This window comes from Pseudomonas sp. PAMC 26793, assembly GCF_000313235.1.
Lineage (GTDB): Bacteria > Pseudomonadota > Gammaproteobacteria > Pseudomonadales > Pseudomonadaceae > Aquipseudomonas > Aquipseudomonas yamanorum.
Window position 1 is genome coordinate 167,305 of sequence record NZ_AMXG01000041.1, and the last position, 50,870, is coordinate 218,174.

General features: G+C 61.3%; 41 protein-coding genes and 2 pseudogenes (1 of these 43 running past the window's edge). 17 read left to right on the forward strand and 26 right to left on the reverse strand.

The window, feature by feature from the left end; translation table 11 throughout:
- Positions 1–98, forward strand: partial view of a tartrate dehydrogenase gene (locus D109_RS0122620; protein ID WP_017478868.1) — the 3' portion only. The gene continues 988 nt to the left of window position 1, outside the view; the window shows 98 of its 1,086 coding nt (coding positions 989–1,086); its start codon lies beyond the left edge, outside the window; the stop codon is at positions 96–98.
- A 457-nt stretch (positions 99–555) separates the two neighbouring features.
- On the opposite strand, the gene D109_RS0122625 is transcribed toward D109_RS0122620, so the two are convergent.
- On the reverse strand, positions 556–1,482 hold the full coding sequence (locus D109_RS0122625) for a glyoxylate/hydroxypyruvate reductase A (RefSeq protein ID WP_017478869.1): 927 nt from the start codon (positions 1,480–1,482) through the stop codon (positions 556–558).
- Positions 1,483–1,675: 193 nt separating this feature from the next.
- Between D109_RS0122625 and gabT the strand changes: the two genes are divergently transcribed.
- Genes gabT through D109_RS0122640 form a run of 3 tightly spaced genes read left to right on the forward strand, consistent with a single transcriptional unit; the run spans position 1,676 to position 4,195 of the window.
- Complete coding sequence (gabT, locus tag D109_RS0122630) at positions 1,676–2,968, forward strand: 4-aminobutyrate--2-oxoglutarate transaminase (RefSeq protein WP_017478870.1); 1,293 nt, start codon at positions 1,676–1,678, stop codon at positions 2,966–2,968.
- A gap of 48 nt (positions 2,969–3,016) precedes the next feature.
- Positions 3,017–3,661: a 2-haloalkanoic acid dehalogenase gene (locus D109_RS0122635; RefSeq protein ID WP_017478871.1), complete on the forward strand. Its 645-nt coding sequence runs from the start codon at positions 3,017–3,019 to the stop codon at positions 3,659–3,661.
- Between the two features lie 45 nt (positions 3,662–3,706).
- Positions 3,707–4,195 (forward strand): Lrp/AsnC family transcriptional regulator, encoded by a 489-nt coding sequence (locus D109_RS0122640; RefSeq protein WP_010449292.1) that lies wholly within the window; start codon positions 3,707–3,709, stop codon positions 4,193–4,195.
- Between the two features lie 81 nt (positions 4,196–4,276).
- On the opposite strand, the gene D109_RS0122645 is transcribed toward D109_RS0122640, so the two are convergent.
- Together D109_RS0122645 and baeS are read right to left on the reverse strand one after the other, a co-directional pair.
- The gene (locus tag D109_RS0122645) at positions 4,277–4,960 is read right to left on the reverse strand and encodes a response regulator (protein ID WP_017478872.1); all 684 of its coding nucleotides are present in this window, start codon (positions 4,958–4,960) and stop codon (positions 4,277–4,279) included.
- A gap of 3 nt (positions 4,961–4,963) precedes the next feature.
- On the reverse strand, positions 4,964–6,349 hold the full coding sequence (gene baeS / locus D109_RS0122650; protein WP_017478873.1) for a sensor histidine kinase efflux regulator BaeS: 1,386 nt from the start codon (positions 6,347–6,349) through the stop codon (positions 4,964–4,966).
- Positions 6,350–6,493: 144 nt separating this feature from the next.
- Here baeS and D109_RS0122655 point away from each other — a divergent pair, with 144 nt between their 5' ends.
- The 4 genes from D109_RS0122655 (at position 6,494) to D109_RS0122670 (ending at position 12,994) form a co-directional block, all read left to right on the forward strand.
- The gene (locus D109_RS0122655; protein WP_017478874.1) at positions 6,494–7,678 is read left to right on the forward strand and encodes an efflux RND transporter periplasmic adaptor subunit; all 1,185 of its coding nucleotides are present in this window, start codon (positions 6,494–6,496) and stop codon (positions 7,676–7,678) included.
- A gap of 2 nt (positions 7,679–7,680) precedes the next feature.
- Positions 7,681–10,815 carry an efflux RND transporter permease subunit gene (locus D109_RS0122660; RefSeq protein WP_026078159.1) on the forward strand — a complete coding sequence of 1,045 codons (3,135 nt, stop codon included), beginning with the start codon at positions 7,681–7,683 and terminating at the stop codon, positions 10,813–10,815.
- Positions 10,812–12,206: an efflux transporter outer membrane subunit gene (locus D109_RS0122665; RefSeq protein ID WP_017478876.1), complete on the forward strand. Its 1,395-nt coding sequence runs from the start codon at positions 10,812–10,814 to the stop codon at positions 12,204–12,206. The genes D109_RS0122660 and D109_RS0122665 overlap by 4 nt, the downstream gene beginning before the upstream one ends.
- An 86-nt stretch (positions 12,207–12,292) precedes the next feature.
- Positions 12,293–12,994 carry a VacJ family lipoprotein gene (locus tag D109_RS0122670; protein ID WP_026078160.1) on the forward strand — a complete coding sequence of 234 codons (702 nt, stop codon included), beginning with the start codon at positions 12,293–12,295 and terminating at the stop codon, positions 12,992–12,994.
- Between the two features lie 45 nt (positions 12,995–13,039).
- Here the strand turns inward: D109_RS0122670 and D109_RS0122675 are convergent, their stop codons facing one another.
- Both D109_RS0122675 and D109_RS0122680 read right to left on the reverse strand, forming a co-directional pair.
- Positions 13,040–14,575, reverse strand: a complete 1,536-nt coding sequence (locus D109_RS0122675) for a diguanylate cyclase (protein ID WP_017478878.1) — start codon at positions 14,573–14,575, stop codon at positions 13,040–13,042.
- A gap of 167 nt (positions 14,576–14,742) precedes the next feature.
- Entirely contained in the window at positions 14,743–15,783 is a 1,041-nt protein-coding gene (locus D109_RS0122680) for a zinc-dependent alcohol dehydrogenase family protein (RefSeq protein ID WP_017478879.1), read from the reverse strand.
- Positions 15,784–15,967: 184 nt separating this feature from the next.
- On the opposite strand from D109_RS0122680, the gene D109_RS0122685 reads away from it, so the two are divergent.
- A complete protein-coding gene (locus D109_RS0122685; RefSeq protein WP_017478880.1) occupies positions 15,968–16,450 on the forward strand; it encodes an Lrp/AsnC family transcriptional regulator in 483 nt (160 codons plus the stop codon).
- A 31-nt stretch (positions 16,451–16,481) separates the two neighbouring features.
- On the opposite strand, the gene D109_RS0122690 is transcribed toward D109_RS0122685, so the two are convergent.
- The 11 genes and pseudogenes from D109_RS0122690 to D109_RS1000000134640 all read right to left on the reverse strand — a co-directional run bounded on the left by D109_RS0122690 (position 16,482) and on the right by D109_RS1000000134640 (position 26,681).
- Positions 16,482–17,009: a TetR/AcrR family transcriptional regulator gene (locus D109_RS0122690; RefSeq protein ID WP_152416396.1), complete on the reverse strand. Its 528-nt coding sequence runs from the start codon at positions 17,007–17,009 to the stop codon at positions 16,482–16,484.
- Between the two features lie 94 nt (positions 17,010–17,103).
- Positions 17,104–18,744: an AMP-binding protein gene (locus D109_RS0122695; RefSeq protein ID WP_017478882.1), complete on the reverse strand. Its 1,641-nt coding sequence runs from the start codon at positions 18,742–18,744 to the stop codon at positions 17,104–17,106.
- Positions 18,745–18,822: 78 nt separating this feature from the next.
- Positions 18,823–19,107, reverse strand: a pseudogene (locus tag D109_RS1000000135355) (methyl-accepting chemotaxis protein); the annotation flags it as partial.
- Positions 19,108–20,106, reverse strand: a pseudogene (locus D109_RS0122700) (PAS domain-containing protein); the annotation flags it as partial.
- A 28-nt stretch (positions 20,107–20,134) separates the two neighbouring features.
- Positions 20,135–21,385, reverse strand: coding sequence for a GTP-binding protein (locus D109_RS0122705; RefSeq protein WP_026078161.1), 1,251 nt, complete (start codon positions 21,383–21,385; stop codon positions 20,135–20,137).
- Positions 21,382–22,044 (reverse strand): nitrile hydratase subunit beta, encoded by a 663-nt coding sequence (gene nthB, locus D109_RS0122710; protein ID WP_017478885.1) that lies wholly within the window; start codon positions 22,042–22,044, stop codon positions 21,382–21,384. Before nthB ends, D109_RS0122705 begins: the two co-directional genes overlap by 4 nt.
- A 41-nt stretch (positions 22,045–22,085) precedes the next feature.
- Complete coding sequence (gene nthA, locus D109_RS0122715) at positions 22,086–22,679, reverse strand: nitrile hydratase subunit alpha (protein ID WP_017478886.1); 594 nt, start codon at positions 22,677–22,679, stop codon at positions 22,086–22,088.
- Positions 22,680–22,764: 85 nt separating this feature from the next.
- Positions 22,765–24,279 carry an amidase gene (locus D109_RS0122720; RefSeq protein WP_017478887.1) on the reverse strand — a complete coding sequence of 505 codons (1,515 nt, stop codon included), beginning with the start codon at positions 24,277–24,279 and terminating at the stop codon, positions 22,765–22,767.
- A gap of 189 nt (positions 24,280–24,468) precedes the next feature.
- Positions 24,469–25,335 (reverse strand): transporter, encoded by an 867-nt coding sequence (locus D109_RS0122725; protein WP_017478888.1) that lies wholly within the window; start codon positions 25,333–25,335, stop codon positions 24,469–24,471.
- An 83-nt stretch (positions 25,336–25,418) separates the two neighbouring features.
- The gene (locus tag D109_RS0122730; protein WP_017478889.1) at positions 25,419–26,477 is read right to left on the reverse strand and encodes a phenylacetaldoxime dehydratase family protein; all 1,059 of its coding nucleotides are present in this window, start codon (positions 26,475–26,477) and stop codon (positions 25,419–25,421) included.
- Between the two features lie 42 nt (positions 26,478–26,519).
- A complete protein-coding gene (locus D109_RS1000000134640; RefSeq protein ID WP_177325534.1) occupies positions 26,520–26,681 on the reverse strand; it encodes a hypothetical protein in 162 nt (53 codons plus the stop codon).
- A gap of 360 nt (positions 26,682–27,041) precedes the next feature.
- Between D109_RS1000000134640 and D109_RS0122735 the strand changes: the two genes are divergently transcribed.
- Positions 27,042–27,977: a helix-turn-helix domain-containing protein gene (locus D109_RS0122735; protein ID WP_026078162.1), complete on the forward strand. Its 936-nt coding sequence runs from the start codon at positions 27,042–27,044 to the stop codon at positions 27,975–27,977.
- A gap of 27 nt (positions 27,978–28,004) precedes the next feature.
- Here the strand turns inward: D109_RS0122735 and D109_RS0122740 are convergent, their stop codons facing one another.
- From D109_RS0122740 to D109_RS0122785, 10 genes are all read right to left on the reverse strand, one after another.
- The gene (locus D109_RS0122740; protein ID WP_026078163.1) at positions 28,005–28,988 is read right to left on the reverse strand and encodes a helix-turn-helix domain-containing protein; all 984 of its coding nucleotides are present in this window, start codon (positions 28,986–28,988) and stop codon (positions 28,005–28,007) included.
- A gap of 70 nt (positions 28,989–29,058) precedes the next feature.
- Positions 29,059–30,537 carry an aldehyde dehydrogenase family protein gene (locus D109_RS0122745; RefSeq protein ID WP_017478892.1) on the reverse strand — a complete coding sequence of 493 codons (1,479 nt, stop codon included), beginning with the start codon at positions 30,535–30,537 and terminating at the stop codon, positions 29,059–29,061.
- Positions 30,538–30,609: 72 nt separating this feature from the next.
- The gene (locus D109_RS0122750; RefSeq protein ID WP_017478893.1) at positions 30,610–31,458 is read right to left on the reverse strand and encodes a VOC family protein; all 849 of its coding nucleotides are present in this window, start codon (positions 31,456–31,458) and stop codon (positions 30,610–30,612) included.
- 22 nt (positions 31,459–31,480) lie between these two features.
- Positions 31,481–33,127, reverse strand: a complete 1,647-nt coding sequence (locus D109_RS0122755) for a bifunctional 3-(3-hydroxy-phenyl)propionate/3-hydroxycinnamic acid hydroxylase (RefSeq protein ID WP_017478894.1) — start codon at positions 33,125–33,127, stop codon at positions 31,481–31,483.
- A 30-nt stretch (positions 33,128–33,157) separates the two neighbouring features.
- Positions 33,158–33,970 (reverse strand): IclR family transcriptional regulator, encoded by an 813-nt coding sequence (locus tag D109_RS0122760; RefSeq protein ID WP_017478895.1) that lies wholly within the window; start codon positions 33,968–33,970, stop codon positions 33,158–33,160.
- A gap of 3 nt (positions 33,971–33,973) precedes the next feature.
- Entirely contained in the window at positions 33,974–34,825 is an 852-nt protein-coding gene (locus D109_RS0122765) for a fumarylacetoacetate hydrolase family protein (RefSeq protein ID WP_017478896.1), read from the reverse strand.
- Positions 34,826–35,060: 235 nt separating this feature from the next.
- Positions 35,061–36,506: a carotenoid oxygenase family protein gene (locus tag D109_RS0122770; RefSeq protein WP_017478897.1), complete on the reverse strand. Its 1,446-nt coding sequence runs from the start codon at positions 36,504–36,506 to the stop codon at positions 35,061–35,063.
- Between the two features lie 35 nt (positions 36,507–36,541).
- The gene (locus D109_RS0122775) at positions 36,542–37,723 is read right to left on the reverse strand and encodes an MFS transporter (protein WP_017478898.1); all 1,182 of its coding nucleotides are present in this window, start codon (positions 37,721–37,723) and stop codon (positions 36,542–36,544) included.
- Between the two features lie 15 nt (positions 37,724–37,738).
- Positions 37,739–38,731 (reverse strand): transporter, encoded by a 993-nt coding sequence (locus tag D109_RS0122780; protein WP_017478899.1) that lies wholly within the window; start codon positions 38,729–38,731, stop codon positions 37,739–37,741.
- Between the two features lie 261 nt (positions 38,732–38,992).
- A complete protein-coding gene (locus D109_RS0122785) occupies positions 38,993–41,143 on the reverse strand; it encodes a TonB-dependent receptor (RefSeq protein ID WP_017478900.1) in 2,151 nt (716 codons plus the stop codon).
- 434 nt (positions 41,144–41,577) lie between these two features.
- Here D109_RS0122785 and D109_RS0122790 point away from each other — a divergent pair, with 434 nt between their 5' ends.
- The 7 genes from D109_RS0122790 to D109_RS0122820 are packed head-to-tail and all read left to right on the forward strand — an operon-like array spanning position 41,578 to position 50,544.
- Entirely contained in the window at positions 41,578–43,281 is a 1,704-nt protein-coding gene (locus D109_RS0122790) for an ABC transporter substrate-binding protein (protein WP_026078164.1), read from the forward strand.
- Entirely contained in the window at positions 43,278–44,210 is a 933-nt protein-coding gene (locus D109_RS0122795; RefSeq protein ID WP_017478902.1) for an ABC transporter permease, read from the forward strand. The genes D109_RS0122790 and D109_RS0122795 overlap by 4 nt, the downstream gene beginning before the upstream one ends.
- Positions 44,211–44,233: 23 nt before the next feature.
- A complete protein-coding gene (locus D109_RS0122800; protein ID WP_017478903.1) occupies positions 44,234–45,487 on the forward strand; it encodes an acyl-CoA dehydrogenase family protein in 1,254 nt (417 codons plus the stop codon).
- Positions 45,488–45,519: 32 nt separating this feature from the next.
- Positions 45,520–46,572, forward strand: a complete 1,053-nt coding sequence (locus D109_RS0122805) for an NADP(H)-dependent aldo-keto reductase (RefSeq protein ID WP_017478904.1) — start codon at positions 45,520–45,522, stop codon at positions 46,570–46,572.
- 15 nt (positions 46,573–46,587) lie between these two features.
- Complete coding sequence (locus D109_RS0122810; RefSeq protein WP_017478905.1) at positions 46,588–47,451, forward strand: ABC transporter permease; 864 nt, start codon at positions 46,588–46,590, stop codon at positions 47,449–47,451.
- On the forward strand, positions 47,448–49,106 hold the full coding sequence (locus tag D109_RS0122815) for an ABC transporter ATP-binding protein (RefSeq protein WP_017478906.1): 1,659 nt from the start codon (positions 47,448–47,450) through the stop codon (positions 49,104–49,106). Before D109_RS0122810 ends, D109_RS0122815 begins: the two co-directional genes overlap by 4 nt.
- A gap of 37 nt (positions 49,107–49,143) precedes the next feature.
- Positions 49,144–50,544, forward strand: a complete 1,401-nt coding sequence (locus tag D109_RS0122820; RefSeq protein ID WP_017478907.1) for an LLM class flavin-dependent oxidoreductase — start codon at positions 49,144–49,146, stop codon at positions 50,542–50,544.
- Positions 50,545–50,870: the final 326 nt, after the last annotated feature.

Sequence of the window (50,870 nt, forward strand, 5' to 3'; positions counted from 1 at the left end):
AGGCGGTCATTGCCGAGGGCATGGTGACGCCAGATCTGGGCGGGAAGGGCTCTACTCAGGATGTCGGGCTGGCGATTGCCCAAAGGCTTCAGATCTAAAGCGAGCAGGCTCAAAAATGTGGGAGCGGGCTGGCTCGCGAATGCAGGGGTTCAGTTGAAATATCTTTGGCTGACACCCCGCATTCGGTTGATCCGGCGCCGGGGCACGGTGTCGCAGAGTTACACAGGTTTTCTGTGGGAGCTGTCGAGCTTCAGCGAGGCTGCGATGACGTCGGCACAGTCGACATCGATGTTGCCTCACCCACCGCTATCGCGGCCTCGCTGAAGCTCGACGGCTCCCACATTTGGATCTCCATGCATCAATAACCCTTGCGCCGATGAGCGATCGTTCCCACGTTCTACGTGGGAATGCATCCCGTGACGCTCCGCGTCACCACTGCGCAAGCCTTGAACCGTGCGTTGCCCGTTGGACGCAGAGCGTCCGGGGCGGCATTCCCACGCAGAGCGTCGGAACGATCATATCAAGACCGTTCTCTCACATTTGGATCTCCACGCATCAATAACCCTTGCGCCGATCCACCTCACCCACCATCTGTTCCCCACGTTCATACCGCCGGATATTCTCCAGCAACACCCCAAACGCGCTCGCCGGTTGGGTCATGGCTGCGATATGGGGCGTCAGCACAATCTGCGGGTGATCCCAGAATGGATGATCCGCTGGCGCAGGTTCCTCCTGCAGCACGTCCAGCACTGCACCGCTCAGTTGCCCACTGCCCAATGCCTCCAGCAAGTCTTCTTCCACCAGGTGCCCGCCACGGCCCAGGTTGATCAGCGCCGCCCCACGCGGTAACTGTGCAAACAGCTGCCGGTCGAGAATGCCTTGGGTCTGCTCGGTCAACGGCAGCACACACAACAGAATGTCGCACTGGCCGAGAAACGTCGGCAGTTGGTGTTCACCGGCGTAGCAGTCCACACCTGGCAACTGATGAGCACTGCGCGCCCAGCCCGACAGCGCAAACCCCAACGGCGCCAACGTTGCCAGAATCTGCTGGGCCTGGGTGCCCAGGCCCATCACGCCGACCCTGCGACTCACGGCCGGCTGCAACAGGTGTGCCTGCCAGCAACGCGCGGCTTGTTGCTGGCGGTAGCGCAACATATCGCGGTGCAGGCTGAGCACCGCCCAACTGGCGTACTCGCACATGCCGCGGGTGATGCCGGGGTCGAGCAGGCGCACCACGGGCAGGGCGGGCGGCAAGCGGGAGAGGTCCAGTTGGTCGACCCCGGCCGACAAGGCAAACAGCACTTTCAGGTTGGGCAGTACTTGCTTGAGGTTGTCGGGCGCCTGCCAGGCGGCCAGGTAGTCCACCTCTTCGGCATTGCCGATGTCGGGCCAGGCGCGCCATTCGATCTGCGGCGCGTGTTCGGCGAACAGTGCCTGCCAATGTTGGCCGCGCACCGGGTCAGCTTTGTAGAGCAAGGCCATGGGCATTTCCTGCAGGGTTTGGGTAGCCCTCATCATCCCCCAAGCCCGGCGCAGGATCTGTTGAAAGGTGGGGGCAAAACAGTCGATCCGAATTTCTCACGGGCCAAGTTCGGCGTAGTTGGTTGCCCGCAAGCCTTACTCTGAACCACATCGCAACCACTTTCCGGTTGCTGCATTCACGATGGGAACTGCCATGAATAGCAAGGTCGACGAAACCCCTCATTTGCTCCGTCAGCGCGATCAATTCGTTCCCCATGGCCTGGTGACCGCTCACCCGCTGGTGATCGACCGTGCCCAGGGCGCCGAGTTGTGGGACGTGGATGGCAAGCGTTACCTGGACTTCGTCGGCGGGATCGGCGTGCTGAACATCGGGCATAACCATTCCAAGGTGGTGGCGGCGGTGCAGGCCCAGTTGCAGAAGGTCTCCCACGCCTGCTTCCAGGTGGTGGCCTACCAGCCTTACCTCGACCTGGCACAGCGGCTGTGCGAAATGGTCGGCGGGCAGGAAGCCTATAAGGCCGCGTTTTTCACCTCCGGCGCCGAGGCCGTGGAAAATGCGGTGAAGATCGCCCGCGCCCACACCAATCGCTCGGCGGTGATCGCCTTTCGGGGCGGCTTCCATGGTCGTACGCTGCTTGGCACCACGCTCACCGGCATGAGCCAACCCTACAAACAGAACTTCGGGCCGTTTGCACCGGAGGTGTTCCACACACCGTATCCGAATGCTTATCGCGGGGTGACCAGCGAGCTGGCACTCAAAGCCCTGGATGAACTGCTGGCGACCCAGGTGGCGCCGGAGAGGATCGCGGCCATCATCATCGAACCGGTGCAGGGCGACGGCGGCTTCCTTGCCGCGCCTGCGGAATTTCTCCAGGCACTGCGTGCGTTGGCGGACAAGCACGGCATCGTGTTGATCCTGGATGAGATCCAGACCGGTTTCGGCCGTACCGGGACCTGGTTCGGCTACCAGCATGCGGGCATCCAGCCTGACCTGGTCACCGTGGCCAAGAGCCTGGCCGGCGGCTTGCCGTTGTCCGGTGTAGTCGGCAAGGCGCACATCATGGACGCACCGCTGCCTGGCGGCCTGGGCGGCACCTACGGCGGTAATGCGTTGGCGTGCGCGGCGGCACTGGCGGTGATCAGCGCGTTCGAGCAGGAGCAACTGCTCGAACGCGGCCAACGGCTGGGCGAACGCCTGCGCCGGGGCCTGCTTGATTTGCAGGCGCGCTACCCGCGTATCGGTGATGTGCGCGGCACCGGCTTCATGTTGGCGATCGAGCTGATCCAGGATGACCCGGCGCGCACGCCGGATGCCGACCTTAACCAACGGCTGATCGATGAAGCCCGCGCCGGCGGGTTGCTGGTGATCAAATGCGGCGTGCATCGCAACGTGCTGCGCTTTCTCGCGCCGTTGGTGACGTCCGAGGCCCAGATCGACGAAGCCTTGGCGATACTCGACGGCGCCTTGGCACGGGTCTTGAACTGAGCCTGTGCTTGTTCAGGGTGGACGGCATCATTGGAGACTTGACCCCACATGGGACTGACAGATTATCGAGCGTTGCTGATCGATTGCGATGAAGTGCTGGTGGACCGCGACTCGGGTGTGTTGGCCGCCTTGCAACCGCTGCTCGACAGCCGTGGCGGGCAGCCGCCCAGGGAGCAGGTGCTGGCCGAGTACAACACGGTGGTCGCGAATCTCTACCCGCGCTTCGCCGAGTTGGGCTTCAGTGGCCTGCTGTGTTTCGCCCACCGCCAACTCGCCGAACGCTGGGGGCTCCACGCCAGTTGGGAGGAGGGCATGAGCTTTGCCCGCAGCGCCGGCAGTTGGGCGCTGTTCGAGGACGCACCGGGGGCTATGCTGTATTTGCGCAAGTTCTATCGGTTACTGGTGCGTGGCGACCGTGACGCAGAGGATCGTGGTGTGTTGTGTGAGCGGCTGGGTATTGCACCGGAAGATTTCATTTCCCTGGCCGATGACCTGCAATGGCTCAGCGAGCAAGCGGAGGATGTGCAACCGGTGCTGCATGTGACACGACCGTCGGTCGCGGCGCACGGCGTGCTGGACCGCTGTTTGATCGGCCGCCAGCGGGCCCGGCAGCCTTCGCCGTGCGCGGCGGATTACTGCATCAGCAGCATGGCGGATCTGGTGGCTCAGCATCAGCTGTCTTTACGGCGCTGATTTTGCTAGAAGATTGTCTTACAAACGGCAGTCAAGAGGTACGCAATGGAAGGGCAAGTGAAGCTGGACCGGATCGATATCAGTATTTTGGTTGAACTGCAAAAGGACGGCCGGATGACCAATGTCAGCCTCGCCGACGCCGTGGGCTTGTCTGCCAGCCCGTGTTTGCAACGGGTCAAGCGGTTGGAGTCGGCGGGGTATATTTCCAGCTACAAGGCGCACTTGAACCTGGCCAAGATTACCGATTCGGTCACGGTGTTCACCGAGATCACCCTCAGCGACCATAAGCGCGAAGACTTCGCCAAGTTCGAATCCAATATCCGCCTGGTAGACGAAGTGCTCGAATGCCACCTGATCAGTGGTGGTTACGACTACCTGGTGCGCTTCATGACCCGCAGCATCCAGCATTACCAGGAAGTGGTGGAGAGCCTGCTGGACAAGAACATTGGTATCTCCAAGTACTTCAGCTATATCGTCATCAAGTCGCCCGTGCTCAAGGACGGCGTGCCCCTGCGCAAACTGCTGCGCCACTGAAGTCGCCTGCACTGCTGATGAAGAGGCAGTGTGGGGGGATTGGCGTTGTACCTGAAATGGACACATCCGTGCCTCGATGCTTCAAGCGTCAGCCAACTGAAACCGATAACCCACCCCATACAATGATTCGATGGGCGTTTCCCCAGGGCACGCCTGCTCCAGCTTGCGTCGCAGATTGCGAATATGGCTGTCCACCGTGCGGTCGGTGACCACGCGGTGGTCGGAGTAGATCTTGTCGAGCAGTTGGTCACGGGAAAATACCCGCCCGGCGGAACGTGCAAAGGTGCTGAGCAGCCTCAGCTCCAGGGGCGTGAGGTCAAGTGCGACACCGTCGAGTGAGGCGCGATACTGCGTTTCGTCGATCAGCAATCGCTGCCGTGTACTGACCAGCAATTGGGGGCCACGCCGCAGGATGGCCTTGACCCTGGCCACCACCTCGCGGGGGCTGAAAGGCTTGCAGATGTAGTCGTCGGCGCCCAGGTCCAGCCCCAGCAGGCGGTCCACTTCTTCGACGCGGGCGGTGATCATGACGATGGGGACCGAGCTGAACTCGCGTAGGTCCTGGCACACTTGCATACCGTCACGCCCGGGCAGCATCAGGTCGAGCAGGATCAGGCGCGGTGCCTGGGTGCGCACGGTTGGCACCACCTGCAAACCGTTGTCGAGGCACAAGGTCGGGTAGCCAGCGGCGATCAGATAATCCTGCATCAATGCGGCCAGCTTCGGTTCGTCTTCAACGATCAGGATCGGGCTTGCGTCGCTCATGGGTCAGATATTCCTTGGCAGGCGGAGGGTCAGCCAAAGGCCTCCGAGGGGCGAGTGAGCGGCGCTGAGGCTGCCGCCGTGGGCGAGCGCGATGCTTTGACAAATCGCCAGCCCCAGGCCGGCCCCGCCACTGGCACGGTTGCGCGAGGACTCGCCGCGATAGAAACGCTCGAACAGGCGCGGCAACTGCTCGGCCGAAACCCCGGGGCCGGAGTCAAGGAAGTCGATGCACACGTCGGCCTGATCCGTGAAGGCACGGATGCGTATGACGCCCTCCGGATCGGTATAGCGCACCGCGTTTTCCAGCAGGTTGGAAAACAATTGCTGCAAGCGATTGGCATCGGCCGACATTTCCAGAGGCTCAGCCGGCAGATCCAGTTCGATGCGCAAGCGGCGTGCGTTCAAGCGTTCCTGGAACATCGACACGCTGCTGTTCAGCAGTTGATCCAGCGCACACGCGTGCTTGCGATAGGTCAGCGCGCCCACATCCGCCAGCGAAAGCTCGTAGAGGTCATCCACCAGTTTGCTGAGCATGCTGACCTCACCTTGCAAGGACTTCATCGAGCCTTGGTTCAGGGTACGTACACCGTCTTCGATGGCTTCCAGCTCGCCGCGCAATACCGACAGCGGGGTGCGCAACTCGTGGGACACGTCGGCCATGAATTCGCGTCGCATCTGTTCATTGCGCTCCAGGGTGTAGGCGAGCTGGTTGAAGTCACGGGCCAATTGGCCTACCTCGTCATTGGAGGCCACCGCCACCCGGCTGCTGTAGTCGCCGCTGGCCAGGCGGTGGGTCGCCGCAGCCACCCGTTTGACCGGTTCCAACAGTGTGCGGGCGATCCACCAGGCAATCAGCATTGCCAGCAACAGCGAAAAGGCGCCCATGACCAGGCTGGTGCGTAACTGATATTGCTGGAACCGTTCGCCGCCGGCTTCGGTCACGCTCTGGAACGGGGTCACGGCCAGCCAGCCAACGGTTTCACCGGCCACGACAATCGGGCGTAACAGGGCGTCGTTACCGATATCCGGGTAACCGTTCACGCGTTTCTTGTGTTTATCCAGCAAGGCGATGCGAAACAGGGCGCCCGTCAGGTCCGAGGCCAGGGGCGTGCGCAAGTCGTTCTTCGCCGGATCTTCACCGAGTTCGGGCCGCATGATGTCGAACCAACGGTCCGGCTGGTTGCGCAGGAATTCCCAATTGCCTTCCCGCGCGTAGGCACTGGCCAGGCGCGGCAGCACGGGCGCCATGCGGTCCAGTGCCTGTTCATTGAGATAGCCGAGAAAGCCCCGTCCAAAACTCCAGCTGGTCGCCAAGCCCATGCTCAGGATGACCAGCAGCACGCCGGCCAGTACCGCAATAAACAGCTTGGTGGAGATACTCAACTTCATGGAGGTGGGCCGTCAGCAATGGATTGAACCATTTAGGCCCTGGCGAACAAAAGATTCAACCCGGCCGGGCAATCTTCAATTTTCCTGCACATTTGCCTCGCAGGATGGCGCTGACTCAAGCCATCCCGTCTTGCAGAGGCAGCTATGTCGACGAAAATAATCGCCAAATTCCTGGTCACCGCCGCGGTGCTCCTGTCCTTGATCACTCTGGTCATGCTGGGCGGCTGCTCCGGCGGCGAGCCAGCACCTGCTGCGATCACCCCCAAAGTCTCGGTGATCAGCATAAAACCCCAGAGCCAAGTGCTGACCACCGAGCTTGCGGGCCGCACCCAGGCCTTTATGGTGGCGCAGATTCGTCCGCAGGTCAGCGGCATCGTCCAGCAGCGGTTGTTTGTCGAGGGGGCGGATATCAAGGTCGGGCAAGCGCTGTACCAACTGGACGCGGCGTCCTATACCGCAGCCCTGGCGCAGTCCAGGGCGAGTCTGGCCAAGTACCGCGCCACGCTTAAGTCGGCGCAGGCCACTGCTAAACGCGACGCCGAACTGGTGAAAATCAATGCCATCAGTCAACAGGATAATGAGGACGCGCAGGCAACCTTGCTGACCGCCGCTGCCGACGTGCAAGTTGCCGAGGCAGAAGTCGAAACCGCACGGATCAACCTGGCCTACACGCGTATTACCTCGCCGGTCAGCGGACGGATTGAAACCTCCACCGTGACCCCAGGGGCGCTGGTGGTGGCCAATCAGGACAGCGCATTGACCACGGTGCAGCAACTCGATCCGATCTACGTGGATGTCACCCAGTCGACCACGCAATTGCTGCGGCTCAAGCGTGACCTGGCCAGCGGCGCCTTGCAGTCCAATGGCGAAGGGCAGGCCCGGGTCAGCTTGAAACTGGACGATGGCAGCACCTACAACCAAGAGGGCCGGCTCAAGGTCAGCGGCGTGAGTGTCAGCGAGGGCACGGGCACCGTCACCCTGCGTGCTGAATTCGCCAACCCGGACCACCTGCTGCTACCGGGCATGTACGTACGTGCGGTGCTGGAACAGGCGCGCGATGACCAGGCCATTCTGGTGCCGCAGAAAGCGGTAAACCGCAGCGCCAGTGGTGTGACCACCGCGTTGCTGGTGGTCGACGGCAAGGTCGAACAACGTGAGCTGACCATCGGTCGCGCGGTGGGGAATCAGTGGTGGGTCACGGCAGGCCTGCAGGCGGGTGACCAGTTGATCGTCGAAGGCGGGCAAAAAGTCCGTGCCGGCGCCGCTGTCCAAGTGCAGGACGCCAGTGCTCAGGCGGCCACCCCCCCCACCCCCGCGAAGGAGGGTTGAACGTGGCGCATTTTTTTATTGATCGACCGATTTTCGCTTGGGTGATCGCCATCGTGATCATGCTCGGTGGCAGCCTGTCCATCAACCAGTTACCGCTGGAGCAATACCCGGACATCGCACCGCCCACGGTCAAGATTTCCGCCACCTACACCGGGGCTTCGGCCAAGACCGTGGAAGACTCGGTGACCCAGGTCATCGAACAGCAGATGAAAGGCCTGGATAACCTGACCTATATGTCGGCCACCAGCAGTTCGGCCGGCAGCGCCAGCATCAGTTTGACCTTTACCGCCGGGACCAACCCGGATGTTGCCCAGATGCAGGTACAGAACAAGCTGCAACAAGCCGAATCGAGATTGCCGCAGTCGGTACAAAGCCAGGGTCTGACCGTGACCAAGGGCGGCTCGGACTTTTTGATGATCGTCGCCCTGGCATCGGATGACCCCAGTGTCACCGGCACCCAGATCGGGGACTACATTTCCACCACCTTGCTGGACTCCATCAGCCGAATAGACGGCGTGGGCGATGTGCAGACGTTGGGATCGGGCTACGCCATGCGCATCTGGCTGGATCCCGCCCTGTTGGAAAAGTACGCGTTGATGCCTTCGGACATCAGCAGTGCCCTGGAAGCGCAGAACACTGAAGTTTCCGCGGGGCAGCTCGGCGCGTTGCCGGCGATCAAGGGGCAGCAGTTGAACGCCACGATCAGCGCCCGCAGCAAACTGCAGACCGTCGAAGAGTTTCGCAATGTCGTCGTCAAGTCCAGCAGTGATGGGGCTGTCGTTCTGCTGGGCGACGTCGCGACCCTGGAGTTGGGCAGTGAAAGCTACGACATCAGTTCTGCCCTCAACGGCAAACCCGCCGCAGCCATGGGGGTGCAACTGGCGGCTGGCGCCAATGCGCTGAATGTCGGCGAGGCGGTCAAGGCCAAGCTTAAAGAGATGGAACCGTTCTACCCGACGGAAATGCAGCTTAAAAACGTGATTGCCTACGACACCACGCCGTTTGTCAGCCTGTCCATCGAGGAAGTGGTCAAGGCCCTGGGCGAGGCCATCGTGCTGGTGGTGTTGATCATGTTCCTGTTCCTGCAAAGCCTGCGGGCAACGCTGATACCGGCGATTACCGTGCCGGTGGTGCTGTTGGGTACGTTCGGTGTGCTGGCGCTGTTCGGCTATTCGATCAACACCTTGACCATGTTTGCCATGGTCCTGGCGATCGGTTTGCTGGTGGACGACGCCATTGTGGTGGTGGAAAACGTCGAGCGGTTGATGGGCGAGGGGCTGTCGCCCGTGGCTGCCACGCGGCAATCGATGAGTGAAATCAGTAGCGCACTGGTCGGTATCACCCTGGTGCTGAGCGCAGTGTTTATTCCCATGGCGTTTTTCGGTGGTTCCACCGGGATTATCTATCGGCAGTTTTCGGTGACCATTGTCTCGGCCATGGTCCTGTCGGTGTTGGTGGCGATGACCCTGACACCCGCACTCTGTGCGTCGTTGCTCAAGGCGCGTGACGGCCAGGCGCATACGGCTCAGCGCGGGTTCTTCGGCTGGTTCAACCGCACCTTTGAACGTGCCAGTGCCGGTTATGAGCGCTGGGTGGGGGCGGTGTTGCGGCGTTGGGCGCGCAGTCTGCTGATCTACGGCGTGGTGCTGGTGGTCATGGCCGTGGGCTACATGAGCCTGGCCACGTCGTTTCTGCCGGATGAAGACCAGGGGATCCTCCTGGCACAGATCCAGTTACCGGTCGGCGCGACGGACAGCCGCACACAGGCCGTGATCAAACAGTTCGAAGACTACATCCTGAAACAGCCCGAAGTCGAAGCGATGATCAGCATCAGCGGGCTGGGCATGGGTGGCAACAGCCAGAATACCGCGCGGGCGTTTATCCGCCTCAAGGACTGGACCGAGCGTGGTGGCACCGGCCAGGATGCGGCCGCCATTGCCCAGCGGGCGACCATGGCGCTGTCGAGCATCGGTGACGCGGATGCTTTCGTCATGCAGCCTCCGACCGTGCGCGGCCTGGGCCAGAGCTCGGGGTTCGACCTGCAACTCAAGGACCTCGGTGGCCTGGGCCATGATGCATTAGTGGCGGCCCGCGAGCAGTTCCTGGAGCTGGCCAGAAAAGATCCACGCCTGCTCGGAGTGCGCAGCAACGGCCTGGACGATGCGCCGCAGCTCAAGGTCAGCATTGACGACCGCAAGGCGGGGGCCTTGAGCTTGAGTACCAGTGACATCAACACCACATTGTCGACGGCGCTTGGCGGTACTTACGTAAACGACTTCCTCAACCAGGGCCGGGTGAAAAAAGTCTATGTACAGGGCCAGGCAACCTCGCGCATGCAGGCGGCGGACCTTGATCACTGGTTTGTGCGCAACAGCAACAATGAAATGGTGCCGTTCTCGTCCTTTGCCAGCAGTTCCTGGAGCTATGGCTCGCCATTGCTGGAGCGCTACAACGGCAGCGCCTCCCTGGAAATCGTGGGTGATCCGGCGCCAGGGGTGAGCTCCGGGGATGCGATGAACGCGGTGGAAGCGATCGTCCGGCAATTGCCCCAGGGTATCGGCTACGAGTGGACCGGGCAGTCCTATCAACTGCGCCTGTCGGGATCCCAGGCGCCGCTGCTCTACGGCATCTCCGTGTTGTTTGTATTCCTGTGCCTGGCCGCGCTCTATGAGAGTTGGTCGGTGCCGTTTTCGGTGATCCTGGTGGTGCCCCTGGGGGTGATCGGTGCAGTGCTGGCGACCCGTGTCGCCGGGTTGAGCAACGACGTGTATTTCCAGGTCGGGCTGTTGACCACCGTGGGCCTGGCCGCGAAAAACGCGATCCTGATCGTTGAGTTTGCCAAGCACTTGCAAGAGCAGGGCAACAGCGTGATCGACGCGACGCTGATCGCCGTGCGCCAACGCCTGCGGCCGATCCTGATGACGTCCCTGGCGTTCATGTTCGGCGTGTTGCCGCTGGCCTTGAGCACGGGCGCAGGCTCCGCCGGGCGCCAGGCCATCGGGACCGGGGTGCTGGGCGGCATGTTCAGCGCGACGGTGCTGGGAATTTTCTTTGTGCCGCTGTTTTTCGTGCTGATCCGCCGCCGTTTTGGCCGCGTGCACAGCGCTAACCAATCTGCCCCGACAGGTGATGCATGATCAAGTCACACTGGCCTTTGCTGGCCGCCCTGGTCCTGGGCGGCTGCGTCAACCTGGCACCGCAGTATGAGCGTCCCGATGCACCGGTGTCCGAGCAATGGCTGCCAGCAGCCAGCCTGCCAAAAGGGCAGGCTGGGGTTGATATCAAATGGCAGCAGTTCTTTACCGACAGCCGCCTGGCGCAGTTGCAGGCGTTGGCGCTGGCCAATAACCGCGACTTGCGTCTGGCCAGCCTGAACGTTGAGAAGGCCCAGGCGCAGTACCGCATCAAGCGTGCAGACCTGTTTCCGACTATCGACGCGAGCGTCAGCGGCACCCATAGCCGTACACCGGGGTCGCTGTCTAACTCCGGCGCGGCGGCCACCACTCACGATTACAGCGCTCAATTGGGGCTGAGCAGTTATGAGCTGGACGTGTTTGGCCGGGTTCGCAACCTCCGGGATGAGGCGCTGGAAGACTACCTGGCGCTGACGGAAACCCGGCGCAGCACGCAAATCAGTCTGGTGGCCGAAGTGGCCACGGCCTGGCTGACCCTGGCCGCCGACAACGAACGGCTGCTGCTGGCCCAGGAAACCTTGACCAGCCAGTTGGCCACCTACGACCTGACCCAGCGCAGCTACACCTTGGGCGGCTCCTCCGCGTTGTCCGTGGCGCAAGCCCAGACCACGGTCGAGTCGGCACGGGGCGATGTGGCGTCCTACGAGAGCCAGATCCTGCAGGACCGCAATGCCTTGCGCCTGTTGGTCGGCAGTGATGTGCCCGAGGCGCTCTTGCCGGGGACGCACCTGGAGTCGGCGGCGGTGCTGGTGGAGATTCCGGCGGGCCTGCCCTCCAGCCTGCTGCAACAACGCCCGGACGTGCTCTCGGCCGAACATACGCTCAAGTCTGCCAACATCGATATTGGCGCGGCCCGTGCGGCGTTTTACCCGAGCATCAGCCTGACCGCCAACGCCGGTTCGTCCAGTGCGGCATTGGCCGGCCTGTTCAAGTCCGGCAGCGGTGCCTGGACCTTTGCCCCGAGCATCAGCGTGCCGATTTTTGACGGCGGGAGTAACCGCGCGACCCTGGATTCGGCCAAGGTAGAACGCGAGATTCAGGTGCAGACCTATCAGCAAACCCTGCAGACCGCATTCCGCGAAGTGGCCGATGCGTTGGCGGTGCGCAGCACCCTGGATCGCCGTATCGCCGCGCAACAGGCGCTGACCGACGCCAGCCGCAAAAGCTTCGAACTCTCGGATGCCTTGTATCGGGGCGGGTCGCAAAGCTACCTCGAAGCGCTGGATGCGCAACGCTCGCTCTACAGCGCACAGCAGGACCTGATCACGCTGCGCCTGACCGAGCAGAGTAACCGCATCACGTTGTACAAAGTGCTGGGGGGCGGTTGGAATTAATGGCCCTGCCACGTGCACACATCACCGCAGCGAAGGAACGGCTTGCGCGCATCAAATCAGATGACTTCTTTCAGTGGGGAATAACCATGTGTGCCTTTCGTTCCAGTGTAAGCCGTTGCGTCCAGGTGCTTGCCTGCGCCTGTTTCATCACGCTTTCACCGCCTTCCCGTGCGGATTCCGACGCAGACCCGTGGGAAGGTATCAACCGCCCTGTTTTCTCATTCAACGACACGTTGGATACCTATGCACTGAAACCACTCGCCCAAGCCTATCAATTCGTCACTCCCCGGGTTGCTCAAGACGGCATTCATCATTTTTTCAATAACCTGGGGGAGGTCAAAAATCTGTCCAACCACTTACTTCAAGCCAAGTTTCATAGTGCCGGCGTGGATACGAGTCGCTTTTTGCTCAACAGCACGATTGGCCTGGCGGGGGTGTTTGACGTCGCGACGCCCATGGGGCTGCAACGCAGTGACGAAGACTTCGGTCAAACCCTCGGTTACTGGGGGGTAAGTAGCGGCCCTTACCTGGTACTGCCGCTCCTGGGGCCAAGCACACTGCGCGATGCGCCCGCCATCCTTCCTGATGCCTACGCCAATCCGGTTCGCTACATCGGCGACGTTCCTACCCGTAATAGCCTTTACGGTGTGAGCCTGATCGACGGACGTGCTCAATATCTGACTTCCGAAAAGCTTATGACGGGCGATAAGTACAACTTCATTCGAAGTGTCTATCTGCAAACCCGAGCGTTCAAGATCAAGGGCGGAGCCGTAAAGGACGACTTTTGATCGGCACGTGACCCACTGCGTCGTGACAACCCTGCAGCCGGCTTGTTACACATTGGCAAGCTGGACCTGATCACGACCCTTTGCTTTAGCCCTGTACATGGCGCTGTCCGCACGGCGAATGAAAGCGTCAAATGACTCCGATGGCATCCACGCCGCGACGCCGAAGCTACACGTTACCTGACCCGCCTCCTCAAAGGGCAGGGCGCTGACGAGGGCTCGAAGCTTTTCTGCCAGCTGCTTTGTGTCGTGCAGTTCGCTACCCGGGCAGATCAAGGCAAACTCTTCGCCACCCGTCCTGCACAGTAGATCGGTTTTGCGCGTTGCCGAGCGTATTCGTGTACACAATGCCTTCAGCACGTTGTCACCGCACTGATGCCCCCAGCTGTCGTTGATGCGTTTGAAGTGATCAACGTCGAACATGATCAGCGATAGAGGCTGGTATTGGCCGTTAGCCTCAATGAGCAGGCGTTCCATCAGCTCTTCGAAGTGCCTGCGGTTATACACGCCCGTCAGGTGGTCAGTCATGTTCAATAAACGCAGGTCTTGGGTGCGCTCTTCAACAAGAAAAAGGGCCCGCGCGCGCTGCGTGATCAGCAAGTACACCATCAACGTCATCAGCAGCGTCAATCCTGTTCCGAACACGGCAATCAGACTGATAAACGATGCGTGACTGTTGGAGCTCAAAAATGTTGAGGTTGGCCGAAACCGCATCAAGTAATTTTGGTCGGCTACTTTCAGCAAGCGCTGAGCGTGAAGCGGCGATGGGGCTGCCGGCGATAAGCTCTGATAAATGTTGTCTTCCTGATGCTGTGTGTCGATCAATGACAGCGTCACGTTCAATCGTTGCAGGCTGGGTAACGGAATGCCTTGTTCCATCAACGAGGCCAAGCGTATTGTCGAGACGATGAAACCCTGCAAACTTTCATCGTTCACTGGCGCCTCGGAGGACTCCTTGAATACGGGCGCGACAAAGAAAACCCCGGCCTGGCCATTGCTCATTTTCAACGGTTCCGACACGACCATTTGATGTGTTTCTCGTGCCTTCTTCAACAAAGCTTCGCGATCCGGGCGGGCGAGGACATCCATGCCAGGTGTAACCTTCACGTCATCGCGCTTGGATAAATAGAGCAAGACCATGTGTTCCGGGCGGCGGGTGAGGGGGGCTTCGGCACGGGTCACTGGATTGATCTCATGATACGCAAAGTCACTCGTACCATTGAGCAGCGCTTTGGTGCGAAACGCTTGTAGATCCTGCTCGAGAATTCTCGGGACCCAACCGTACGTTTCGCCCTCTTCGACGAGAGGCGTGACGAACCCCATAAACTCCTTTTCCGTGACATCGTCGGCGTTGATGAAGAAACGCCTGACGGTGTCCAGTTTCAAGTCCTGAACAGTAAACCGCCGCTGCAGGCGGCTGAATCGCTCGTCAACCTCCAGTTGGAACGCAACGGCAACGGTGCGCTGCTCCGACCCGTGGTAAAGAATCAGTACCAAGCTCGTTACGGCCACCCCAGCCAGGCACACAAGAATGCAAAGGGTCACGTCGGATGCTTTAAGGGCGCTCTTACGAAAAGGCATCATTTCGTGTTCCTTACTCATCGCCAAAACGAACTGCAACCCCCTGAAGGGCGTTCTCGATTATCGGCACACCGCCCAATATCTTTATAGCTCAGGTGCCGCAATACGCCGTTTATAGAGTAAGCGAGGAGCCCACACACCTGCACATTGCCGGTGGCAGGTGATTCAGTCTAGAACTCGGTCACAACGGTTACGCCGGCTGTCTCGAAGCGATCCATGTTCATCAGCGCGTCGATGGACTGCTCCAGGCTGATGGTTTTACCCACGAGTTTTTCCGGGGCCAGTTTTCCGCTGCTGATCATCTGGATCATCGCGTCATAACGATGGGCTTGCATGCCGTGGCTGCCGTAGATCTCAAGCTCGTGCGCGATGACCTTGCTCATGGGGATTGCCGGCGTGGCGTGGTCGGCGAGCATCAGCCCTACCTGGACGTGTTTGCCTCGACGGCGCAGGTTGTTGATGGAGTTGAAGCACGTGGTGGGATGGCCCAATGCATCCAGCGATACATGGGCGCCGCCCTGGGTGATTTCCAGCACGGCTTCGGTGACGTCCGCAACGCTTTGTGCGTTCACGGTTGCAACGGCGCCGAGCGCGCGCGCCAGCTCGAGCTTTTCCTGCGAGATATCAATGGCGATGACGTTCGCGCCGAGGGCCTGGGCGATCATCACGGCGGACAGGCCCACGCCTCCGCAGCCGTGCACCGCTACCCACTGTCCGGCGCTGACTTTGCCTTGGTCAACGACGGCGCGGAATGACGTGGCGAAGCGGCAGCCCAGGCTCGCAGCAGTCGCGAACTCCATGCTTGGCGGGAGTGCGACGAGGTTCAAGTCGGCCTGGTGTATACCCACGTACTCGGCAAACGAACCCCAATGAGTGAAGCCCGGTTGAAACTGGGTCGTGCAGACTTGCTGGTTACCGCTGTTGCACTCGGGACACGCGCCACATCCGCCGACAAAGGGCACCGTCACGCGGTCGCCGACCTTCCACCGGGTGATGTCCCTGCCAACCTCCGCCACGATGCCGGCAAGCTCATGCCCGGGAACATGGGGCAGCTGGATGTCTGGATCATGCCCCTTCCAACCGTGCCAGTCGCTGCGGCAAACGCCGGTGCCGCGCACCTGTATGACCACGCCGTGACGCTCGGGCGTCGGGTCTTCGACGTTCATCAGGCGCGGCGGTTGGGAAAAGGCTTCGTAGACAACTGCTTTCATGAAAGTCACCTCTACTTGGATAGACACTGCGCTGTATTCGATTGATCTCGTGCGCGGGGCGGCTCGAATCAGTGCTGATCCATTATCTGCAAACGCGTTGAAATTGCTTTTCAGATTGCGGTTGATAGTGTGCGGCCAATGAAATTAATCTCCATGAGCCGGCCCATCATTGAAAGGATCAACCATGCTCGAGCGTTTGGATAAGGTGGACATTGCAATATCAGAGCGACTGCAGCGAGATGGGCGACTGTCGAATGTCAAATTGGCGGAGCAACTTTCCCTCAGCGAAGCGTCCTGTTGGCGCAAACAAAAGCGCCTCGAGGAGTGCGGGGTGATTGAGGGGTATCAAGCCATCCTGAATCGTAGAAAACTGGGCCTGGGGGTGATGGCTTTTGTTCAGATTTCCTGCAGTGACCACAGTGAAGAAGCCACGGAAAAGTTTGAAAAAATCATCGCGTCAGCGCCCCAGGTACTCAGTTGTCACAATACAACGGGCGAGGCGGATTTTTTACTTCAGGTCGTCGCCAGAGACCTGGACAGCTACAGCAGGTTCGTTGAAAAGGTGCTGAGAAAGCTTCCGGGTGTATTGAGCATCCGCTCGAACCTGTCGCTGCGGGAAATGAAGACCACCCATCGGTTTCCGGTGGCCGAGCTGCTGAGTATCTGAGGGCCTTGTCCAGGCACATTAAGTACCTGACTCAAGGCAGAGCCTTGATCGCCTGGACGACAGCGTTGACGATGGCCTGGGCAATGACCCGGCGCTGAGCCTTCTCCATCATGGGGTTCAGCCATGCAGGCAGGCTGTTGAGCATGGGCAATATTGCCTGCAGTGCACCTTCGCGCAAGGGACCACCCGGTTGCTGGCATAGCTGCCCGACCAGGCTCAGTATTTCTGCCTCATAAGCCTGCCTCAATCGCCGTACGCTGTCTTCCATCGGCGCGTTCAGGCAGCGGATGTCCATGGCTGCCAGCTTAAACTGCCCGGCCATGTGTTCATGTAATCGAAGGTGGCCTTCGATCAGTTTTGTCAGACGTTGCGCGGGCGTCAATCTTCGCTTTTTGATCAGCTCAACGTGCGAAAGCAACGTCTGATACAGCTCCATCAACCACTCGAACAACAGCGCTTCCTTGCTTTCTATGTGGTGATAAATCGCGCCCGGCGTTATGCCGACATGAGCCGCCAATTCACGCATGCTGACCTGGCTGAAACTGCGCTCCTGGAACAACTCCAGGGCTCTGCGCTGGAATTCCGAGCGGCTTAGCACAACACACCCGCCGTGCTGTACACACGCAACCACTCCCGACGGACCAGGCCTTGGGTCATGTGTCGAGCGCCTGCTGCTTGGCTATTTCCTGGTTGCGCAGAATGAACCGCTGCAGCTTGCCACTCGGTGTCTTGGGCAGTTGTTCGACGAACTCGATTTCCCGTGGGTACGCATGTGCGGCCAGGCGCTGTCGCACATGCAGGCGCAGGACTTCAGCCAACTCGGCGCTTGGCAGGTACTGACTGTTCAGTACGACAAACGCCTTGATCAGCTCGGTGCGTTGCGGGTCGGGTTTGCCAATGACCGCGGTTTCAACCACCGCCGGGTGTTCGATCAGCGCACTTTCCACATCGAAAGGCCCGACCCGATAACCGGACGTGGTGATCACGTCGTCGTTACGGCCGACGAAGCTGATACTGCCGTCGTCATTCAGCTCCACGATATCGCCGCTCAAGTAATAACGGTCGACAAAGGCCTTGGTGTGCATGCCGAAGTAGCCGTTGAACCAGCACAGGGGCGAGCGCTCGCGATCCACCGCCAGCACGCCTGGCTGGCCAGCCGGCAATTCGCGATGTGCGTCATCCAGCACGACAATCCGGTACCCCGGAACCGCATAACCGGCCGAGCCCTCACGTACCGGGTGGCGCAAGCCGTGGTGATTGCACAGCACCATGCCGATTTCAGTCTGGCCATAGTGGTCGTGGATGACCACGCCGAGTTCTTCGGCAAACCAACGGATGACTTGCGGGTTGAGCGGTTCGCCGGCGCTGCTGATGACACGCAGGTGGCCACGCACGGCGTCGGCGAACTCAGCCCCTGCCGCGATCAGCAGACGATAAGCCGTCGGCGAGCCCGCCAGGTTGCTGATCGCATACTTGGCGATGATCCGGCAGGTACTGTCCACCGCGAAAGGCCCGTCATAGAACAGCGTGGCACGGCCACACGCCAGCGGGCCGGTCACTGCGTAATACAAACCATAGGCCCAGCCGGGGTCGGCGAGATTCCAGAAATGGTCATCCTCTCGCAGGTCAATCGAATCACGCATATAGCCCTTGAAGGCCAGAATGGCGCTCAACGGTACCTCCAGCGGTTTGGCCGGCCCTGTGGTACCCGACGTGCACATCAGCAGGAACGGTGCACTGGCGTCCAGCAACTCAGGCGCGCAATTCGTGTGCTGACGACCCAGGGCGGCCCAGAAGTCGTAATCATCCGGGTGCCGTGGATCAGCGCCGGTCACGATGATAGGGGGGCAGTCAGTGACCTCGTCCAGCTTGGGGCGATTATGGGCATCGGTCACGATCCAGCGCGCCTCGGAGCAGCCCAATCGCTGTTCGATCGCCTTGGGACCGAATGCAGTGAAGAGCGGTTGGTAGACCGCGCCGATGCGCCAGGTACCCAAAATGGCAATCAACAGTTCAACCGTGCGTGGCATCAGGCCTGCCACACGGTCGCCCGGCTTGACCCCTTGCTCTCGCAGAAAGTTGCCGAAGCGCGCAGCCTGTGCCTGCAGTTCGCTGAAGGTGTAGTGGGTGGCGTGGCCATCCCGGGTTTCGCAATACAACGCCACGGCATCACCGTCGGCGTGCCGGTCGCAGCATTCGATGCATGCGTTCAAGGCAGCCAGCTCGCCGTGCAAATCCCCGGCGGCCAGTTGTAGATAATCGAAAGAGCTCACTGCTGAGTCGTAATCGCGCATAACGTACCTGATTGTTATTGTTGGAATATGCCCTGTGTGCACTGGCCCAGTGCACGCGCTTTCAGGGGGTTAGCTGTCCATCATTTCGGCTGCTTGCTGTGTGGCCTGGCTGGTTCGGGTGGCCAGCTTGCGCACTTCATCGGCGACTACGGCAAACCCGCGTCCGGCCTCGCCTGCGCGCGCCGCCTCAATGGCGGCGTTCAACGCCAACAGGTTGGTTTGGCTGGCAATGCCCTGGATGGTGGCGACAATCTGGGTCAACTTGCTGAGGGTTTCCTGCATCACCCGATGTTGTTCTGCCTGCGCCTCACGCATCGTGCTTTCTTCATGGTGGGCATGGATATCGGTGATGGCACCCACCACTCTTTGCGGTGAGCCGTCCTGCGCGCGGCGCGTTTGCCCTCGGCCGCGAAACCAGCGATAAGCGCCACTTTTATGTTTGAGTCGATAATCCACATCAAACGGGGTCTTGCCGCTGCGGTCGTCAACGTGGGCGACAAACGCTGCGATTGCCCGCGCGCTGTCGTCGGGATGCAGGCGCGAGGTCCAGCTTTCCAGGGTGTTGGGGAACTCTTCAACCGTGTTGCACCCCAGCAGCCGGCGCATTTGCGAAGACCACCAAATGGTATTTTTCGGGTTCGCAGGGTCACCAGCCACCACCTCGATGTCCCAGAGCCCGTCATGCAGCATTTCCCGGGAAATATCGAAACGTGTGGCCGCCAGTTCGAGCGCTTCGGTGTGCAGGTGCTGGTCGTGAATGTCACGCAGGGTCCCACCGATGGCGAGAGGTACGCCTTGGGTATCGCGATATGAATCGCCGCTGATCCTGCACCATCGATAGTCACCGTCTGATGTGGACTTCATCCGCACCTCGAGCGCAAAGGGCGTCCGCCCGCTGCGGTCGGCAAGATGCCTGGCAAGCGCCTCCAGGTGCGGTTGCCGATCAGCCGGGTGTAACTGTTCGCTCCAACGGCCAAGCTGATCAATACCTTGGGCCTCAATCGACGCAGACCCCGTCCAGTCCATCCTGGATTCCGCCGTGGGTGCGGCGGCGCCCTCCAGGTCCAGCGACCAGAACAGTTCATCTGCGCCTCGGGTGATCAGTGCCCAACGTGCTTCCAATTGGCGCAAATGTTGGTCGCGGTCGGCCAGGCGCTCGTCCAATTGGCTGACGTGCAAGGTCAGTGCGCGCGTTTGCTCCTTCAGGGCGTGCCGCTCCTGCAGCAGTTGCTCGACGCCTGCGAGGATGCGGCGCAATAACGGGTGGTTCGACGATAACGGCGTGCTCGCCTGGTCAGGCTGCTCCAGCCTGTCGGCAAGTGGCGCCAGTACCCAGCGGGTGGTTCGGCTGAAAAAAAGCATGGAACACCTCTACCTCGATCAAATGGGTTCAGCCTGCAAGCGAGGGCGTCGGGCCTGTCGACAAGGCCCGGGCGTCAAAGGCTGTCGCCCCCGGCAGGGTTTGCCAGGCCGACGGGCCGGCGGCGATTTCCTGAGCACTCAGCAGGCAGTGGTCGAGTTCGCGCTGCAACGTGTGGGTATCGAGATCCTGGCCGATGAAGACCAACTCTTGCCGGCAATCCCCGACAATGCTGTCCCACTTGGCCATGATGCCCTGCAACCGATATTCATCCCTCGGCCATTGCGACGGCTCGATGAAGTTCCACCAGTGGCCGACATAGTCCCACTGGAACTGCTTGCCGCTCTGCACCAGCAGACCGGTTTCCCGGTGTCGGCTGGCGAGCCAGAAGTAACCTTTGCTGCGCAGCAGACGCCCGTTGCACCAGGGCCGCTGGAGAAAGTCGAACAATCGCTGTGGGTGAAAAGGCGCGCGTTCGCGGTACACCCAGGACGTCACGCCATAGGTGTCCGACTCGGAAGCCGGTGCGTCGCTGGCCTCCATGTGCTTCATCCAGCCCGGCGACGCCGCAAGGCTGGGCAGGTCAAACAGATGGGTATCGAGGAGACTGGATAGCTCAACGTTACCCTGAACCATCGGCACGATCCGCGCGGTCGGGTTAAGGCCGGCGAGAATCCCGTGCATGGCCTGGTAGCCAGGCTCATCGAGCAGGTCCAGCTTGTTGACGAGAATGACGTTGGCGTACTCCACCTGCTCGATCAGAAGGTCCGCCAGATGGCGCTTGGGCGCGTCCTCCTGTGCGTCGTCGCGGACCACGGTGTCCGGCGACTCCAGCAACGCCTGAAAACGACTGCCATCGACCACCGTCACCAACGTATCGAGCCGTGCCAGTTCGCTGAGGCTGAAGCCCTGTGCGTCCAGGAAAGCGAACGTCTCCGCCACCGGCATCGGCTCGGAGATCCCGGTGGATTCAATCAGCAGGTAATCGAAACGCTGCTGGCGTGCCAGGGCACTGATCTGTTCGAGCAGATCGGCGCGCAGCGTGCAGCAGATGCAACCATTGCTCATCTCGATCAACTCATCGCGACCACGGTGCAGTGACACGTCGCGCTGCACCTCTTCGGCATCGATATTGACTTCGCTCATGTCATTGACGATGACTGCCACCCGTAGGCCTTCGCGATTGCGCAGGATATGGTTGAGCAGGGTGGTTTTGCCGGCGCCGAGGAAGCCGGAAAGCACCGTCACCGGCAGTCGGCCCGCCTGGGCGCCGTCCATCATGTGTTCACCGCAGGTTGGTTTGCGGCCTTATCCAGGTAGCTTTCGAACAGGTCGACCACCACGAAACCCTCATCTGCGGCGTCCCCCCACAGGTCCTGTGTGCGAAACTCGACGTGGTAGGTGGGCTGGTGCGCCGCGCTCAGGTCGCCATGGCCAATCGCGTCCGGGAATGGCCATTGCGCGGATGTGCGGTGCAGGACCACGCCTTCCTTGCCACGCACATAGGCGGGCATGCGGGTATGCCCGGCCACGTACTCGTCGCGCACGAGCACTCGGTCGCCCACCTCGAAGTGCGCTCGACCGGTGATCGCCGGACGACCTTCAGCATGCGCGGGATTGGCCAGCTTGAAGTGAGCCCCCAGGGCCTGATCGAGTTCCGCCTGGGTGATGACGCCTGTTTCCACCAGCAGGGTGGCGGTCGCGATGACATAGCGTTCGTAGTACTGGGTGCCGACATGTTGACGAACATCCAGGCGTTCGACGGCGTGGCGTATTTCGTCCACGCTGAACTTTTTCAAGTGATCGGCACCGACAAACATCAGGCTGTAGGCCAGGTGCTCCCAGTCCTGCTTGAACACCTGTTTGTAGCTCAGGCTGTTGATGGTATGAGGGACCTTGCCAAAGCCTTGAAAACCACCGAGATCGTGAAAACCATCCATCGTGAATACCTCTGAAAAGTGAAAGAAACAAAGCGCCCCGGTTACGCTACGTGCGGTAGCGCCACACCGATAAGGACATCCTTGGTGATCAATTTTCGAAGCGCTTCTTCATCCATGGATTCGCTCCCTTCCGGCCGCACAGGCAGCACCAGGTAGCGGCTTTCGGCGCTGGTGTCCCACACCTTGATGGTGACCGAGGCCGGCAGGTGCGTGCCCAATTCCCGCAGCACGGTGCGCCCTTCGCGAACCAGCCGCGCACGGAATTCGAAGCCCTTGTACCACTCCGGCGGCAAGCCGAGCACCGGCCAGTTGGTGCAGGAGCACAGGCTGCACACAATCACGTTTTTCACACTTGGCGTGTCTTCCAGGGCAACGATGTATTCACCCTGCGGGCCGGTGTAGCCAAACTGGGCGCACGCTGCGGTGCCGTCCCTGAGCAGCAGTTCGCGAAACTGCGGGTCCACCCAGGCCTTGGCCACAATCCGAGCACCATTCTCCGGGCTCCATTCGTGCGCCATCAGCTGTGTCATGTGCTCGATGTAACCGTCGGGGATCAGGTCCTTTTGCTTGAGCACTTGCAGTAACGCCTGTGCTCGTTCGCCCGGGGTTGATGTGTTTTTTTCAGGTGTGGTCATGGGTTGATTCCTCATCGTTGATCTTCCAGGCAGCGCCTGACGGCTTATTCTTTTTGCGCTGCTTCTTTTGGCGTTGCAGGACCGGCTAACCGTTTTTCCAGTCAACAGACGCTTCGAACGCCGCGGCAGCCTGGTAAATCGTGCCTTCGGCATAGTGCTTGCCCACCAGCATGAGCCCGACTGGTAAACCGTCTACCAGGCCGCAGGGAATCGACATGGCCGGATGGCCGGTGATGTCCTGGGCGGAGGCGTTGCCGATCATTTCCAGGGCTCGGGCCACATACTCGGTGATCGAGCAACCGGGCTCCGGGTGGGGCTGGGCAATGATCGGCACGGTAGGCATCACCAACAGGTCATAGCGCGCCAATGCCGCGTCATAAGCGGAGCGTGCCAGGCGCCTGAGGTTTTGCGCCTTGGCGTAGAAACGGCCGTTGTAGCGCTCGACACCGTATTGACCGACGAACATGCACAGCTTGAGAGAGGCCGACAGGTCATTCGCCTGGTCGCGCCATCCGGCTTGCTTGTCCAGCAACCCGACGTCATACAGCCCTTTCCAGTTAAAGCCGGCCCCATTGCCGTGCATCATCTGCATCGTCAGGCCCTCACAGCCGATGGGGTGCCACAGCGAACCGGCAATCTTGTGTTCCGGCACCGACACCTCCTCGACCTGCGCGCCCAACTGCGAAAACCGCGCGATGGCATTGCGTACGGACGAGGCCACACGCGGGTCCTGGTTGGCCAGTTCGAAGCCTTCCCGCAGGATGCCGATCCTGAGACCGCTCACGCCGCGCTCCAGGTAATCGCTGTACGTGTCGACCTGCGGGGCGGCTTGTCGCGGATCGAGCCCGTCCGCTCCGGCCATGACCTCCAGCATCAAGGCGTTGTCGCGCACATTGGCGGTGATGGGGCCGGCATGATCGATGGTCGCTTCGATGGCCATGATCCCGGTGTAAGGCACCAGGCCGTGGGTCGGCTTCATGCCGTAGGTGCCGCAGAATGCGGAAGGAATCCGGATGGACCCGCCCTGGTCGCCGCCGACTGCCAGGTCGACCTCGCCCGCGGCAACCAGCGCCGCGCTGCCGGAAGACGACCCACCCGAGGCAAACCCATGGCGATAAGGGTTGTGCACCGGTGCCGGGTCGGAGGTGTGACTGCCACCGGACAGGCAGTAATGCTCGCACGTGGCCTTGCCGAGGATGGTTGCGCCCGCATCCAGCAAGCGGGTGACGACGGTGGCGTCGAACGCTGGAACGTGGCCCTCCAGCGGCTTGGCACCATTCATCATGGGGACGCCAGCCAGTGAAATATTGTCCTTGAGCGCGACCGTTTTACCGGCCAGTTTGCCTTCACGGGCGCCGCTGACTTCCGTCCGGAAGTACCAGGCATTCAGTGGGTTGTGTGCGGCCGATGGGCGATAGCCCGAGCTGCGTTCGTAACGTACAGGGGGGATAAAGTCGGGCAGCTCGTCAATCAGGTCGTAAGCGTCGAAGCTTGACTGCATAAGAAGCAAGTATTCATCAGCTTGCTCGGGGCTGAGCTGCATGTGCAGGCTGCTCGCGATATCCAATAGCTGCTCAAGGGTGGGGCGAACGATTGCCATGGTGGGGCGGTCCTTATCGTCAGTGGCCGAAGAGCACTGCGTACTCGTCAAGATCAGTGGGCCTGGTGCTCAAGATAGTCCGCGCCTCCGGTCGGAGGCTTGGTTGAAAAAGACATCGACTTGGCTGAGCCGGACAGCCCTGCGCCAAGGCCGCAGAGGTCTGCGATGGCTGTCCGGTGGAGGCTTGCGTCAAAAGATGCGGGCGTAACGCAGGTTCATGCGGAAGTCTTCCTTGGCGCCATAGTCCACCGAGAGGTCCTTACCCAACTGCAGTTGGATCTGGTCCTGGGGGGTGACGAATTTGGTGGCCGTCAGGCGGAAGTTGGTTGTCCCCAACTCGTTATCCTGATTGACGTGTTCGACGTTCGTCTCGCCTCCCCAGGTGCGCCCGAAGCCGATAGCAAACGCGGTGGTGGCGTCCGGCATGTAACGGCCCATGATCTGTGCTGCGTAGGAAACGTCTTGCTTCATACGGTCGGCATTCGCACCATAATCAGTGTTGTCGCCATACCAGGTAGCGCCGCCGACCAGGTCCATTGCCCATTTTTCTGTGAAGTGCTTGACGTAGGCGCTCTGCAGTTCGAACTTCCAGCGGTTCTCACCGATGTTAAGCGCGTCATTCTTGTCGTAAGTGCCGGTGGGTACATACACATAGGGGGCGATACTGAGGGTGTCGCGGGCTTCGTTGAGCCGCCACTTGACCGGCGCGGTCAGGATCAAGTCGCCGACGCCACGGGTACTGCCCAGCGTCGAGGCATCACCTCCACTGGAGACGTGCCCGAACGGCAAAAGGAATTGCGGGTCGATGGTGACCGTGTCGCTGAGCGCGTAGACATGGAGCAGACGCAGAATGCCGACGTCTGAGCTCAACCTGTAGTCAGAGCTGACCTTGTGCCCGTTGGCGTAAGCCGAGTCTGTGGTGGAGTGCTGGTAATAAATCGCACCGATGGTCGCGCCGACCGGGTATTGCTCATAGTCGCCAGGGGCTACTTCACCGGCGTTCGCGTGAAGTGCGGGCAACAGGGTGGAGAGTGTCAGCAGGCGAATCTTATTCATCTTTTATTCCTCGCACAGGGAGACCGGGCCACCCGGGGAGGGTGGCCAGGAAGCAGTCATTGGGTTGTAAGCGCCGATGGCGCTCAGGCGGTTGGCGACAGCGCGTCGCGCAACATGCCGGTCTGCGAGTGACAGTTGATGTACTCGAATACCTGGCTCTTGGCGTCTGACACGGACACTTCGTGGTACAGCCGTAACTTTTTCAAACCCGCGGCCACACGGAAGAACGTCACGAAAATACGCAGGTGGGTAGGGTGGGATTCGGCCCAGCGTTCGAGTTTTTCCACCGAGCGCCAATGGCCGATGTTGTAGCTCAGGTCGAGAAAGTTGCCGTCCATGTCGATATTGCGCACGAACCTGTTGCTGTAGCAGCCCAGGGGTTGGCCGTTGTCACGCAGAAAGTCCATGCCGTCCTGCAAGGTCGGCAAAATTTCGTCGAGGTACAGCGAGCGTTCGTCCGCCTCGGCATCCGCCCAATCCTGGCCGGAACGAATCAGTGTGAGGTTGTCATGCCCCAGCACCACGACCCGTCCGCCTTTGGCTGGGTCACCCGCGACCACTTTCAGCTCAGTGGTGGGCTTCATCCAGTCGGTCTGGGAGATCGGGAAGCGGTCGCGCATCGAGCCCCAGTAACCGTGTTCTTCGATCTCGCCACTGGTGGTGTCCATGACTGCGCCGACACCGGGCAAGTTTTCCTGGAAGGCGTACAAGGTCTCGAACTGCTCGGCGCGCGGGGCGGTGATTTCGCGGAAATAGCCCAGGCCGTCACTGAGCCGATCCGGCGAACTCCACCAGTCATTCACCTGGGATGAGCGCAACCAGCGACAGTGGGCGCCAGGGTCTTTCCAGTACCCGACCACAATCAAATTATCAAAACCGCTGCTGTCGGTGTGGTGAGTCAAATCATGGGTTTGCGGGCCATCGGCCAGGCTGAAGCTGCCGACGATATGGCGCATTGCCTGCAATGCAGCCTCGCGCTGGGCCTCGCCACGATATTGCACGCCGAGATAGGCCATCACCACCTGTTCCAGCTGCTCGTCAGCCCGCGCGACCCACATCGGGAACGGCGGTTGATACTCGTCGGGCACACGGCGGGACAGGGTGCGTGGGCATTTGAGATGTGTGTCGATTGCAGATTCCATGTTGAGCTCCTCGTTATTTTCGTTCAGGCCTACGGGTGGGCGTCAGCGCTTCGGCGGCAGGTCGCGCTTGGCGACCTGCCATCGGTGCAGCAGCGTCATGGCCCCCCATTCAATCAACCAATAAGCCGACTCTTCAGGTGCGAGGTCGCGCCTTTGCAGAAGCCAGGAGGAATCAGCCAATCGTTGTGAATAGGGTCGATGCATGGCATGCCTCATCAGCGGTGGGGTGAGCTGCTGTGAGGTGGAAATTAGGCTGGGCGGCGAGGTCGCGCTTTGTTCGACGAGACAACCGTTTGGTTGGCAAAGACAATGCCGAACCGCAATTGCACCGGTGGTCCGCGTTGGTGCACGTGAGCCATCCGCGTGACGTGCAGTGCTTCTAAATGGGGATGGCGGCGAAGGCGATAGCACCGGAGCCTGGCGAAAGTCTCGATGGAAATCACACGGCAGCACCTGAAGAGGCCTGCAACTGCGCTTGGCCTGTTAATTGCTTTTGATGGCTGGAAATTGGCCGCAAATCAAAACCTATCGAGCGTCAATTGCATCGTTGTCGAGGTCGGTGTCATGAACCCAAACACTCAGTATTCGACCCTTGCCGTAACGGCACCCCGTCGCTTTGATTACTGGAAAGAGGTGGTCTGCCGCCATTGCCTGTCGGCAGATAGCAAACCCTTGTCCCAGAGCAGTTTTGATGGCGCGCTTGCCATCAATACTGTCGGCGATCTGGACATCTGTTCGCTGTCATCGCCGCTGCATTACTGGGAACGCTCCGAGCGGCACCTGCGCAGCGGGCCGGCTGAAGATTTATGGTTGGGCTTCTCCCGAAATGGCCATGGACAAATTGAGCAAGGCGGAAGAAAAGCCAACCTGGCAACCGGAAATTTGTTTCTTTATGACGCAACTCAAGCGTTTCGATTCAGCTTCGGTGGTACCGAAAACCACCTGGTCCGTATTCCGCGAGCCTTGCTGACCGAGCGTCTGCCACGGATCGCCGATTACACGGCGATGGTCCTCGACGACCGGCGCCCCGGCGTCATTCCATTGCGTGAAATGTTGCGACAGGCCGCGAGCGCACCGGCGTCGTTGCAGGATGAGCACATCTCGAATCGTTATTCAGGCGCATTGATTGACCTGCTGGTGATCAGCCTGGAACTCCAGGACCTGAAGACAACCCACCAGGAGCTGGACCTCTACGGTCGCATCATGAAGTACATCCAGCGGCACCTGACCGAGCCGGACCTGTCGATTGAAGTCATCGCGCAAGCCCACAATGTGTCCACGCGAACCGTTACGCGCGCCTTCGCGCGGTACCAGAAAACCCCGGTTGCAGAGATTTGGAAGGAGCGTCTGAATGCCAGCCGTGAAGCGATTGAGCGCGGCCAGGTGCGCAGCGTGTCCCAGGCGGCGCTGGACTTCGGGTTTTCTGACTTTTCCCATTTCAGCCACGCGTTTCGCAAGGCCTTTGGTGTTGCGCCGAATACCCTCTTGCGTCGAAGTTGAGGCGCTTGATGCGTAAACGGCTGGCGACTAACCCCGGCTTTCGCTGGCCGTTTCCCGGAACAATCGGGGTGACATGCCAAATGTCGATTTGAAGTGCCGGCTGAAGTGCGAACTGCTGCCATAGCCCCAGGCATAGGCGATCTCGGTCAGTGAACGATGGGCTTGTTCGCGGTTGCGCAGGTCCTCGGCGCAACGGGACAGACGACGCTGCCAGATGTATTCGCTGACACTGCACCCCAACTCATCCTGAAACGCGCGGTGCAAACTGCGCACCGAACACTGCTCCGCGTTGGCGATACGTTCGATGCTCAGGTCGCGGTCAGCCAGGTGGCGCTCGATATAGGCCTTCAGGCGGTTCTGCTTGAAGAAGCGGAAGTCATGTTCGAGTTGCTTTTCTTCCTGCTTGTTCTTCAGCGCGTTGTCCAGCAGCCCGGCGATACTGTCGCCGATCAGTGCCGCCGAGTGGCTGTTGAGCAACGGATAGTGCTGGTAGGCGTCGCTGATCAGGTGCATCAGCATGCGGCCCAGCCCGTGGCGGCCGTTCAGGTGCATGTCGCCGGGCTGTGTCAGTTGCCCGGCGGCGCCCTGGAACAGCAGGAGAAAGTGCTCGCAGCCCTGGGTGCTCGTGACGCTGAAGGGTTTGCCGCAGTCGACCAGCAGCATTTCGTCCGGCGCGACGGTGCTGTGTTGCTGGCCTTGCTCGAAGTGACTGACACCGGCCAATTGAAGGATCAACATGTGGGGGCTGTCGGGGCCGTCAAGCGCCTTGCTCAGGTGGCGCGAATACCGATGGGCACTGGCGGTCATTCGGCAGAAGCGCAACTGGCCCAGGTCACCGTATTCCAGCCTGCCCTGGAAGTTGGCGTCCTGCAGCGGATCGATGCTGGTGGATTCCAGGCGCTTTATATACTCCGGCGTGCGGCCCAGGTGATCGCTCATGAACTCTTTCCACTTCATCAGCCGATCAGAGCGAACAACCTGATCGGTGGACACACAGGCTAGATTATTCATTGTTTCGCCTTTTGTTTTTTGTTTTGGGCTGAAGGGGCAGGGGTGGACCCTGCCCGATCATCACAGACGATCAGAACGGGTAGTGATGGCCCCCGGCTTGCCAGGTGACCCAGTGTGCCCGGGTAAACTCATCCAGGGCATAGTGACCGTTGAAGCGCCCAAGGCCGGAGTTCTTTTCGCCGCCGAACGGCGCATTGGGCTGATCATCGACGGTAATGTCGTTGATATGGGTCATGCCCGCCACGATGCCACGGGCAAAGCTCAGGCCGCGCGCCATGTCACGGGTAAATACCGCACTGGACAGACCGTATTCGCTTGCGTTGGCCAACTCAAGGGCGTGGGCCTGATTTTCTGCCACCATCAGCGGCAGCAAGGGCCCGAAGGTTTCATCGCGGGCCAGGGCCTGGTCGGGGCCCACTTCGCCGAAGACATGGGCCGGCAGCACCAGCCCGCGCGCCTGGCCGCCACACAGTTGCTTTAGGCCGGCTCGTTCGGCGGCGTCGATCTTGCCCAACAAGCCATCGAGCTGACTCTGGTTGACCACTGGCCCGATCACCGTGTCGGCGTGGGCCGGGTCACCGGTCTTGAGATTGCGCACGCGCTCGACCACCAGTGCCGCGAAGTCGGCATACAGCGAGCGGTCGACAATGACCCGGTTGACGCTCATGCAGATCTGGCCCTGGTGCAGGAAGCGCCCGACCACTGCGGCATGTGCCGCTATCTCGATGTCCGCATCCGCCAGCACCACCAGCGGCGCGTTACCGCCCAGCTCCAGCGCCACGCGCTTGATGTGCTTGCCGCCGGTGGCGATACGTCCGACATTACGGCCCACATCCGTGGAGCCGGTGAAGGAGATCAGGCTCGGTATCGGGTGCTCGACGAACGCATCGCCAATCTCCGAACCTGCGCCGACCACCACGTTCAGCGAGCCCGCCTGGAAGCCGGCTTCTTCGAACAGGTGGGCAATCAGCAGGCCGCCGGTGACCGCCGTGTCGCTGGCCGGCTTGAGTACCACGGTATTGCCCAGCGCGAGTGCCGGGACCACTGAGCGCATGCTCAGGTACAACGGGAAGTTCCAGGGGCTGATCACACCGACCACCCCCAGGGGCTCGCGAAACACGAAGCTCTGTTCGCCAGGCTTGTAGCTGGTCAGGATCCGGCCCTCGACCTGCATCGGCAGGGTTGCGCACTCGCGCACCAGGTTGAGGGTGAATTGCCATTCCATGCCCGCCTTGATACGGGTGCTGCCCGACTCATGGATCAGCCAGTCGATGATTTCTTCGCGACGGTTCTGGATGACCTGGGCGAGTTTTTCCAACTGCGCACTGCGTTGGGTCGGGTGCAGCGCAGCCCAGTCGGTTTGCGCGCGCCGGGCGGCCTGGTAGGCGTCGTCCAGGTCGGCCACCGAGGCCAGGGGCATTTCCAGCAAGGACTCGCCGTTGAAGGGGTTGCGGTCGTCCAGGCGTCGTGCAGAACGACCTGTACGCCAGGAGCCATTGATGTACTGGTCGCCGTTGATGGCGTAGGCCGCGATGATTGGAGTTGTCATAGTCTTACCTTAGAGGCAGGTAGCCGCGTCAATTTAAGGGGAGGAGAGGGCAGGCCCTGTGGTTGAACGTATTCAGCTTCGGATCCAGGCGCGACCCCAGGAGTTGAGGGTGTATTCCTCTTGCGGCCAGACCCCTGGTGGACGGCTGGCTTCGGTGATTTCCAGCTCGGCCGAGAACTCCAGGCGGTTGCGATCAGCGTCGACCACCATGAAGAACAGATTGTTGCCGGGACCGTGGCGACCCGGGCCGAAGAACAGGGTGATGCGTTCCTTGGCGAAACGGTCGCCCCAGTCGCGAATGTCGTTCCATTCATTGGTTTCGTAGCAATGGTGGTCCCATTCGTTTTTCGAGCCGCGGAAAAACGCCAGCGAATGGTGCTCATCGTCCGAGCGCAGGAAACAGGTGGTGAGCTGGCCGCTCTGCTCGTCCACCACATTGTCCGAGACGGTGAACCCCACTGTGTTGACGTAGAAGTCGATCATCGCTTCCAGTTCGGTGGTCTGGAACACCACGTGCTGCAGGCGTCCCGGCATGCCGCTGGGGTTGGCCGTGGATGCGTTGCGGGCGACGCCAAAGACGGTTTGCCGTCCCTGGGGATCACGGATTTGAAAGGCGCCCGGTTCCAGCAAAGGCGAGTCCAGCGCTTCGACGCTGCACCCTTTGCCGACCAGGCGCGCGTGCAGCTCGCTCAAGCGCGGCTGGCTGCCCAGGTCGTACGCTGCGGCGAGCAGGCCGCTGTGGTCGGCAGGCGAAATCAGCATGGCTCGCTGGGGTCCCTGGAGCAGCCAACTGCCGTCGGCTTGCGCCAGGCCATCCATGTCCAGCAGACGCCGATAGAACTCGACTTGCTGCTGGGGATCTTTGCTTGCCAGGTGCAGATAGCACAGGCGTGCGGGTGTGGAAGTCTGCAAGGTTTGCATAAACACCTCTGGGGCTGAAGGTTCAGGGGTACACGGGCGCCATGCGTGGCTCGGCCGCGCAGTTGTTCGTCAGGGAGATGCCGAACAGCGCCTGCAATGATTCGGCGGTCTGGTCCTGGGTGGCCATGTCGAAGATGGCGGCGATATAGCGATCAGGGCGCAGCAGCAGAAACTGCTGGCTGTCGCCGAGCACGCCCTTGAGCGCCTCTTCGCGGTCTTGCACTACGGTGCAGCCCGGGAGCGATGGCAGTGTCTGCCAGTGCGCGGGCAGGATCAGGATGCGCTTGGCTTCCAGGTGGTCCCAAAGACCGTGGTGCAGTTGATCAAGACGCTGGTGGGCAGGGTCGCCATATTGAATAAGGGCAAAGCCGTCCCCGATACTCGCGTCCAGCAGGTGGGCGTGGCCTTGGGCGTCGGTCAGCAATGGCTGAGGAAACATTTGCCCACAGGCCAGCGTTCCCGCCTTGCCCTCGGGCAGCACCAGGCCTTGGGTAAATCGCGGTTTGGGTTTGAAGCGCATTTGCAGGAAATAGTCCCGCAGCGGTGGCACCAGCCCTATCAATGCGAAGGCCGCGCTGATCAAGCGAGCCCGCAGTACGGTGGCCGGGGCCATGACCACGCCCAGGTTCAGGGCCAGCTTGATCAAGGCCCAGGCATGGTCGCGCCGCTCGCTTTCGTAGGACAGCAGGGCGGTCGCGGCCATTTTGCCCTTGATGACGCCGATCAGCTTCCAGCCAAGATTGTGGGCATCGCGAACGCCGCTGTTCATCCCTTGCCCGGCGTAGGGCGGGGTCAAGTGCGCGGCATCGCCGGCGAGAAAGACGCGGCCCACCTGCCAACGCTCGGCAACGCGTGCATGAAAGGTGTAGACCGTCTTGCGCACGATGGACACCGGGGCATCACCCTTGAACGGACGAAGCAGTGTGTGCAAACACTCGGGGCTGAGGGCCTGCGCATCGGCTTCTCCAGGCTTGAGCAGGAACTCGAAGCGCCGTGTACGGTGCGGGCCGGGTACTTCCACGACCGGGCGTCTGGCATCGCAGTACACGCGGGTCTGCCAGAACGGGTCGTCGTCCTGGTCGGTATCGACCACCAGCCAGCGTGAGGCGAAACTGGACCCGACCATCTCGATCCCCAGTTGCTTGCGCACCGGGCTGCGCCCGCCGTCGCAGGCGACCAGGTAGCTGGCCTTGACGTCGAGCAGTTGGCCATCGGCGCCCATGATCAAGGCACGCACGCCGTGCTGATCTTGAGTGAACTCCAGCAGTTCGTGATTGAAGCGTGCTGTCAGGCTCGCAAAACGCTCAAGGCCGTTTTTCAGCGTGCTTTCGAACAACGGCTGGCGAAAGGCATTACGTTTGGGAAACCCATACACCTTGCCGGTGGGCTCGACCTTGCCAAAGCAACGACCGCCCGGGCGGGTAAAGTAGTGCACGCCGTAGCCGGGCACCACGTCGCGCAGTACGGCGTCATCCAGCCCGATCGCCTGCATGGTGCGCAGGGATTCATCGTCGATCGAGACGGCGCGGGGTTCGGTCACGGTGCCGGCCTTGCGGTCGATGATCAGCGTGTCGACATTGGCCTGGCCGAGTAGGTTGGCCAGGGTCAGCCCGGTGGGACCGGCACCGATGATCAGGACTTGAGTGCTGAAGCTGTTGAGGGTTGTCATTATTATTCCCTTCCAAAGGTTTCAGTCCGGCTACCGGGAGCCCTGGGTGAGCGCCGCCATGCGTTGCGAAAGCGCCTGCGCGAGGGTGAGCATCTGTGCCCCTTGTTGCGCTTCCAGGGCGTTGTCGCGCTCCTGGATCGGGCGAACGCAGCTGATGCTGCCAACCACCTTGCCGTCGCTGTCGAAGATCGGTGCCGCCAGGCCGTAGACGCCGGGATCAATTTCAGCCGCGCTGGCGACATAGCCCTGACGGCGTAGTTGTTGCAGTGAGCGGCGGAACTGTTCCCAGGTCTGGCCCAGGTGGCTGGCGCGGACTTCGTCGGGGTTTTCCAGGAACAGTTGGTTGTGCTGGCGCGAAGTCATGTTGGCGAGGATCGCTTTCGAGGTGGCGCCGAGGAACAGCGGCCTGGGTGAGCCACGGGAATAGCTGACTTCACTGAACAACTCGCCCTGTTGGTGGATGCACACCACCTGGTCCTTGAACAGCCGGCAGATCAGCCACACCTGCTGCTCGCTCCAGCGTGGCAGGTCCTGTTCCAGGGACTGTGCCGCGCGCACCAAGGGGTCGCTGAGGCGCAATTGGCGGTCCCAGGTGATAATCCGCGCGCCCAGTGCGTAACGTCCGGCCTCGACTTGAAACAACAGGCTCGCCTCGGCCAGTTCGCGAACGTAGCGGTAGATGGTCGAGCGGGTATAACCCAGTTCCGCGCCCATTTCGTCGACCGCCCAGATCGGGCTGGCTTCGGTAAATAAATCCAGGACCCGCAGCATGCGTTCCAGGCTCGAACCTTTGTTATCGGTGTCCTGTTCTGACGGGGCTTCTGATTCAGACAATGGCTTCATGGCTTACTGCTCGTCGGCGATGCTGTTGTGCAGGATGCCGATACCGGATATCTCGACCTCGACGGTATCGCCAGGCTTCATCCAGACCGGCGGTTCGCGGAAGGCGCCGACGCCACCGGTGGTACCGCTGACAATCACATCGCCGGGCGCCAGTTCGGTGAACGTGGAGCAGTACTCGATCAATTGGCGCACGTCGAAAATCATGTCGCTGGTGCGGGTGTGCTGCATCACTTCGCCGTTCAGGCGGGTGGTCAATTCCAGGTCCTGGGGGTCGCCGATTTCATCGCCGGTCACCAGCCAGGGACCGAAGCCGCCGGTGTTCGGAAAATTCTTGCCAGGCACGAACTGGATCGTGTGCTTCTGCCAGTCGCGGACGCTGCCATCGTTGTAGCAGGCATAACCGGCCACATAGTCCAGCGCATCTATCGCTTTGACGTGCCGTGCGGTTTTGCCGATGACCACCGCGAGCTCGCCTTCGAAATCCAGTTTGTGCGAAGCCTTGGGGCGAATGATCGGTTGCAGGTGGGCCACCTGGCTGTCGGCGAAACGCGTGAAAATCATCGGGTAAGTCGGCATTTCACGGCCGGTTTCACGCACGTGGGTGGCGTAGTTGATGCCGATGCACAGCACTTTGCCGGGGTTCGCGATAACCGGCAGGAACGTCACGTCTGCCACTGCCACGCGTGGCAGTGGCGCCAGCACCGCCTGGGTCAGTTCTCCCAGGCGATGGGCGGCAATCGCCTGCTTGAGGTCGGCGCCAAAGGTGGACTTGAGCGATTCCAGGTCAATTATCTGATCACCGTCAACCACACCGTAAGTCGTGCGGCCGTGAACAATGAAGCTTGCGAATTTCATGAATCGTCCTCTCGGAAAGGGGAGCGGGAACGGGGCGGCAATGGGGTTAATCTAGGCTTGCGCATTAATCCTGTAAAGTGGGATTTATGCGTAAATCTCGTATTGCGGAATAAATCTGTATTTTGTGTTCGATCATCGAATCGAGGCCTTCAACGCCAAGCAGCCCGTGCCATTCCAGGGGGGGATGGATGGCGACGGGTGTGGCTATTGGAGGAGAGGGGAATGCCAGGCCGACTTAACGTGGCACCCAGCAGCCGTGCAGCGACATGCGCATACGAAACGGGATTTTGATGCGTGCGATAGGGCCCGCCGCCATGTCAGCCGAGTCCAGTACCACCAGTTCGTTGCGGCCTTCGGCAATCAGATTGAGCAGGCAGACCACGTAGCCATCACCTTCCGGTGCCTCAGCCGAGCGTGGAATGAAAATGGGTTCCTGAAAGCATCCGCTGTCACCGGGGAACCAGGCATCGGTGACACCGGTTGTCAGGTTGAGGTGCACCAACAGGTTGAAGAACTGAAACGGCATCGGCCCGTTCGACGTGTTATAGGGCCGCTGCGGATCGAAGGCGAGCAGGAACCCGTGTTCATACTGGCGGCCTATGTACCGGTCATCGCAGCGGGGAAATTCACAGGGATAGTCCGTCAGCGCCTGCGGTTGCAGTTCATCCTGTGGGCTGTGGAGGTCGAACACCCAGCGCATCAGGCTGGCTGCCAGGGTTTCCGGCGGTGGTACGAAGCCGTCCGCCTGGGGGAAGAAATAGAAGATATTGCCGCCGGTGACCGGCATGTCCAGATAGATTTTTCCGTCTTCGTCGAAGGCATTCAGGGTATGGCCCTGGAAGCCGTCCTTGGGGCCCTTGAACCAACGCACGTCCCGCGCGTGCCCGTGGCGCGGCACCACGGCAAACAGCTGGGGCAGCTCGGGCTGCCACTGAAAATGCTGGCCGCCGTTTTTCATGCGTTCGACGTCCACCGTCAGGGGGATCAGTGGGAACACCACGTAATGCTCAGTGACCGCGAAGTCGTGGACCATCGCGGCGTAGGGCGCCTGGAACCAGATCTCGTGCAGCAGTTTTCCCTGCGGCGAAATCTCGAAATAGGCCATGTCGGGTGTGCCGTCGCCTTTGGCTTCGTAACTGAAGGCCAGCAGGTTTCCGGTGACCGGGTCGAGCTTGGGGTGGGCAGTGAAGGTCGTAGCGTCGATTTGCCCGTCGAACGTCCACTCGCCGAGGGTCTCCAGGGTCTGCGGGTCCAGCGCCCAAGGCATGGCATCCTCCTTGAGTGCCAGCAGGACGTTGTTGTGCGGGATCACCGAGGTGTTGGCGGTGGTGTTGTTTTTTGCCGCGAGCGGGTCGTTGGTGTAGGCGTTGCGGTACACACCATTGAGCGAACGTCCTTCATGGCGTTGAGCGACCAATCGGTCGGTCAACACGTAGCGGCGGCGCAGCGAGACCTTGCCATCGGCAAAGTAAAAGCCGCTGACCAGGGCGTCGCCGTTGAAGAAAATATCGGTGCCCAGCATGGGCGGATACTGCGGGTCCGGTGACACCTGATAAAAGGTGCCACGGATCGCCTCGGGGATCGCGCCTTCGACCTCAAGGTCGTGCACCTCGCCCTCTACGCGGCTGGGTGTGTACAGCGCCCCGGAAAATTCGGGGGTGTTGGGGAATGGAGTATTCATCGCTTCATCTCATGGATCGGTTTCGTTAATGACATTCAGGCGGATTGCGTCGAGAGCGCCTGCCCGCAAGGCTTTACGCCTCGACGGAAGCGAGCCACCACCAGGCACGAGATGATCAAGGCCAGCACATAAGCGCAGGCGGCGAGCCAGCCCACCGCGCGAAAGTGTCCATCACCCACCACCAGCGCGGCGCCGAAAGGGCCAAGCCCTTGGCCGACGAAAATCGCGGCGTTGCCCAGGCCCGCCAATCGACCGGAGGGGTCCAGTTCAGCGGCCATGGAAAGCAGGTACGGCAAGCTGAAAAACCACACCATATGAATCAGGCAAGCCGTGGTGGCGAACGCGACGGTACTGTCGCCGTAGACCATGATCAGCGTCGCCAGTAACGCGGTACCGAAGCTCAACAGTTGCGGGAACAGCAAGCCCAAGCGCCGCCCGATCATCCCGGAGAGTCCCGCACCCAGGGCGCCGGCCAGGATGCTGCCACCGAGGATGGCTCCGATCTGCTGGGGCTCCAGGCCCAGGCTCTTGCCGATTCGCTCCTGATACACCCACAGGGCGGAATGTCCGAAAAACAGCAGCGCAAACAGAGCGATCAACAGCATGGAGGTCAGCCCGAACGGCCGGGCTGCACCGTGGGCAATGCGGTGAGCGTCTGAGTAGTGCCTGGGTATTCTCCAGCAACCCAGTGCGGCGAGCAGGCTGGTGATGGCCAGCAGGAAAAAGGCACCTTGCACGCCGAACGCCTGCAAGAGCAGGGGCATGGACGTCACCAGCAGCATGCCCCAGAGCAGGTTGCCGATATTGATCACGGCAAATGTCGCGTCTTTAGACCTGCGCAGCGCAGCGGTTGCATACACCACCGCCATGACCGCGCCACCGCTGGCACCGCAGATAATCCTGAAAACCACCAGCCACGCCTGGCTGTGAAGCTGGGTGCTGACCAGGTTGCCGGCGGCCAATATCAACAAGGCAACCAGTGCAAAGCGGCGGCGGTCGACACGTGCCATCAGCAGCGCACATACGCCGCAGGCGATGGCTATCGCGATCAGCTCAGCGGCGAAAATCACGCCGATGGCATTGAGCGGCACACCGAGTTGATCAATCAACGCGCCACCCAGGATCGGTTGGATCTGCAGCGTTCCCAGGGAAATGACCATCATCAGGCAAATAGCGCCCAGTGATTTCTTGCTGTCGATGGAGTTGAGCGCATTCATCAAACATCACCTCAGTCAGAACTTGTGAACGTAGCGAACCTGCACGGCGTAATCGGTTTTGCTGCGGTTTTCCACGCCGGTCTCTTTATAGGTATTGAGCCAGAAGGCCTTGTCCTCGGTTATTTTCCAGAACAGGCCGGGGCCAATCCCGAGCACCTTTTCCCGAGAATTGCTCAGGCGGTCGCCGTTGACCTGGTCATCCGAAATCTGCCTGAAGTAATAGCCGTTGATCCCGACCGAGACCTTCGGGAACACCTCGTACGAGGCCGTGAAGTTGGCCCAGGCGGACTGCCCGGATTGGGTGTCGCGCACCGGTCGCCCTTCATAGAACTGTGCCGAACTGCTGGCCGGGTCGTCGTTCTTGAAGTTGTACAGGTAGTTCAAGCGCCAACTCACTTCCCAACGCGGTGCCGGCATCAAGGTTGCGGCCCAGTAGGGGTTGAAGGAGAAGTAATTGGAGCCGGGGTTCAAGTCCTTGTGTTTGTCGTACTTGCCGGTGGGCAGGATCGTATCGAAGGCCACGCGCTGCACAAACACGGGCCGGCCCTCGGCGTTGACGATCGGGTCGAACTGAATCTGCGGGCCGACAGTGACGTCACCCAGACCGACCCCGTTGTCCTTGAGCTTGACACCGTTGTCGCCAAAGTCGCCGTCCAGGGAGACCACCGGGACCAACAGGCTCCAGCCCAGGTGCGCGCCGCCGCCGATGGTGTTGGGTGAGTAATAACTGAACTGGTTGATCAGGGTAATGACATTGATTTTCGGGTTATCGAAGTTGCGGTTGTCTTTACCGGCATTGTCACGAATGCTGCTGGACGTACTGAACTTCAGATAGGTCTGATGCGTCAGCCCGGGAGGCCCGGCGAACCCGTCGTAGAAACTGGTGCCGCCCAGGTTGATACCGCTGGGCTGGCTGACGGAAGGCGGAGGAGGGCCCTCTGCAGCATGGGCGGCAAGTGATACGAAGCTGAAAGCCAGGCACGCTGGCAAGGATGCGTTCAGTCTCATTGACGTCGCTCTATTATTGGAGTTGTGAGCTGGGGTTGCTTCCCCTGGCGCTTCAACTTTAATTCTTGAGCTTTCTCGTTGCTTGAACACAACGGTCAGAGTTGACTGAGAGCGTCAGCTTGAAGGAGGTGAGGTTTGTATCTGGCGTCCCGGTAGGGATTCAGTACCTGAGGCCGCTGATTCCTTTGCGAGATCGAGGCTGCCGTGATGGCGGCCGAGGTTGTGACTAACCCCAGCCGCCGATGCTTGATCAGTGCGGGCTTAGTAGCGCATTTCCACCGCCACATAAGCCCCAATCCCATCCCCCGGATACAACGACGCGGTATCCTGCCCCTTTGCGTCATACAGCGGCTGCACCGCCGTCACGTACTTCTGATTGGTCAGGTTCTTCACATCCAGCGACACCTTCCAGTCCTTGCTCGGCGTTTCATACCCCACGTTCGCCCCGAAGATTGTGTAGGAGGGCGCATAGAAGCTGTTCGCATAATCCACCGCCGTACGCGAAGTCGATTGCACGTTCACCCCGGTATAGAAGCCCGCCGGGTGCTGATATTGCACCTCGCCCTGATAGATGTGCTTCGGAATTCCCGGCAACTGGTTGTCTCCAAAGGTCGGGTCGTGCCGGTAGTAGAAGTCGTTGTAGGTGTACACCTGGCGCAGGGTGATTTTTTCACCCGAGGTGTTTTCCCACAGGCGCGTATTCAGGCCGGCCTCGATCCCCTGGTGGATCGTCGGTGTGGCGTTGAATGCACCGGTCACCGCCGCTGCGGTGGAGCTGGCCGGAATGATCTGCACGTTGAGCAATTCATTTTTCACCCACGAGCGGTAGAGCGCCAGGCTGCCGTCGAAGATGCCCGATGAACCCTTGATCCCGACTTCCACGGTATTGGCTTTCTGCTCCACCAGCGGCCGGACGTACGGCGAGGTCGGCCCGGAGCCGGAGTATTCCCACGACGCCGGTGGGTCGACGGAGCGGCTGACGTTGGCGAACACTTGCAGTTGCGGGGTGAACTCGTAACGCACGCCGACCCGCGGTGCCAGGCTCCAGTTGTCGTAGGTCACATCGCTCGGGTACGTGGTGGTGTTGGCCACCAGGGCTTCCTTGACGTCGGCATGGCGGCGTACGTTGATCGCCGAGACGCCACTGGTCAGCCACAGGCCATCCACCAGTTCCAGGTCGTTGCCCACGGAGAACACGTGATCGAACGATGAGCTGTAGTCGACGAACTTGCGGGTCTGTTTGTTGGCGAAGGTGGAGTCGACCTGGCCCTTGAGGTGTTCGGTGGAGGTGAAGGCCAGGCTGGAGCGGCTTTCGTGGCCGAACAGGGTGTCGCGGCGGTCGTAGTTGATCACCGCGCTCAGGTCATGCCAGTCCCAGTAGCTGGGGTTGCTCGGGCTGTTCGGGCTGTTGTTGTGGGCGTACTGGTAGTAGACGAAACCCACCGACAGGGTGGCGTCGTCCTCAAAGGTGTAGGTGGTCTTGCTGCCCAGCCATACGCTGCCGGGACGACGGCTGCCGGCGCCGCTGCTTTCGGCGGTGGCACTGGCGCGGTCGGAGTGGTGCTTCACCGCATCCAGGGTGGTGGCGCTCGGGTCGTTGTGGAACTCGTCGCGGTAGCGCAGCATCACCCGGGTTTCGAGTTGCGGGCTGAAGCGGTAGCCAAAGTTCGCCACTACGCCCTGGCTTTTCGACAGGCTGTAGTCGCGGTAGCCATCGCTGCGGTAGTTGTCGGCAGTCAGGTAGTAATCGAACGCGCCCTCGACGCCGCCGACACTCAGGCTTTGCTTGTTATAGCCGTAGCTTCCGGTTTCCGCCCGCACCCGCAGCCCGGGCGCGGTGTAGCCGGTCTGGTTGACGAAATTGATGGCGCCGCCAAGGCTCAGCGCGCCGTACTGGAAGGCGTTGGCACCGCGCAGGATTTCGGTGTAGTTCACCCCCGAGCCATTGAGGAATTCGTAGGGTGTGCCGCCCGGGCCGGTGATCGGCAGGCCATCGAACAGGAACTTGATGCCCTCACGGAAATACCCCGGCGAGGTGTTGGCCCCCGAGCCACGAATGGAGATCTTGGCCGCGTCGTTACCGCCGGTGGACTGCACGAACACACCCGGCTGATAGGCGAGGGTGTCCTGCAAGGTGGCGGTTAGTCCCTTGGCCACCTGTTCGCTGTCCACCACGCTGGTGCCGCCAGGTACCTCGGACAATTGACTCTTTGCCGCCTCAACGGGCGTGATTTTTTGTGCCTCCACCGTCACGGTCTTCAGCCGTGGGGCGGTCGACGGCGTGACTTCATCATCTGCCTGTGCGCTGGCGGAAAAGACCAGGGCCGAGCCCAGTCCCAGCATCGCCAGCCAAGTGGCCTGCCGTATGGCAAGTGTCAACTTTTTTAAATCTCCCCGAAAGATCGGATCCATTAAGCGTGTTCCTTGTGAATAGATAAAGATAGCCCCAGCTTTCTATTCGAATAGTCATGCCTGTTTCGCTCTGAGCAGTTTCTATGCCAACGCTATTTTCCAATGATTACGGATGATTAGTTGGAGAAAAGTGTTCTGCGGGACACTTTGTTTTGAATCAGTGTTTAATTTTCAACAGTCAACTTTATTGGCCAGACTTGCTTCAACTGTCGCAAACGCAACAGCAGATAAGCAGTGTGTAAGGCTGCCAACAATTCAAGGTCCTATAACGGGTATAACCCTATAAGTGTTTGGCAGGGTTATGCCCGTTCTGTAAGGGTTTCGCGCTTGTTTTGTGGTCGGGATGGCGTTTCTGAAAGTCTGGCATGCTCACTGCATTACAGCCTGTAGTTGCAAACTTTCAGTGTTCATCGAGTTCCTCTAAGGAAGCGTCATTGACAACCATCCTGAAACTGTCGGCGGTTATATCACTGTCCCTGGCGATCAATGCCTGTTCACCGGCTGCTGCACCACAACATGAAACTTCGGTGGATGATGGCACTGTGACTAGCGGTATGGTGACTTATTCGGCGACGGACTTTTATGAGCTGTCACCGGGTCGCAGCGGTGGAACGTTGCGAGTGTCCGCCGCCTCCGACGCCGGCAGTTTCGATGTTCACGCCTTATCCAACGGCAACATCCAATGGATGGGCCGAATTCTCTACGATTGCCTGGTGTACCAGGACGAGCAGGGCAATATCAGCCCATGGCTGGCCCGCTCCTGGGACATCTCCGACGACGGCAAGACCTACACCTTTCACCTGCGCGACGACGTGACCTTCAGCGATGGCGAGAAATTCAATGCCCAGGCGCTGCAAACCAACCTGGAACACATGCGCGACCCGGCGACCAAGTCCCCACTGGCCGCGGCCTATATCGCGCCGTACCTGGATGGCAAGGTCATCGACGACTACACCTTCGAAGCCCATTTGCGCGAACCCTACACACCCTTCCTCGACGTGCTGGCGCAGTCCTGGCTGAGCATGATTTCCCCCAGGCAGATCCGCGAGGCGCCCAAGACCATCGCTGAACATCCCATCGGCAGCGGCCCGTTCCTGTTGCAGAGTTACACCCGTGACCAGGGTGCGGTGTTCATCAAGCGCCCCGGCTACAACTGGGCGCCACCGATGACAAGGCACAAGGGGGAGGCCTACCTGGACCGCATCGAGTTGAGCTACGTCCCCGAAGCCATGATCCGCTTCACGGCGCTGGAGTCCGGCCAGTCGGATTTCGCCCTCGACGCACCGGCCCAGAACGCCGCCGCGATCCGTGCCAACCCGAACCTGGTGATGCGCAGCCGGATCCGCAAAGGCAACCCGAGCCGCAGCATGACCTTCAACGTTGAACAGCCACCGTTTGACGACGTACGCGTGCGCCGCGCAGTCGCCAAGGCCATCGACCGCGAAGGGTTGGCGTGGATTTCCGGCTTCGGCGAATACATCGCCAAGGCGGATTTCCTGGCGGCCAACACCCGGTTTTATCAACCCAACAACGACGCCCTGGCCTACGACGTCAAAGCTGCCAATGCGTTGCTGGACGACGCTGGCTGGACCGGGCGCGATGCCCAGGGCTATCGAACCAAGGACGGTCAGCGCCTCAGGGCAACGATGCTGTCCTATGACAACCCGGCGTTTCCCGCCAGTGTCTCGGTGGCCATCCAGGCGGACCTGAAAAAAGTCGGCTTTGAGATGCCCATTGAAATGCTGCCGCTGACCCGGGTGACCGAGAAACGCTACGCCGGGAAATTCCAGGCGCTGGCCGGCGGTTACTGGCACACCAACACGCCCGATGGCCTGTTCGTGCTCTATCACAGCCAGGCCATCAGCACCGACAAGATCATCGGCCAGAACGTCGGACGCTTCCGCGATGCCGAGCTGGACCGCGTACTCAGCGCCGCTCGCCAATCCCGCGACCCGGTTGAATTGCAGGCGCTCTACGGCGAAGCGCAAAAGCGCTTGACCGAAACCGTCCCGGCGGTGCCTTCGGTGGAAAGCCAGGTGCTCACCGCGTATGGCCGGCAAGTCCAGGGCGTGATTTTTGATACCTCCCACAACGTACCGTTTTTCACCAGCATCTGGCTGGACCGGGGGCAACCATGAGCCTGTTCAAATCCATCGCCTGGCGCCTGCTGGCGGGCATCGGTGTGCTGTGGGGCGCGGCGACGCTGACTTTTCTCGCGGTCAATTTCAGCGGCGGAGATACGGGGCTGGCGATCCTCGGCGGCCCGGACTCGATGCCCACGCCGGAGCTGTTGGCCCGGGTGCGTGCCGAATACGGCCTGGACCAGCCCCTGATCGTGCAATACGGCAATTACCTGGTACGCCTGGCCCATGGCGACCTGGGCGAGTCCTACCGCTTGCGTATCCCGGTGCAGCAGGCGATTGCCGAGCAGATCGGCGCAACCATCCAACTGTCCCTGAGCGCGGCGCTGCTGGCGGTGGTGTTGGCCCTGGTGTGCGCGATCCTCACCGCCAACCGTTCGCGCTGGGTGCGCTCAGTCGTTTCCGGCAGCGAGCTGGTGCTGTCGTCGGCGCCTTCGTTTGTGATCGGCATGCTGCTGTTGCTGGTGTTTTCGTTTCATTGGCACTGGCTGCCGCCGTCCGGTTCCGTGGGCTGGCGCTCGTTGATCCTGCCCTCGGTCGCGCTGGCCTTGCCGGTAGCCGCGGTGCTGACCCAACTGCTGCGTCAGTCCCTGGAGGACACCCTCGAGCAACCCTTTATCGCCATGGCCCGCGCACGCGGCCTGTCCGAAACCGCCGTGCGCCTGCGCCATGCCTTGCGCCACGCGCTGGTGCCGTTGGTGACCCTGGCCGGGTTCGTGTTCGCCAGCCTGCTGGGCGGCGCGGTGGTGGTGGAATTGCTGTTTGCACGCCAGGGCATCGGGCGCTTGATGCTCGATGCCACCAGCAACAAAGACGTGCCGATGGTGTTGGGGGTGACCCTGCTCGCAGCCACGGTGTACGTGCTGGTGAACCTGGCCGTCGATTTGATCAACCGCTGGATTGACCCCCGGGCCAATCAAGCGTGAGTGTCTTTGAAGAAGGAAAAACCATGAGTGCTTCGATCCCCGCTGCGGTGAGTTATGCCGACTTGCACCAGCGTTTCGCCGACGTATTTGCACGGATAGCCGACACCGCCGTCGCCCGCGAGCAGCAACGCGAGCTGGCCCATGATGCGGTGGCGTGGCTGCGGGAGGCCGGCTTTGGCGCCCTGCGTGTGCCGCAGGCATTGGGCGGCCTGGGTGCGAGCCTGCCGCAGTTGTTTCGCCTGTTGATTGAGCTGGGGGAGGCGGATTCAAACCTGCCGCAGATTGTGCGCGCGCATTTCGGGTTTGTTGAAGGCCGGATTTCCAGCCGTGACAGCGAGTCCCAAAATTACTGGTTCGCCAAAGTCGTCGACGGCGAGCTGTGGGGCGCGGCCATGGCCGAGCGCACCGACACCACCCGTAACTCGGTGACCCTCAGCGCCGTCGATTCCGGCTGGCAGCTGGACGGCGAGAAGTACTACTGCACCGGCACGCTGTACGCCAACTGGATCGCCGCCGTCGCCCTGGATGGCGAGGATTTTGTCAGCCTGGCGGTGCGCACCGATGCGCCAGGCGTCACCGTCGAGGACGACTGGGACGGCTTTGGCCAGCGCCTCACCGGCAGCGGCACCACCCGCTTCAAGGCGGTCGACGTACCGGCGCAGCACATCGTGCGGCGCTTCAAGAAAGACGAACTGCGCGCCGAGTCCTACCTGAGTGCGTTCTACCAGCTGTTCCACCTGGCGACCCTGGCCGGCATCGCGAATGCGGTGCTGCGCGACGCCAGCGAATTCGTCAGAGGCCGCACCCGCGCGTTTGGCGTGCCGGGGCAATCGAGCCCCAAGGATGATCCGTTGGTACAGCGGGTGATCGGTCGCCTGTCGAGCCTGGCCTATGCCGCTCGCACTCAGGTGCTGGCCGTTGCCGAGGTCCTTCAGGAGGTGCACGAAGCAGAGCAGGGCGGTTACGCAACCGAACAGCATTACACCGAGGCCGAAATCCGTGCCTACCAGGCGCAACAGATCGTGCTGGAGCAAGTGCTGGAAGCCACCACGCTGCTGTTCGAAGTCGGCGGCGCGTCCGCCACCAGCGAGTCGCGACGTTTCGACCGGCATTGGCGCAACGCGCGCACCCTGGCCTCCCATAACCCGGCGATCTTTCGCGAACGCGCCCTGGGCAATTACTACCTCAACGACGTTACCCCCAACGCCGCCTGGCGCAGCCTGCAAGCCGCCGATGCCGAGCAGCAGGCCGCCCGCGATGAAGCGAGTGCGGTATGAGCCTTCAACCCTTGAATAAAAAAGGATCACCCATGCGTTACCGCCAACTGGGCAACAGCGACATCCACGTCAGCGTGCTGGGCCTGGGCACCATGACCTGGGGCCACCAGAACACCGAAACCGATGCCCATCAGCAGATTGATTTGGCGCTGGCCGAAGGCATCAACTTCATCGACACCGCCGAGATGTACCCCACGCCCACCAAGGCTGAAACCTGGCGCACCACCGAGCGCTACATCGGCAATTGGCTGGCGGCCAGTGGTCGACGTGACGAGGTGATCCTGGCGAGCAAAATCGCCGGCCCGGCCCGTGACCCCAGCAGCCAGCAGCACATCCGCGACGGCCTCAGCCACCACGACCGGCGCAACATCGTCGAAGCCCTGGACGGCAGCCTCAAACGCCTGAACACCGACTACCTCGACCTCTACCAACTGCACTGGCCCGACCGCACCACCAACATCTTCGGCCAGCGCGAATACCCCTATCAGGCAGACAACCAGAGCGTGGCCATCGAGGAAACCCTGGCGGTGCTGGCCGATCAGGTCAAGGCCGGCAAGGTGCGCCACATCGGCGTTTCCAACGAAACCCCGTGGGGCGTGGCCGAGTTTCTCAAGCAAAGCGAACGCCTCGGCCTGCCGCGGATTGCCAGCGTGCAAAACCCCTACAGCCTGCTTAACCGCCTGTACGAAGGCGGCCTCTCGGAATTCACCCACCGCGAAGGTGTCGGCCTGCTGGCGTACTCGCCACTGGCCTTCGGTGCGCTCACCGGCAAATACCTGGGCGGCGCACGTCCCGAGGGCTCGCGACTGTCGGCGGTGTACCGCACCTTCAACCGCTACGACAGCGCCTCGGCCCAGGAAGCCATCACCGGCTACGTGGAAATTGCCCGGCAACACGGCCTGACCCCGGCCCAGTTGGCCCTGGCCTTCATCATCGACAAACCCTTCGTCACCAGCGCGCTCACCGGGCAAACCAGCCTGGCGCAATTGCGCGACAACCTCGGCGCGCTGGACGTGAGCCTCAGTGACGAGATCAAGGCGCAGGTCCAGGCCATCCACCAGCGCATTCCCAACCCTGCGCCCTAGAACGAGGAGCCTGGCATGACGCAGACCATTGATACGTTGAGCGGCATTCGCCCGTTGCGTCTTGCCGGGCTGACCCGACTGCGGCCGGGCCTGTTGCTCGCCGGGGTGTTTGTTGCCCTGCTGCTGTTGGCCGCCGGTGTTCCGCAATGGCTGGCCCCGCATGACCCGCTGGAGGCGTCGGCGCGCCTGGCGTTCCAGGCCCCGAGCAACGTGTATTGGCTGGGCACCGATGAGAACGGACGCGACGTGCTCAGTCGGTTGATTTATGGCGTGCGTTCCTCGCTGTTCATGGGCCTCGCCGCTACCGCGCTGGGATTGGCCTGGGGCACCTTGCTCGGGCTGATCGCCGGCCTGGGTCCGCGTTGGCTGGACGGCGCCTTGATGCGCGGGATCGACGTGCTGTTGTCCTTTCCCGACCTGTTGCTGGCGCTGGTGATCATCACGTTTTTCGGCCAGGGCACGGCCAACCTGATTCTCGCCATAGGCATCGCCGGCGTGCCGCGTTATGCGCGGCTGGTGCGGGCGCAAACCCTGAATGTGCGCAATGCCGGCTACGTCGAATCCGCCGTCACCCTCGGCCAATCCCATCTGGCGGTGGTGCTGCGGCACATCCTGCCGAATGCGTTCAAGCCGGTGCTGATCCTCGCCACCATCGGCGTCGGCGGCGCGATCACCGCCGGCGCCGCCTTGAGCTTCCTCGGCTTCGGCGCACCGCCGCCCGCGCCGGAGTGGGGCGGGATGATGTCCATCGGGCGCAGCTTCCTGGCCAACGCGCCGTGGCTGGTGGCCTGGCCCGCCCTGATCATCACCCTGACCGTTGTCTCCATCAGTGCCATCGGCCGCGAACTCTTGCGCCGTAGCGAAGGAAAGCCCTTATGACGATGAACATCCATACCCTCGGCCCGCTGGTCGACATCCGCGACCTGACCGTACGTTTCGGCCAGGCCGAGCCGGTGTTACACGGTGTCAGTCTGCAGTTGCATCGTGGTGAATGCCTGGCGCTGGTGGGGGAGTCGGGCTCCGGCAAAAGCGTCACCGCCCGCACCCTGGCGGGCCTCACCGGCAAGGGCGCCCACGTCCAGGCCGCCAAGCTGGCCTTCCAGGGCATCGACCTGCGCCAGCTCAACGAACGGGCCTGGCAGCAACTGCGCGGCGCGAGCATCGGCTTTGTGATGCAGGACGCCCTCGGCGCGCTGGACCCGCTGCGCCGCGTCGGTGCCGAAATTGAAGAACCGTTGCACCTGCACACCGCATTGGGCCTGGAAGCCCGCCGCCTGCGGGTACTGGAACTGCTGCGGGATGTTGGCGTGCCGGAACCGGAACTGCGCGCCAGCCAATACCCGTGGCAGCTCTCCGGCGGTTTGCGCCAGCGTGCGCTGATCGCCTCGGCCATTGCCTGCAATCCACGGCTGATCATTGCCGATGAGCCCACCACGGCACTGGACGCCACGGTGCAGGCCCAGGTCATCGCGCTGCTGGAAAGCCTGCGGGGTGAAGACAACGCACTGCTGATGGTCAGCCATGACCTGTCGGTGGTCTCGCGCCTGGCGGACCGTGTGGCCGTGATGCGCCACGGGGTGATCGTGGAGGAGGGCAGCACCGAACAGGTCCTGCAAGACCCGCGTCATCCATATACGCAACTGCTGCTGCGGGCGGCCAAGGCCGTGCACTTCCAGCCCACGCGCCGGTTGCTTGCCGCAGTTGAACCGGAGCCTGCTCCCGAAGGCGAGGTGCTGCTCGAAGCGCGTGATCTCTCCAAAACCTTTGTCGGCCCCGACGGCAAAACCCGCACGGTGCTGGACCAGGTGTCGCTGCAACTGCGTCGCGGCGAGACGTTGGGGGTGGTGGGCGAATCGGGCTGCGGCAAGACCACCTTGACCCGCCTGATACTTGGCCTGGAAACCGCCGATGCCGGCGAGGTATGGATCAAGGGCCAGCGCTGGTCCGACCTCGACACCCGGCAAAAACGCGAAGCCCGGCGTGCGGTGCAAGTGGTGTTCCAGGACCCCCTCAGCTCCTTCGACCCGCGCTACACCGTGCAGCGTGTGTTGTTCGAAGCGCTGGTGGTGGCCGGTGTACCGCGTCAAGCACGGCGCGACCGCGCGCTGGAACTGCTGGAACTGGTGCGCCTCGATGCCAGCGCCTTGTCCCGCCGACCTATCGAACTCTCCGGCGGCCAACGCCAACGGATTGCGATTGCCCGGGCCCTGGCTTCCGAGCCCCAAATCCTTATCTGCGATGAACCGGTCTCGGCGCTGGACGTGTCGGTACAGGCACAGATTCTGGAGCTGCTCGACGACCTCAAGCGCCGCCTCGGCCTGGCCTGCCTGTTCATCTCCCACGACCTGGGGGTGATCAATCACGTCAGTGAACGCGTACTGGTGATGAAGGCCGGCGAAGTGGTGGAGTCCGGCTCGGTACGCGCCGTGTTCGACCGCCCGGCCCACGCCTATACCCGCGCGCTGATGGACGCGATCCCGACCCTTGAAACCGACTACACGCCAGTCCCGTTCTACCTGAACGTCGCGATCTGACGTATTGGAAAACGTATCTACGAAAGGAGTGCTCCAGGTGCCCAAGCAACTGCACGTGAATTTGTTTGAGATGAACTGCGTCAGTCACATCGTCCATGGTTTGTGGGTGCACCCGGACAACAACCGGCACCGCTTCAACGACCTCGACTACTGGACCGAGCTGGCGCAATTGCTGGAATACGGCACCTTTGACGGCGTGTTCCTGGCCGACGTGATTGGCACCTACGACCGTTTTCGCGATGGTCCTGAAACCTCGTTGCGTGAAGGCATGCAGATCCCCAGCAACGACCCGCTGCTGGTGATTCCGGCGATGGCCGGGGTGACCAAGAACCTTGGTTTCGGCGCGACCTTTTCCACCACCTACGAACCGCCGTTCGCCTTCGCGCGGCGCATGAGTACCCTCGATCACCTGACCAAGGGGCGGGTGGGCTGGAATATCGTCACCTCGTACCTGCCGAACGCGGCGCGCAACTTCGGGCACGACACTGAGGTGGTCCATGATCACCGTTACGAGATCGCCGACGAATATCTGGACGTGTTGTACAAACTTTGGGAAGGCTCCTGGGACGACGACGCGGTGATTGTCGACCGCGAGCGGCGGATCTACACCGACCCGGACAAGGTGCGCTACATCAACCATGTGGGCGAACACTTCAAGGTTGCTGGTCCGCACTTGTGCCAGCCTTCGCGGCAACGTACGCCGGTGTTGTTCCAGGCTACCGGGTCCCCGGCGGGTATCGAGTTTGCCGGGCGGCATGCTGAAGTGGTGTTTACCGGGGGCAATGATGCGCCGGCGGTGCGGGCGAATATCCAGGCGATGCGGCAGAAGGCAGTTGAGCATGATCGCGATCCGGCGGGGTTGAAGTTTATTGTGATGGCGGGGGTGATCGTCGGGCGTACCGATGAGGAGGTGAGTGCCAAGCTCGACAGTTATCGCAAGCTGGTGAGTGTTGAGGCGTCGCTGGCTCATGGGCAGTCGGCGATTGATTTGACGGCGTATCCGCGGGATACCTTGATCAGTGATCTGGTGAGTCGGCGGGTCAAGGGGTGGGAGAGTTTAAGCCGATACAAGGCGGACTCCACTGTGGGCGCGGTCTTGGCCCAGCTTGGCGGCTTCAACCGTGAGCGTTTTTTCGTTGCCGGTACACCTACGGTGGTGGCTGATGCGATTGAGAAATGGCTAGATGAGGATGGGATCGATGGGATCAACCTGAGGCAGTATCTGTCGTTTGAAACGGCGCGGGATTTTATTGAATTGGTGGTGCCGGAGTTGCGTCGTCGGGGGCGGTTTCGTGAGCGGTACAGCGAGGGGCAGACGCTGCGGGAGCGGTTGTTTGGGGCCGGGCGGGCGCGGTTGCCGGAGGACCATTTTGGCGCGCGTTATCGGGATCCTGCGGCGTTGCTGAAGCCGGCGTTGCCGTTGCGGTTTCCGGCGTGAGTTGAGAGTACATATCCGTTTCTTCGGTAACGGCTACTTATGGTTTCGCTCTTACAGCGAGTCACTTTGCAAAAGCGGCAAAGTAACCAAAACGCTCTGCCCCGCCTGTCGGCGCCTCGCTGTGGCTCGGCGTTCCCTCACTCCGGCACCGCGAAGCGGGCCGCCGCGACGGGCCATCCATGGCCCGGCGCGGCTAAACCGGCGTCCTGCCGGTTTACCCGCTCCGCGCTGCCTGCGTTCGGCCTCGGGCTTATTGGGGCAGTCAGATCAAAATCAAAAGCAAGAGCACAGCGGCCTCCCGGCCGGCTTGAGTGTTAAAAGCAAAG

Bases quoted from the DNA above. Each gene is read 5' to 3' on its own strand.
- baeS (WP_017478873.1), bottom strand. From the start codon at position 6,349: ATGAAGTTGAGTATCTCCACCAAGCTGTTTATTGCGGTACTGGCCGGC.
- D109_RS0122805 (WP_017478904.1), top strand. From the start codon at position 45,520: ATGCGTTACCGCCAACTGGGCAACAGCGACATCCACGTCAGCGTGCTG.
- D109_RS0122795 (WP_017478902.1), top strand. From the start codon at position 43,278: ATGAGCCTGTTCAAATCCATCGCCTGGCGCCTGCTGGCGGGCATCGGT.
- D109_RS0122720 (WP_017478887.1), bottom strand. From the start codon at position 24,279: ATGGCAATCGTTCGCCCCACCCTTGAGCAGCTATTGGATATCGCGAGC.
- D109_RS0122670 (WP_026078160.1), top strand. From the start codon at position 12,293: ATGTGTGCCTTTCGTTCCAGTGTAAGCCGTTGCGTCCAGGTGCTTGCC.
- D109_RS0122815 (WP_017478906.1), top strand. From the start codon at position 47,448: ATGACGATGAACATCCATACCCTCGGCCCGCTGGTCGACATCCGCGAC.
- D109_RS0122755 (WP_017478894.1), bottom strand. From the start codon at position 33,127: ATGACAACCCTCAACAGCTTCAGCACTCAAGTCCTGATCATCGGTGCC.
- D109_RS0122785 (WP_017478900.1), bottom strand. From the start codon at position 41,143: ATGGATCCGATCTTTCGGGGAGATTTAAAAAAGTTGACACTTGCCATA.
- D109_RS0122735 (WP_026078162.1), top strand. From the start codon at position 27,042: ATGAACCCAAACACTCAGTATTCGACCCTTGCCGTAACGGCACCCCGT.
- D109_RS0122680 (WP_017478879.1), bottom strand. From the start codon at position 15,783: ATGAAAGCAGTTGTCTACGAAGCCTTTTCCCAACCGCCGCGCCTGATG.
- D109_RS0122675 (WP_017478878.1), bottom strand. From the start codon at position 14,575: ATGATGCCTTTTCGTAAGAGCGCCCTTAAAGCATCCGACGTGACCCTT.
- D109_RS0122775 (WP_017478898.1), bottom strand. From the start codon at position 37,723: ATGAATGCGCTCAACTCCATCGACAGCAAGAAATCACTGGGCGCTATT.
- D109_RS0122765 (WP_017478896.1), bottom strand. From the start codon at position 34,825: ATGAAATTCGCAAGCTTCATTGTTCACGGCCGCACGACTTACGGTGTG.
- D109_RS0122750 (WP_017478893.1), bottom strand. From the start codon at position 31,458: ATGCAAACCTTGCAGACTTCCACACCCGCACGCCTGTGCTATCTGCAC.
- D109_RS0122705 (WP_026078161.1), bottom strand. From the start codon at position 21,385: ATGATGGACGGCGCCCAGGCGGGCCGACTGCCGGTGACGGTGCTTTCC.
- D109_RS0122810 (WP_017478905.1), top strand. From the start codon at position 46,588: ATGACGCAGACCATTGATACGTTGAGCGGCATTCGCCCGTTGCGTCTT.
- D109_RS0122730 (WP_017478889.1), bottom strand. From the start codon at position 26,477: ATGGAATCTGCAATCGACACACATCTCAAATGCCCACGCACCCTGTCC.
- gabT (WP_017478870.1), top strand. From the start codon at position 1,676: ATGAATAGCAAGGTCGACGAAACCCCTCATTTGCTCCGTCAGCGCGAT.
- nthA (WP_017478886.1), bottom strand. From the start codon at position 22,679: ATGACCACACCTGAAAAAAACACATCAACCCCGGGCGAACGAGCACAG.
- nthB (WP_017478885.1), bottom strand. From the start codon at position 22,044: ATGGATGGTTTTCACGATCTCGGTGGTTTTCAAGGCTTTGGCAAGGTC.
- D109_RS0122665 (WP_017478876.1), top strand. From the start codon at position 10,812: ATGATCAAGTCACACTGGCCTTTGCTGGCCGCCCTGGTCCTGGGCGGC.
- D109_RS0122625 (WP_017478869.1), bottom strand. From the start codon at position 1,482: ATGGCCTTGCTCTACAAAGCTGACCCGGTGCGCGGCCAACATTGGCAG.
- D109_RS0122685 (WP_017478880.1), top strand. From the start codon at position 15,968: ATGCTCGAGCGTTTGGATAAGGTGGACATTGCAATATCAGAGCGACTG.
- D109_RS0122635 (WP_017478871.1), top strand. From the start codon at position 3,017: ATGGGACTGACAGATTATCGAGCGTTGCTGATCGATTGCGATGAAGTG.
- D109_RS1000000134640 (WP_177325534.1), bottom strand. From the start codon at position 26,681: ATGCATCGACCCTATTCACAACGATTGGCTGATTCCTCCTGGCTTCTG.
- D109_RS0122655 (WP_017478874.1), top strand. From the start codon at position 6,494: ATGTCGACGAAAATAATCGCCAAATTCCTGGTCACCGCCGCGGTGCTC.
- D109_RS0122695 (WP_017478882.1), bottom strand. From the start codon at position 18,744: ATGCGCGATTACGACTCAGCAGTGAGCTCTTTCGATTATCTACAACTG.
- D109_RS0122760 (WP_017478895.1), bottom strand. From the start codon at position 33,970: ATGAAGCCATTGTCTGAATCAGAAGCCCCGTCAGAACAGGACACCGAT.
- D109_RS0122740 (WP_026078163.1), bottom strand. From the start codon at position 28,988: ATGAATAATCTAGCCTGTGTGTCCACCGATCAGGTTGTTCGCTCTGAT.
- D109_RS0122645 (WP_017478872.1), bottom strand. From the start codon at position 4,960: ATGAGCGACGCAAGCCCGATCCTGATCGTTGAAGACGAACCGAAGCTG.
- D109_RS0122770 (WP_017478897.1), bottom strand. From the start codon at position 36,506: ATGAATACTCCATTCCCCAACACCCCCGAATTTTCCGGGGCGCTGTAC.
- D109_RS0122780 (WP_017478899.1), bottom strand. From the start codon at position 38,731: ATGAGACTGAACGCATCCTTGCCAGCGTGCCTGGCTTTCAGCTTCGTA.
- D109_RS0122800 (WP_017478903.1), top strand. From the start codon at position 44,234: ATGAGTGCTTCGATCCCCGCTGCGGTGAGTTATGCCGACTTGCACCAG.
- D109_RS0122725 (WP_017478888.1), bottom strand. From the start codon at position 25,335: ATGAATAAGATTCGCCTGCTGACACTCTCCACCCTGTTGCCCGCACTT.
- D109_RS0122640 (WP_010449292.1), top strand. From the start codon at position 3,707: ATGGAAGGGCAAGTGAAGCTGGACCGGATCGATATCAGTATTTTGGTT.
- D109_RS0122745 (WP_017478892.1), bottom strand. From the start codon at position 30,537: ATGACAACTCCAATCATCGCGGCCTACGCCATCAACGGCGACCAGTAC.